We start from the raw sequence: 57,671 nt of genomic DNA on the forward strand, positions 1-57,671 counted from the left end.
TAAAAATCCAGATACGGCTGGAAGATAATCAGCAATCCCAGCTGTTGAAGCATGAGCACGATGCGCCGCACCGAATGCATCATTGACGTATACATCTGCTAATTCTGCAAATGATTTAGCTAGTTCAGAATCATTTTTCTCTTCTCCAGGATAAAAACGTACATTTTCTAATACTAAAACATCGCCGTCAGCCATATTTGAGATTTCAGCTTTAACAGAGTCACCATAAGCTTCGTCTGCTTTTTTTACATCTTTCCCAAGAATCTCACCTAGGCGTTTTGCTACTGGAGTTAAACGAAGCTCTTCAACCGCTTGACCTTTCGGGCGCCCTAAGTGACTCGCAAGTAAAACTTTTGCACCTTGTTCAATCAAGTAACTAATCGTTGGAATCGCTGCTTGAATTCTCGTTTCGTCCGTAATTTTCCCTTCTTTCATAGGGACATTAAAATCAACACGACAAAATACGACTTTTCCTTTTACATCAATATCTTTTACAGTTTTTTTGTTCATGACAACCGAATCCTCCTTGTAGGTTTCTCTTGTCCTACATAAAATAATCTCAAACAAAAGGGAAAGGATTCAATACCTCTCCCCTGTTATTTGATGTTTGTCAAAGATTCTTCTATTTTATAGCCCTTGCTTAGCAACATATTCAACTAAGTCTACAACACGATGAGAGTAACCAGTTTCATTATCATACCAAGAAATTACTTTTACCATGTTACCTTCCATTACCATTGTAGAAAGTGCATCGATTGTTGAAGAGTTTGGACATCCATTATAGTCACCAGATACTAGTGGCTCTTCGCTATATCCTAAGATTCCGTTCAGTTCATTTTCAGAAGCTGTTTTTAATGCTGCATTCACATCTTCAGCCGTTACATCTTTATCAAGCTCTACAACTAAGTCTACTAATGATACATTAGGTGTTGGTACACGCATTGCTCCACCGTTTAATTTACCTTTTAGTTCAGGTAATACTAAAGATACAGCTTTTTGGCAGCACCTGTTGTAGTAGGAATAATATTCTCTGCTGCAGCGCGAGCACGACGGTAGTCTTTATGAGGTAAGTCTAAGATTTGTTGGTCGTTTGTGTAAGAGTGAACAGTTGTCATCATCCCACGTTTAATACCGAACTGATCATTTAACACTTTAGCAAAAGGAGCTAAACAGTTTGTTGTACAAGAAGCATTTGAAATAACATGGTGGTTAGCTGCATCATATTCCTCATGGTTAACACCCATTACAACTGTAATATCTTCCTCAGATGCTGGTGCAGAAATAATGACTTTTTTCGCTCCTGCTTCTAAATGTTTTGCAGCATCTGCACGCTTTGTGAAGCGACCAGTAGATTCAACAACCACTTCTACTCCTAGGTCTCCCCAACCTAATTGAGCTGGATCGCGATCAGATAGAACCGTGATTTCTTTTCCATCAACAATTAGGTTTTTACCACTAGCAGAAACTTCCACATCTAGTTTACCATGTACAGAGTCATATTGTAATAAATGCGCTAGCATATTTGCATCTGTTAAATCATTAACCGCTACTACTTCTACCTCAGGATTTTTTAATGCTGCACGGAATACAACACGTCCAATACGTCCAAAACCATTAATACCAACTTTTACTGCCATTTTATAATTCCTCCTTTAATATGTGAAAAAACATTATTTTTATATTTATAAAAAGGGAAAATTACCCCTTTAATAACGCTTTTGCCGCTCCTTCATCTGTAATTAAAATGGAGTCATATGCTTCTTTCAAATAAGCTTTAATTGCCTTAGCCTTAGAAGCTCCTCCTGCAACAGCAATTACATGACGAATCGATTTTAAATCTTCTAACTGTATGCCAATCGTATTTACTTTGTGTACAACTTCTCCTTCTTGATTGAAGTAATACCCAAATGCTTCAGCGACAGCTTTTCCATCTTCAATCTTCTCCATGTCAGCAAGAGAAGTTTTTCTTCTTTCAGCCATTGTTTTCGCCTCTCCTATTCCATGAATCACCATATTAGATGAGCGAATTAAAGTCAAAATTTCTTTAATTGCTGGTTCCTCTATAATAGAACGATAGGCTTCTTGACTGAGTTGATCTGGAACATGAAGTAAACGATAATTTTCATGCGCTCTTTGTGCCATATTTGCACAAATAGAGTTCGCTTGATTCTCAACATTTTCTCCAAGTCCACCTCTTGCAGGAACAAACAATATTTCCCTGCCTTTTTCTAAAGGTGTCATCATACTAGCAACAGCTGCGATCGTGGTGCCTCCTGTTACAGCTACAATACTTTTTTGATCGACTAAACGCTGTTTCATACAGGCTACACACGCTCTTCCCATCTCTTGTTTTACCCAAGATGAATGATCACTATCCCCTGAAACGATAATTACTTCTTTTAACTTCAGACGCTTCTTTAAATCTTGTTCTAACATTGTTAATCCTAAAACGTCTTTCATCGTCTCTTCCAAAGATAGTAGTAAGTCATTTCCTTCTTCTGTCATTGTCATGCCTGAGCTTAAAACATTAACTAATCCTTGATTTTTCAAAAATTGAACTTCAGCTCTTAACACTCGTTCACTAATACTTAAATTACTGGCTAAACTTCTTCGTCCAATAGGTTGCATTAGTCGTATGTATTGCAGAATTTGATAGCGTTTTTGCATAACAAGAAGAAGATCTGGTAATAATTTTTTTTGTATTTCTATAAGCGATTTCATTCTATCCCTCTTCATTAGTGAAGACTAGGACGTCATTTGTCCCGGTGTGACATATTATGTCCCACTAAGAGTAAAAAAAATCATCCCTGCTACAAATTCATTGTAACAGGGGTGAAAAGGTTAATCAATAGGCATTTGTTTTAGTAAACGCTTTCTTAGTGAATCTTTTGTGACTTGCCCATAAAGTAACATTTCTCCTTCATATTCAACAACAGGAATCATAAGTGAATAACGTTCAATCAACTCATCATCTTGATAAATATCAATCTCTTCAAATATAAGATCAAATTCTTCTAAAAGTGGTTGCACGGCCTCTTTAGCTTTTTTACATAAATGACATTGATCCTTGCTGTACATGACTAGTTTTTTCTTATTCATTTAATATTCCTTCCTTTTCTGTGATGAAGGTATTTTAAGTTGCTCACGATATTTTGCAATCGTCCTTCTCGACACCTCTATATAATATTGTCCTTGAATGATGTCCACCATCTTTTGGTCGGATAACGGCTTCTTTTTATCCTCTTGTTGCACTATTATTTGAATCATTTCTTTAATCCGGGAAGAAGTAGCATCGATACCATTTTCTTGCTCAATCTTATTGGTAAAGAAAGATTTCATTTTTCTCAATCCATAAGGAGTCTGTACATATTTATCTTTAACTGCTCGGCTCACAGTTGATTCATGTACTTCTAATTGTTCAGCTACTTCCTTCATTGTCAAAGGTTTGAGGACATTGTTACCCATTAAAAAGAAATCAAGTTGACGTTGAACAATACTTTCCATCACTTTTAAAATCGTTAATCGTCGGTATGCTAATCCTTGATGTAAATGTTGAAACTGCTGATATTTTTTTAACAAATAGGAGCGACATTCTTCATCAGTTTGTCTCATTACATCATAGTCGTTATTTAATGTCATTTTGGGTAAGAAACGGTCATTATAAATAATGCTCCACTGTCCATGCCTTTCTTCAAACAAAACATCCGGAATAACATAAATAGGGGGTTGATCTGTATATTTACTTCCTGGTTTGGGATCTAGTTCTTTCAATGAATGAAAATAGCGCTGAAGCTTTTCAATTGAAATGCCTGTATCCCTTTTTAATCGGTTCCATGATTTATTGACAAATGGATCAAAATACTCCTTTATTAAATTTAGGAGTTCTTTTGGGATTTTTTTTTTTCTTTTTAGTTGTAGATATAAGCACTCTTGAAGGTCTCTTGCTCCAATACCAGCAGGTTCTAATGATTGAAGAAGAGTCAATCCTTCCGTTAAAATTTGATTACAAAGGTGAAACCTTTTTTGTAATTGTTCGATCGAAGCATCTATGTAACCGTTTTCATCTAACGAGTCAATTAAAATAGTAATCACTCTATTTTGCTCCTTTGTTAACGAGAACGAAAGAAGCTGTTCATACAATGACTCTTGCAGTGAAGAACCTAAAAAAACAGGTGGGTCATATAAAGTACCCTCTTCTTGTTTACGAGAAGTTTCGCGTTTATGATAAAATATTTCAGAAGTCTGTTCTACTTCAATGAGGGGATTATCTATAGAAAGCTGCTCCAAATAGCTATAAAGCTGTAACGAAGGATATTGCAACAACGATATAGCTTGTTGCATCTCTGTTGATAAAGTCAGTTTTAACGTTTGTTCTTGATACAAACCAGCTTTCATATCCATCCTTCTCACCCCTAACACTCATTTTACACAATGGACAATAAGAAGAAAAGCGGGAACGCACGTTTATCAACAGAGGGATAATGAAACGTCAACCTGTACGTCCGAGTCGTTGGGCGATAGAGCGAGAAAACGATGAAGCACCTTCTTATAAAGGACAAAGTTTATCCATTCCTATCTTGTAAGAAAAGCGGAAGCGCCCGTCAAAAATGATATAAACGAATGAAAAAGGAGGAATGAATAATGAGCCAATTATTTTCAAAACAGCATTTTGAAGAAAACTTTCGTCAACATATCGAAATGAATCAAGATCGCTCAAAAGTTGATGCCATGAATGGTTATTATCGTTCTGTTGTATCTAGCCTTGTTCAAGACCAACTTACAAAAAACTATGAAATCATTAAACGAATTCAAAACCTTGACGAAGCGTACAAAAAAGTAAAAAAAGAAGATTAAATTTTTTTACAAAAACCATTCCATTACAAATACAAGTACTAGGTCTTTTTATTATTTTTCGCCTAAATTACGAAAAACAACGCGCTTGTCCCTATCACGTTATGTTTAATCGAATATGATATACCGTACCGTATCCACTTACGATGTACCTCCTATTCAAATGGGGCTGACTTTCCACCGAGTCAGCCCAACGTATTTAACGAATCCCCTTTAAACATTCAAACCATTTATATTTATAAACGAATCCTATTTTTTACATAAATGAAAGTGATTTCACTTTAATTCTGCGATATTATCTAAAAAAGCAATTTTTTTAATAAAAAATAGACGAATGTCCATTCGTGACAAGCTCCTAGATTCATATATATGTATTACAAAGGAGGTGGATATGAATGAGCGAATGTGGTGGATACGGTACTGGAGCAGGTTTTGCTTTTATTATCGTAGTGTTTGTTCTTTTAGTCATTGTAGGATGCGCATGTTGCGGTGGAAATAGATTCGGCTACTAATTTGAAATAAGAAAAGCGCAAGCGCCCGTTTAGCAACGAAGGGGCTTGAGCACTCCGTATGAGATAAAGGAAACACGAAAAGCCGTAGGCTTCGATGTTGACTTATCATAAGGAGGAGGGCGAAAACTTACGAGTTGCTGGGCGATGGAGCTAGACAACGATGAAAGCACTCTCTTATAAAGGACAAAATTTATACTTTCTGATCTTATAATAAAAAAACTAAAAGGAAAGGCAGGTGAAACTTATGGGCTACAGAGGTGGATACGGTTGTTGTAATAACTATGCTGGCGGCTACTATGGAGGTGGCTGTGGCAATGGAGGCTTTGCAATCGTGCTTGTTCTATTCATTCTTTTAATCATCATTGGAGCAGGTGCTGCATTATTTAACGGTTAATAAAAATGAGCAAGGCTCCAATAGCCTTGTTCTTGCTACATAAATGTAACAAAAATATATTTACGCGCTCGAAGGGATTCGAACCCCCGACAGACATGGTACCGGAAACCACCGCTCTATCCAACTGAGCTACGAGCGCATGTGAAATTTCGTCAGAAACTTATTATAAAACATTTAAACTTCAATTACAAGATTATGATAAACTGCTTCTAAAAACATGAACAAATGTCACCATCCATTCATGTCTATACGGGTTTCCGCTTTCTCGTGCTCCGTTTCCCCAAATTGCAATCATAAGACTTTAATAGCACACAATAGCTGTAAATTCAGACATAGCCCACCTTTTTTTTGAAGCATTTCTTATTGTTTAAAACCTTACAAACAGGGTATGCTGATTACAGTTAGAATATATAGATAAAAAGAAAACCATATCGTTTGACCTTTTTTGACCTTAGTTGTATGATGGAAATACATAAAATTTACTAATGAATACGAAGGAGGAAGAAGGAATGAACTTAATCCCTACTGTAATTGAACAAACAAATAGAGGAGAGCGTGCTTACGACATATACTCTCGCCTTTTAAAAGACCGTGTAATTATGCTAGGAAGTGGCATAGATGATAATGTTGCGAACTCAATTGTTGCACAATTATTATTCTTAGAAGCTGAGGATCCTGAAAAAGACATTTCTATTTACATCAACAGTCCTGGAGGTTCGATTACTGCAGGCATGGCCATATATGACACAATGCAATTTATTAAACCAAGTGTTTCGACCATTTGTATTGGAATGGCCGCTTCTATGGGAGTTTCCTTTTAGCTGCTGGTGAAAAAGGAAAACGTTATGCATTACCAAATTCTGAAGTGATGATTCACCAACCATTAGGTGGAGCACAAGGTCAAGCTACCGATATCGATATCGCAGCAAGACGTATCCTTTCTATGAGAGATAAGCTTAACAAAATTTTGGCTGAGCGTACGGGTCAACCTCTAGAAATAATTGAAAAAGATACGGATCGTGACAACTTTATGTCTGCTGAAAATGCCTTAAACTATGGTATTATCGACAATGTCATTACTCGTCATACGTTAGATAATAAGTAAAAAATATGTTTACGAAGGACGCGCTGTTCAATTCGCGCGTCCTATTGATATTTTTCATCCTTCGATAATTTATCGATTTTCTCCTCTATTCTATATAAATGCTCCGAATTTTTCTTCATGAAAATAACGAATAAAATCATTAATACAATTGGAATTATAAATAAAATGATTAATACAAAAAAGGCAACTAATTGATACACCATATTCATTACATACATTAGCCTCTCTCCTGTCTTTTACATCTTCTTAAGAAAAGCGCAAGCGCCCGTTTAGCAACGAAGGGGCTTGAGCACTCCGTATGAGATAAAGGAAACACGAAAAGCCGGAAAGCGGAGGATCTACTAACTACTGCCACGTCCTGTGGCAAACGTAGATCCACCTCCTTCCTGGAGGCGTCTCCGTTGACTTATCGTAGAGAAATGGAACATCATCTAAAGGCGCCCACGTCCTGTGGGCAACGATGATGCTAGCACGTCGTGTGCGTCGAAAGCGCTACCCGTCGCTGGGCGCTGGAGCTAGACAAAAATAAAAGCACCATCCAAATAAGGAAAGATTTTTATACTTCTTACTCTGTAAGAAAAGCACGAGAAATTCTCGTGCTTTCCTATAATTAATTCTTATTGATCCTTACTTACATAATCGGCTAACGCTTCAATTGCCTCTTGTTCATCAGACCCTTCAGCAATTAACGTGACAATTGCACCTGTACTGATGGCCAAACTCATGATTCCCATTATACTTTTTGCATTCACCTTTTTACCATCCTTCTCTAGAAAGATATCACTCGTAAACCGATTAGCTTCCTGTACAAATAAGGCGGCTGGTCTCGCCTGTAACCCCTTCTTCAAAAAAACCTCGACTGTTTTTTCAGCCATTACAATCCCCTCTCTCCTCATTTATTATTTATTCAATGAAACCGGTTCTCCCGATCGTAATTTCTCTGCAATTTCATCAATTTTTCGTAGTCGATGATTAATGCCGGATTTGCTAATACTTTCTCCAGAAACCATCTGTCCTAGTTCTTTTAAGGTGACATCTTGATATTTAACACGTAACTTGGCAATTTCACTCAATTTACTTGGCAAAGCATCTAACCCAATTCTTTCATCAATATAATTAATGTTTTCTACTTGCCTAAGAGCTGCCCCAATCGTTTTATTTAAGTTCGCTGTTTCACAATTAACGAGTCGATTAACAGAATTCCTCATATCTCGTACAATTCTCACATCTTCAAACCTTAATAGTGCTTGGTGCGCTCCAACTAATGTTAAAAATTCACTAATTTTTTCTGCTTCTTTTAAATAAGTAATAAACCCTTTTTTTCTTTCTAACGTTTTACTATTTAAATCATATGAATTCATTAAATGATTTAATGACTCATTATGTTCCTCATATAATGAAAATACTTCTAAATGATAAGAAGAAGTTTCAGGATTATTTATCGAACCACCTGCTAAAAAAGCGCCTCTCAAATAAGCTCGTTTACAGCAATCTTTACGTATCAAATCGTTTGAAATGTTGTGTTGAAAGAAAAAATGTTCCCCTATAATAGCTAAATCTTTAAGAATCATTTTTGATTGTTCTGTAATTCTAACAATATAAATGTTATTCTTTTTAAGACGCATTTTTTTTTCGAACAAGGAGCTCTACTGATGTATCATACGGTTTTTTTAATAACGTATAGATTCTACGTGCAATCGCTGCATTTTCTGTTTGAATGTCTACTCCCATTTTTTTGTTAGAAAAAAAGAGAGAACCATTCATTCGAATAAGAGAAGATAGCTCTGCCTTTTCACAACAAGCATCCACCTCTAGATTCGTCAATTCCTTCTTAGTTTCGGATGCAAAAGACAAACTTATACACCTCCTCTTTTAACTATCTTAAGAGTTTTTCAAAAATAAGCTCTGCTACTTTTTTCGTATCGTGCCTAATCATTCCTTCATTAAATTCAAGGATCTGATCATATACCACATTCAAACCAAGCTTCCCGAAGGGCTTCAATGTCATATCGAACGGGTTCAGCACTCTCTTTTTTATACCTTTCTTTAATAGAAACAGGAACATCTTCATTATTCACTAAAATTGTATCTAAAAATGGTTCCCCTAAATGGTGATACAAGGCTTTAACATGATCACTTGCGGTATATTGAAGCGTTTCTCCTGGTTGCGTCATAACGTTACAAATATAAATTTTTTTAGCCTCTGCTTTTTTTACAGCATCTCCGATTTTAGGAACTAATAAGTTAGGTAAAATGCTTGTATATAAACTTCCTGGACCAATGATAATTAAATCCGCTTGATCAATCGCTTCTAATGTTTCAGGTATCGGTTCAATATTGTCTGGAGTTAAATAAACACGATCTATTTTTTTGCCACTCTCAGGTATCTTTGATTCACCTGACACAATGGTTCCGTCCTCCATTACTGCATGTAACACGACACTAACATTTGCAGCCGGCAGAACCTTCCCACGAACATTTAATACACGACTCATTTCTCTTATGGCATGCATAAAGTCACCAGTAATATTCGTCATGGCAGCTAAGAGAAGGTTACCTAGAGAATGACCATTTAGATTATTTTCCTTCTTAAAACGATGTTGAAATAACTCTTCTACTAGGGGCTCTACATCTGAGAGAGCAGCTAACACATTTCTAATATCGCCTGGTGGAGGAATATGAAGTTGATCCCTTATCTTTCCTGAACTACCTCCATCATCAGCTACCGTTACAATTGCTGTAATATCAATCGGAAGAGACTTTAATCCTCTTAGTAATACAGATAATCCTGTTCCTCCGCCAATAATGACAATTCGTTTCTTTTGACCATCCAATTATTTTCGACTCCTCCTTTCGATATCACGGTGAGAAATGTGCGTATTATACTCCTTCCCGAAATAATTACCAATATATTCTGCTAGTGTTACAGAACGGTGTTGTCCACCCGTACAGCCGATAGCAATGACTAACTGACTTTTCCCCTCACGTTTGTAATGAGGAAGCATATAGCCTAATAAATCCATCAGCTTGTCAATAAATTTTTGTGTCTCATTCCATTTCAATACATAGCTTGAAACTTCGTTATCAAGACCGGTTAACGGACGTAATTGATCAATATAGTGAGGGTTTGGTAAAAACCTCACATCAAATACTAAATCTGCATCAATAGGTAAACCATATTTAAACCCAAAAGACATCACGTTCACCATAAAGGTATGTTGTTCAGTCCCAGAGAAGTGTTTTAATATTTTTTCACGAAGTTCTCTTGGCTTTATGGTCGAAGTATCAAAAATAAGTTGAGCACGACCTTTTAAATCTTCTAGAAGCTCTCTTTCAGATTGGATTCCTTCTAAAGGTAATCCATCAGTAGCAAGAGGATGCGTCCGCCGTGTTTCCTTATAACGAGTGACCAGCACTTGATCTTTCGCATCTAAAAACAAGATTTGCGGCGTAATCCAAGAGTATTCGGATATATGATCTAACGCTTCAAAAAGTCGGTCAAAAAACTCTCGTCCTCTAAGGTCCATCACTAAAGCTACTTTATTCATTTTAGAACCTGATTCCTTCATCAATTCTAAAAACTTGGGTAACAATGTAGGAGGTAGATTATCGACACAAAAATATCCTAAATCTTCAAAGCTTTGCATCGCCACTGTTTTTCCAGCACCAGACATTCCCGTTATAATGACCATTTTCAATTGATTTGCTTCGTTCATGATATTTCTCTCCTACTGAACATATTTTCTATTAGGTGATGTTCAAAAAGTCAGATAAGTAGAGTGGAGCCATTACCTTAAGTGAAACAACAATCTTTATTGAGGATCTAAGCGATAAGAGAGCAGCTCAAAATCTGGAGTATAGGTAAAGGTACCAAACAACATTCCATCTCCCTTACACATATAATCAATAATATGATAATCGCCAGGCGCCATAGCTAAATTTTTCGTTTCATCTATACCATGCCAGCCTAATATTCCTTCTTCTGTTTCTACTACGTTTTCTCCTTGAAAATCCGTAGCAAAAAAAGTGAACATCATCCACTCCGAAGTAATTTCTTGTTCCTCTTCAATAATAAATGTGAAAACTCCTTTTAGAGTTGGATTAATCAAGTATATTCCTGTCTCTTCTCGATATTCTCTTATAACAGAATCTTTCACTGATTCCCCATGCTCCATCTTTCCTCCTGGAGCAACCCACCAATTTCTTCTTGGCTTTTGTAAAAGCAATACTTCTTGATCTTTTGCTAAAACGCAATTCGTAATTCGTTGCAACGACGTTCACCTCAAGCCCTATAATGCGATTCGTGTTTATACAGAAAGGAAATGCTCTAACCCTTCCTTATTTGACAATCAAACCTTTCTTTTTTTTAAACCTCTAAACGATCTTAACCATTTTATTTATTATACTACTACAAGCTCAACGTTTCCAATATCGTATGTAACGGAAATATGTCAAAAATTTTTCTATTAAGTAAAGCGATTACATTTCCACTCAAAAAAAGTACAGGTTGTAAATACCCGTACTGAACAAAAAGTCTATATTATATAAAAGGGGGTCAATTCCTATTTATTATAGTAACTTATCAATATTTCACATGTGTTACAACCGAGTTAATTCAGCGTTACTTTTATATTGATTTTGATTTATCCTATGCTTTCAACTGTTCCATTAAATTTTCAATATAATGTTGCGCACTCTGAGCTGCAATACTTCCGTCCCCAGTTGCGGTTACAATTTGTCTAAGCATTTTCTCACGAATATCTCCTGCGGCAAAAATTCCTTCTATTCTTGTTTCCATTCGATCATTCGTTTCGATATAACCATTCTCATTCGTTATACCTAGGTTTTGGAACGGTTTTGATAAGGGAATCATACCGATATAGATGAATACACCATCGATCGGATGTTCAGAAGTCTCACCAGTCTTGGTGTTCTCTAACAGGACTTTTCCTACTTTTCCATTCTCTTCAATGATCTCTTTCACCGTATGGTCCCATATAAAATCGACTTTATCATTATCAAACGCGCGATCTTGCAAGATTTTTTGAGCACGAAGTTCGTTCCGTCGATGAACGATCGTCACTTTCTCTGCAAAACGTGTCAAATAGACACCTTCCTCGACAGCAGAGTCCCCACCGCCAATTACGTAAAGGTTTTTATTCTTAAAGAAAGCTCCATCACAAACCGCACAGTAGGAAACACCTTTTCCTCCTAGTTCTGATTCTCCTGGAACTCCTAATTTCTTATATTCCGCACCTGTTGCTATAATAATGGAGCGGGTTTTGAATTCTTTACTACTTGTTTTAATAACCTTATATTCTTTTCCATCGATAACTTCCTTTATATCTCCGTAGGCATACTCTGCACCAAACTTCTTCGCATGTTCAAACATCTTCGTTGAAAGATCTGGACCTAATATATGGTCATAGCCTGGATAGTTTTCGACTTCTTCTGTATTGGCCATTTGCCCACCAGGAATTCCTCTTTCAAGCATGAGTGTTGATAAGTTGGCGCGAGAAGTATACACTGCTGCAGTCATCCCAGCAGGACCCGCCCCAGCAATAATTACGTCATATATTTTTTTATTTGTCATTTCAAGTTCCCTCCTCCAAGTTGAAGTATAAGAGGTTGTTCAAAAAGTCATGAAAAATTGCTGTCGAATAACTTTGTTGTCTCGCTATTCCACTCCTCATGTACAGAGAACGTACACTGTGGTGCTCATAGCTTAGTCGCCTCGTTCTTCTCGGCCCTTTTTCCCCTACTTTTTGAACACGCACTATAAATATTGTCCGAAAGGTTTTTTCTTTGATAGCATTGCCTATTGTTCGAATTATCGTACACAGTGTTAAATATCAACTAACATTATCGTACAAAAAAAAACCAGAAATCGCTATTGATTTGCTCACGGTTGAAGGATACCTAGCCATTTGACATACTTTGAAACAGTTTGCGGTGATAGATCGTATTGGATAGCTAAAGACTTTTTTGTTTTTTGCTTATCTTGAGCTTTGTACCAAAGAAAATCAAAAGCGGCAGCCAACCCCTTTGAATTCGGCAATTCTATATCCCTATCATGAAGTTGCACGGAAGCAACGAACCAATCTTTAAGAATATCTGTATGATGGTCTAAAGATTGATGTTTTTCACAGAGTTGATCCGCAACAAAAAACATTGTCTTAACAAATTGATATTCCGTTTTTTCATAAAACAAATATTGTACCGCTTCTTTCTCAATGGGATTGTTCATCGAATGTTTATTTTCATATGGTTTATTAAATTGCTTGCATACATATAAGTCGTATAACCTTTCAGCTGAATGAATCCATTGTAATTCTCCATCTTGAGCCCAAGGTTCAGACCCTTTTTTTAATGGATTATCTTCAACTACCCGTTCCCAAATTCGCTTAGCAAACTGTTCATTTCCCGTATAATAAGCAGAACACGCGAGCCAATAATAAAAAGTAGCATCTCCTGCAAACCCCTGTTTATATAAAGAATATAACCATTTAAAGGCTGGAGTATAAGACCCTATCAAGGCAAATGTAGCCCCCAATTTATATCTATGCTCAATTAATAATGGATATATTCTTATTAGCTGTTGCACAGAGTCCTCTACTTCTTTCTCATCCTTCTCATAGTAGTGGTAAACAGTAAGGTTACATAACGCGTGTAAATTCCCTTTATTTAATTGCAACAAATTCATCAATATTTCTTTCGCTTTTTCAACTTCTCCCATGTAAAAATAGGCCAAAGAAAGGTTATTATAAGCGGACCAAAATGAGGGGTGCTTTTCGATCATTTTTTCTAGCACATCGATGGCTTCTAAGAATTTTCCTCTTTCTAGCATAGATTTGGCGGCTTCCTGTTGAATTAGGAGCTCATCTTCCTCTTTCATTTCTTCTTTATCCGCACCTTCAAGAGTTAACAATTCTAAAAGTTCTTGATTTTCCTCTGCATAGGCCTCTGTGGGGCCAAGAAGCTGATATTTCTTTGCCCATTTAAAAGCTTCATGAAAAAAACCTAAGTAAGCATAGTTATTGGCTAAAAAATAATAACAATCGTTTATTTCTATATCATTTTGGTCCATCACATCTATTAACAAAGAATTTGATTGATCATAGTCACCTAATTCTGTATATATGTTCGCTAGTTGAATAATTACATCTGCATCAGAAGGGTTTACTTGGTTTGCACGACGCAAAAAGCGAGCAGCACGGTCCAAATCTCCTTCATGATAGGCTTTCATGCCACGTTTATAATAGTATTGTTCATCTTGGAAAAACGAGACAACTTGAGCATTGGATTTTTTTTCAGTGTATTGTTTTCCCACATACATCCTCCATTCACTTTTTTCCCGTACGTAAGTATAACATAAAAAGGGTGAATGTTAGAAAGAACAAATGAAGCCCTATATAAATCCAAAATCGAATTTATATAGAGCTTTTTTAATCACTTACAAGTGCGTGTTTAAAAAGTAGGGGAAAAAGGGCGCTGAAGAACGATGCGCCTAGTTAAAGGATCACAGGCTAAGTTCAACCACGTCCTGTGGCTAACGATGATTCTAGGACATCCAGGCCATCTTTTTAAACAACCTCTACAATATCGGTGAGAGTAACCGTGAAATAGACTCCTTAAACCGGATCTTTAAGCTTCTACTCTGGTATTGATGGTACGTAAGAATGGAAGAGTTGAGACAATCTTCATGAAAAATGGAAGTAAGATTATGAGCAATCTCATCATCATATATAAATGCGTTCACTTCAAAATTAAGCCTAAAGCTTCGTACATCAATGTTGGCTGTTCCAACCGAAGAGACTTTCCCATCCACTACAATACATTTCGAGTGCAAGAAGCCTTTCTCGTAAGTATACACTTTTGCTCCGGCTTTCAATAACTGTCCTACATGGGAATATGTGGCCCAATAGACAAAAGGATGATCCGGTTTATTAGGAATCATCACACGGACATCAATACCGGACAACGACGCAATCGTCAAAGCATCTAATAAAGATTCATCCGGAATAAAATAAGGAGTCTGCAAATAAATATATTCTTTAGCTGTTAAAATCATCTTTATATAGCCGTTTTTTATTTGCTCCCATTTTGAATCAGGACCACTGGAAACAACTTGGATTCCTAATCCTTCTTTCGTTTCCTCTTCATTAAAATGGTAATATTCTTTATACACCATTTGCTCTTTTGACGCTTGATTCCAATCTAACATATACCTTGCTTGCAAATCATTTACAGCCCCACCAACGATTCGAAGGTGAGTATCTCGCCAATAGCCAAAATGTTGGTCCTTTCCTAAATACTCATCACCTACATTAAAGCCACCAATATACCCTATATTGCCATCAATAATGACTAATTTTCGATGGTTTCGATAGTTTATACGGTAATTAAAAAAAGGAATCTTTGACGGAAAAAAAGGTTCAGTCAAAATCCCGGCCTCATTTAACCTTTTCAAAAATTTTTTACCTATAGCCCTTGAACCACTTGCATCATACAATAATCTTACCTTTACACCTTGTTTTGCTTTTTTTATCAGTAAATCTCCCAACTTAGTTCCAAGGTCATCACTTCTAAAAATATAATAGATCAAATGAATATGGTCTTTCGCCTGCTCAATATCTTTAAATAGTTGATCAAATTTTTCCTGACCATCTGTAAAGATCCTCACATCATTTTGTAATGTTAAGGGGGCGTCCGAATTATTCATGTGCATATAAATAATTTCCTTTGATTCAATAATTTCTTCATAGTAATACGATGAAGGATTTTCAGATAAATGCGCCATTTGATTCGCAAGCTTTTCTTTGATTGCAGGGAAAACTTCTTGATCCCATTTGAAAATTTTCCTTCTACTTAAATTTTGACCGAAGATCAAATAAAGGATAAACCCTAATAAGGGGATGAAGTTTAATATAAGAACCCAAGCCCATGTCGCTGTTACACTCTTTCTTTCTAAAAAAACGACAAATAATGAAAGAAGAATGTTTAAAATAAATATGAATGTAAAAAAGCCATTAAAATAATCCATTCCATCCACCTTAGTCTCTGTTTTTTCTATCATACCACATATTTCAATATACAAACGAGAGACAAGCATGGAGTTTGACGATCATTAGCTTTTTGTTTCTTCTGAAGAAATCATTCTTCCCTCTAATACTTTGAATACTTCATCGAGAGGGACGTCTTGTTCATTTAATAAAACGAGTAAATGGTAGAAAAGATCGGCGGTTTCCCAAATCACTTCTTCTTTGTTACGATTTTTAGCAGCGATAATGACCTCCGCAGCTTCCTCAGCTACTTTTTTGGCGATCTTATCAATTCCCTCTTTAAATAAATAAGTTGTATAAGAGCCTTTCTTTGCTTGTTGCTTTCTTTTTTCGATAATGGTTTCAAGCTGCGTCAAAGTGGTTTTTCTTCCTTCTGTTCCTTTAAAACAACTACTTTCACCGGTGTGACAAGCAGGACCTGTCGGGTGAACAAATAACAAGAGAGCGTCCTTGTCACAGTCCCACCTTAAATCAATAACATGTTGAATGTTACCCGACGTCTCACCTTTATACCATAACTGCTGTCTTTTACGACTATAGAGCCATACTTCATTCGTTTCAATCGTCTTTTGTAATGCTTCTTTATTCATATAGGCTAACGTCAATACTTGCATCGTGATTGCATCTTGGATAATCGTAGGCACTAAGCCGTCTGGGTTAAAGGTTACTTCTTCAATATTCATCGCACCAATACTCCTTTCTCTTTTAGAAAATGTTTTACGTTGGCAACTGAAGTCTCTTGATAATGAAAAATGGAAGCGGCTAATGCGGCATCTACTTTCCCTTCATCAAACACTCGCCAAAAATGTTCTGCTTTGCCGGCACCACCTGAAGCTATAACCGGAACAGGGACTGCTTCACTAACAAGCCTACATAAGAGAGAGTCAAAACCATCTTTACGACCATCTTGATCCATAGACGTCAACAAGATTTCCCCTGCTCCTCTTTTCACCGCTTCCTTTGCCCATTCAATAGCATCTAACTCTGTCTGTTTACGTCCCCCGTGAGTATAAACGAAAAATTGTTCCCGTATCGGGTCATATTTAGCATCAATGGCGACCACAATGCATTGACTACCGAAGAAATCAGCTCCTTGCGTAATAAGTTGAGGATGCGAAACGGCAGCCGTATTCAAAGACACTTTGTCCGCCCCTCTTCGTAAAAGAGACTTCATATCCTCTAGCGTATGAATACCACCTCCAACCGTAAAAGGAATGGAAAGCTCCGTTGCTACTCTTTCAACGACTTTCTTCATCGTCTTACGCCCTTGATGAGAAGCGGAAATGTCTAAAAAGATCAATTCATCTGCCCCTTGTTGGTCATAAAACTTAGCTAGCTGTGTAGGGTCACCGGCATCTTTTAACTCCACAAATTGAACGCCTTTGACTACACGGCCATCTTTTACATCAAGACATGGGATAATTCTTTTGGTAATCATTGAGCTTTCACCTTTTCTAACGCTTTCTTTAATTTAATTCGATTCAAATAGATCGCTTTTCCAACAATTGCTCCTTGTACTCCTTTAATATCCCTTAACTTATGAAGATCTTGATAACTACTGACCCCACCTGAAGCGATCACTTCTTTTCCCGTCACTCTTGCCATTTCGTTAATGGCTTCTATATTAGGTCCCTTTAACAATCCATCAGTCGAAATATCTGTGAAAATAAAACGCTCCACACCAGCTGAAGCTAACTCCATACCTAATTGTGTTGCTTTTATCGTTGACGTCGTTTTCCATCCATGAGTCGAAACATACCCATCCCTTGCATCAATCCCTACCGCTATCTTTTCTCCATAGTAATCTACCATTTTATAAGCAAACGTAGGGTCAGAAACTACTGAACTTCCTAAAATGACACGTTCTACACCATTCTCTAAGTAGTATTTAATATCGTCTTCTGTTCGAATTCCACCACCTACTTGCACCTTCACACCAAGATTAACAGCCTCTATCACATATGAAGCATTGACTCGCTCGCCTTGTCTTGCTCCATCTAAGTCCACCATATGAATCCAGCTTGTTCCTTGATCGATAAAGGACTTGACTACCGGAAGAGGTGATTCTCCAAAAACCGTTTCTTGATTAAAATCTCCTTGAACGAGACGGACACATTTTCCACCTCTTATATCAATGGCTGGATACATCACAAAACTCATCTTCAATCCCTCTTTTCTCGTCTGTTAAAGACAGAAACCAATCTAGAATTTTTTCTCCATATCTTGAACTTTTTTCAGGATGAAATTGTGTGCCAAATACAGAGCCTTTACCAACAATTGCTGGAATATCGACACCATAATTCACCTTCGCCAAAACCACATCTGGATCGTCAGTTTTCACATAGTAGGAATGAACGAAGTAAACATAATCATCTTCTAAGTTGAGCCCTTCACTCACCTCTAGCTCATTCCATCCCATATGAGGAACCTTCAAACCATCATGCCGAGGGATCTTTTCAACTTTACCTGGTAAAAGCTTTAAACCTTCAATCTTACCGCCTTCTTCACTTTCTTCAAAAAGAAGCTGCATACCTAGACAAATTCCTAGCAACGGCTTTTGTAGCTCTTGAATAAATGAAGTTAACCCCGTCTTGTTTAAATGATCCATTGAATCTTTAAAGCTCCCGACACCAGGAAGAATATACGCATCTGCTTTTTTAAGTTCTTCTATTTGATTACTAATGAAATAAGGCACTCTTTGTCTCTCTAACGCTTTGGAAACACTAAATAAATTTCCCATGCCATAGTCGATAATTCCGATCACTTTTACAACAATCCTTTCGTGGATAAGACACCTTCAAATTTAGGATTAATGGTTGTTGCTTCCTTTAAAGCTCTTCCTAACGCTTTAAAAATCGCTTCGATCATATGGTGCGTGTTTTGACCATAATGAACAATTACATGTAAGTTCATACGTGCTTCTAACGCGAGCTTCCATAAAAATTCATGAACAAGTTCCGTATCAAACGTCCCTACTTTTCCACTTGGAAAGTCTCCCCTAAACTCCAGATGCGGACGATTACTTAAATCAATGATAACTTGCGCTAAAGCATCATCCATTGGAACAAAGGAGTTTCCGTATCGATGAATACCCTTCTTATCACCTAACGCTTCCTTTATCGCCTGACCTAACACAATCCCAATATCCTCGGTTGTATGATGATCATCAATTTCTACATCTCCTTTTGCCTCTACCTGTAAATTAAAGTGACCGTGCTTCGAAAACAAATCGAGCATATGGGTCATAAAAGGGACGTTGGTTTTGATTTGGTTTAAACCTTCTCCATCTAAATGAAAAGTCAATGAAATATTCGTTTCGTTTGTTTCTCTTGATACTGTCGCTTTTCTAGACATTTTGCACTCTCCAATCTTTAACGTACTTATTCAAAAGTAAAGAAATAGGTCGCTAAATAACATGAATCTCAATCACCGATGGTCTGCGGAAACATAGCTACACCTTTTTTATCCTACTTTCAAAACGGATTTCGATTGCACGAGCATGAGCCTCTAACCCTTCTAATCTCGCAAATTGAGCAATTTTCTTACCATGCTGTTTCAAAGCCGCTTCACTATATGAAATCACACTTGATTTTTTCACAAAGTCGTTAACCGTTAACGGACTTAAAAAACGCGCGGTCCCACTTGTTGGAAGGACATGATTAGGTCCTGCAAAATAATCCCCAACTGGCTCGGAGCTATATCTCCCTAAAAAAATCGCTCCAGCATGGCGTACATAGGGCAACAAATCAATTGGCTGTTTTGTCATCACCTCTAAATGCTCGGGAGCAATATCATTTACAATTCCAATGGCTTCTTCCAATTGATCTACAACATAGATTTCACCATGATCTTCAATGGATCTTCGCGCAATTATTTCTCTAGGTAAAACAGATAATTGTTTTTCCAACTCAGACTGAACCGTTTCTGCTAGAAGCTCAGATGTCGTCACCAATATCGGTTTCGCTAGTTCATCATGCTCCGCCTGCGATAACAGATCGGCGGCTACTTCCCTTGCATCCGCCGTTTCATCAGCCAACACAACAATCTCACTAGGTCCAGCGATCATATCAATGGCGACAGTACCAAAGACTTCTTTTTTCGCTAATGCGACAAAGATGTTACCAGGTCCAACGATTTTGTCTACAGGGGGAATCGATTCGGTTCCATATGCTAGGGCCGCGATTGCCTGCGCTCCTCCCACCTTGTATATTTCTTTGACCCTTAAAAGGTCAGCAGCTACTAAAACGAGTGGGTGGAGTGCCCCTCCCTTCGTCGGTGGACTGACTAATACAATTCGGTTCACTTCAGCGACTAATGCAGGAACGACATTCATAAGAACAGAGGAAGGATAAGCAGCTGTTCCCCCTGGCACATACACCCCAACCGAATCTATAGGGGTTACTTTTTGACCAAGCATGGTTCCAGCTTCTTCATATGAAAACCACGACTGTATCTTCTGTTTTTCATGGAAAGAAGAAATATTATTTATAGCTTCTTTTATAATGTCTAAGTCTGATTGATTAATGGATTGATAAGCTTCATCGACTTCTTGGCGTGATACAAATAAATCTTTTAACTGGACTTTATCAAATTTTTCACTATAGTTTATAACCGCTTGATCACCATGTTCTTTAACATCTTTTAAAATCGATTGGACGGTTTGTCTTTGTTCCAGTGTCCCTATATCTTTACTACGTTGCTTGCGATCTCTTTTCTTCATTACCTTCATTTAAATGTTCCCCCTTGCAACTATCCCTTAATCTTTTGCTTTTCTATAACTTTTTCAAACCGTTCGATTAAGTTCCCTACACGTTCATCCTTCATTTGATAACTAACCGGATTTACGATCAGTCTCGATGTAATGGACACAATCTTTTCATATTCCACTAAGCCGTTTTCTTTTAACGTAGTTCCTGTTGAGACGATATCGACAATTTGATCTGCTAAGTTAATTAATGGCGCTAATTCAATCGAGCCGTTTAGTTTAATAATCTCCACTTGTTTTCCTTTGCTTTTAAAATAAGTCAAAGCAATGTTCGGATATTTCGTGGCGATCTTGGTCATCACACCTGTATCTTGATACGATGGCAAACCAGCTACCGCTATATAACATGGACTTATCTTTAAATCCAACAACTCATATACATCTCGATCCTCTTCCATTAATACATCCTTGCCCGCAATGCCAACATCAGCTACTCCATGCTCCACATAAGTCACAACATCAGCTGGTTTCACTAAAATAAACGTTGTGTCCTTATGTGTAAAAATAAGCTTCCTTGAATCTTGAATAGAAAAAGGAGATTCATAACCAGCCTCTTGCAGAAGATCAAGAGCATCTTTTAAAATTCTTCCTTTAGGAAGTGCGATCGTTAACATTAAAATCTCCTCCTCATTCATCTCGTAATATCAAACAATCTTCAAACTGTTGCCTATAAATAGGGAGATCTTGTACAGATTTTATATGTTGTAAGACAACATCCACCCCCTGTTTTCGATACTGTTTAGCCAATTCAATGGCGTCTTTTTGTTTCGCATCTGAAAAAAGAATGCTGAGGGGTTTTTTAGGCTCTTCTAATTCTTTTATATGATCGGTCAAGCGATCAAAGTGGATCGCAAACCCCGTTGCAGGGAAGTCCTTATTGAATTGTTTATACAATTCATCATATCTTCCCCCATTAGCAATTGGCGAGCGAACCTCTTCTATATAAGCTTCAAAAAAGATACCTGTATAATAGTCCATATGATTCATCATCTTTAAATCAAAGGCGATCAAATCTTCAACTTCAAAATCAACTAATTGTTTCCACAATTGTTGGAGCTGATAAACGGACTCTTTCCCTTTTGCAGATGTAATAACTTGGAGTGCTTCATCTAGCTTTTCTTCGCCTCCTCTTAAAGAAAGCAAAGTTAATAAATTCCTTTTATTAAATGGTGAAAGAAGAAGACCTTCGATATAATGTTTAAATCCTACTTCATTCTTTGAATATAGTAATCTCTTGTGCTCTTTCTGATCTGATAGGTCTTGCACATTTTCTTCCACTAAAGAGTCAAGGAATCCAACATGACTCACAATCACTTTCGTTTTCGATTTCGTTGCTTTTTTTAACGTTTCTATGAGAAGGGAGATAGACTCAGCATCAACAAAAACAGACGCTTCTCCAATAATCTCCACGCCTATTTGTTCAAATTCACAAGCCTCTCCACCTTCTCGTTGTTGGGTTCTAAACACATTTCCTGAATACGCTAAGCGAACGGGAAGTATAAATTGATTACTAAAAGAGGCCACAATTCGCGCGATCGGAGCTGTTAAATCTGGCCTGATCACAAGCGTGTCGCCATTTTGATTTAACACTTTAAACATTTTCTCTTTTGCAATCGCTGACTGCTTTCCTACCGTCTCAAAGTATTCTAACGTAGGGGTTTGAACAAATTGAAAGCCCCACTGTCTAATTTCCCGCACCATTTTTTCTCTAACACTTTCTTTATATTGATAAAAAGCAGGCAATAGGTCTCGCATCCCTACTGGCTTTTCAAACATAAACAATGAAACTCACTCCAAATCCTTTAGTTTGTTAATATGATAATATGCTACCAAACGAAAGTATTGAACGCAAGAAAAAAAGCCATTTTCGAAGAAATGACTTGAAAGATCCGTTTTTGCTCACCCATTATCCCTATTGTTTTCAGTTTTCTGCGATGGCATGTAATACACCCACAGTAAATAAACAGCTGCACTTATTAATGAAATGGTAAATGATAGTTTTATAATATTAAAAAGATGATCTGAAAGTGTGGATTGAAAGGTGTACCCATCCACCTCCTTTTCTCTTGATATAAAAATCACTCCAAAATAAAGTCCAGCAAGAAACCCATAGAGTAGCGCTCTAATCAACCCTTTTTCAAACTTCCTCCAATTAAATTTCATATGTGAGCTCCTTTCATACAGAATACATTCGATTTTCTCAATAAATATCCTTCCCTAGGAATCAATTGTCGGACGTACCCAAAGTTTAGAAAAATCCGCATAACCAAAATGCTTGATCTTAATGTTCTTAATATCTTTCGAAAAAGGAGCATACCTTTTGGCATAATATAGAGGAATCATCACCGATCGGTTAATCAGTTCTGTTTCCACCTTTTTGTTTAATGTAGCCCACTCTTTAAATGGAGTAAGCTGGTATTGATCTATTTGCGACCGTATCTTTTCATCACCTTGGATAATGGAGAAGAGTGGGGAAAAGCCATTCTTAAGAAAATAATAGAACGAAAAATTTTGATTAATCTCGAATATTTCACCATGGATAAACAAATCGACTTCTTGATGTTTAGGATGGTTAGTGACTGATTCCTCAAAGGAAAACCAAACCACTTCTACTGGAACCCCTTCGTTTTCTAGCATCTCTTTTAACCATTGGGTTGTTGATGCAGTATAGTTCGTCCCTCTTATGACAATAGGTTGGTCAAACGCTACAGGTTCAACTTCCTGTATTGTATAGTGGTTTCCTTGACCAATTAAACAGCTCTGATGGTTAGGTAAAACTCGTGGGTCATACATCGGTAAAGTATCCCTATTTTTAGCAATCAAATAATGAAGATAATTTCGCACTTCTTCTTTTTGTATGATAGAGTCACGACAAAGATTCATAATTACCACACCAAAGTCAGAATCACTTTTCACTTGAAAGATTTCTTCTTCATCTAGTTGTTCAATCGATGTATGATAAATCGTTTTGAAATCATCTGGAACTTTAACGAATTCTATCGAATCTAGTAGTGGCCTCTCCATAAAGTGTTCTGTAAAAGCGATTAAGGTGGTAATGGATTCACTATTTTCTTCTATGGAGAAACATCCTGTACCAATTAAACGACCTTTATTTTTTTTATAAATACTCGCATTCATCGTGCTTAATAAGGGGAGAAGGTAACTACAACCACTTGGATGATAAATATCAACTACGAGAGGAGTTTTGGCAACTATTTGTTCAATTGGTGACCATAAATCTTTATAATGTCGATGAGCCCGAACCCTTTCTAAACTATTGACAATCTCATCAGCACTTAAGATTGAACCATCATGAAACCTAATATCCTTCTTCAAATAAAACCTATGTTTCTCAAACGAGACTTCCCAACTGTGTGCAATTTCCGGCAAGATCTTTCCTTCAGGTGTAATTGAAACTAAACAGTTAAAAACGTTAGCAATAAGATGTGCACTGTGAGCATCTGTCGCCTCTAATGGTTCAATTGCAAAAAAGGAATACCTTCTTGGAACAATTAACTTATCCTTTGATTCTTGAACGTATCCAAGCTTCTTTTGAAACTGATTCATCAATCTTCTTTTACTCTCAGCCGACCAAGAAAACATTAAATATTTACTGCTCTTTTCAACTGGTTCTGTTTTGATTAGATCCATGGTTTTTTCCTCATAATGTTCTTCTATATTTGTTTTCCAAACAATACTGGATACCTTCCCTCTCCCTCGTCCAGGCGAATAAGTGAGCCAGCCCTCTTTCTCCCACTTTTTTAGCAAGCGCGTGGTTTGCTTTTGACTAATTTGAAGAGTTTCAGACACTTCCTCCATTCGAATGTTTCCTGATGAAAAACAGTTCCATAAGGTAAGTAGCTTGTTATCAACCATTGCTTTTCCCCCTAAAAGGAGACACACTTTTTAAATATGTCTATTTTAAATAAACTCTGTCTAGTTTATTATACTACAAAAGAAAGAATTGGAGGACACAACATGAAATGGAAAGATATGCCCCAAAATATAAAAGTGCGCATGAGTACTTCATTTTTTAATCGTACAGTTTCTTCTGCGGTTATGCCCTTTATGGCACTCTTTTTCGCACAAGAAATGAACAAAGTTTGGGCGGGTACTTTTTTAATTGTTACCGTCATTATTGGTTTTTTTGTCAATTTAGTTGGCGGTTATATTTCCGATCGTTTTAATCGCAAAAAAGTTTTATTAATGACCTCTTGTTTAAATGCTTGTTTTTTCATGATAATGACCATTAGTCTTTTTCCTAAAAACAAGTTAATCTGGCTATTTGCTTGTGCATACATTGGCTTTATCATTGCAAGTAGTTTAGGTAGACCTGCTATGAATGCGCTAATTATTGATTCAACGACAACAGAAAACAGAAAAGCCGTCTATGCCTTAGATTACTGGCTCGTTAATTTATCTTTAGCGATTGGTGCAACACTTGGTGGCCTCTTATATATGAATTACCAAAAAGAATTGTTCATGTCATTAACCGTTACATCCAGCTTAATTCCGATTGCCTATTGGCTTTGGCTTCAAGATACTCATACGCAGTTGCTAAAAAAGAATCATCAAAATGTCTTAATTGACTTAATGAACAATTATCGGATCGCATTTAAAGATTCAGCCTTTGTGAAGGTAGTCGTTGGCTCAACTTTTATATTTTCAGCAGAATTCACGTTGAATAGTTATATTGGAATTAGACTCTCTGAAACCTTTAAAGGGTTTCACATTGGTTCATTCGAAGTTTCTGGTGTTCGAATGCTCAGTTTATTGAATATCGAAAACATGCTTTTAGTCGTTTGTTTCACCTTCATCGTTAATGGAATTACGAATAAACTTGATAATAAAAAAGCTTTACTTTATGGGTTATTTTTATATGGAATAGGGTATACAGTTATAACTTCTTCAAATACTTGGTATGCGCTTCTTTTATTTAACTTAATTGCAACAATCGGTGAATTAATATATTCTCCAATCCGAAATGCGGAACAAGCTAACATGATTCCTGAAGATAAACGAGGATCGTATTCAGCTTTTTCGAACCTATCTTTTAGCGGAGCGGATCTTTTAGCTCGAACGTCTATTATTATTGGGGCGTTTCTTGCGCCGATGATGATGACTGTTTATATGGGGGTCATTGTTATGCTTGGGGCATTCTTTATGTACACAGGGCTATTCGTTCACCCTTTTTACAAAAAGAAATCAGTTGAATCGAGGGTCTATTAGAAAAGTTAGTTTTCATCGTTTTCGCTATTTGGTGAAATAATTTAATGTTCATTGATGAAAGCCATTGTCCATATGAAATTTTTGCACATTTTTTGGCATGTGATTGTCCTTTATTATTGGATTCGGACTTTTTACCACCTAACTTATCCTTTATAAAGGACCTTTTCTAAACAATAAATAATATTTTGAATATTATGGTTCTTTTTGATAATTACATTAAATATGTCATCAATGACTTCAGGACTTACTTTTTCTCCCCATCTATCCATAACCATTTCAAGGGAGGCTTTTCCTTCAATAATAGTATTAAATATCGAAGTTTTTAAGGTTCGATCTGCAGGTTGGAACATATCAATGCAAAGGACTAGGAGGTAATCTACCGTTTTCTTCATCTATTACTTAATAACAATTCTAATAGAGTAAGTAACACAGGAAAAAGACGTTACATTAGATATCAGCGGAAAAAATTTAATTTTCCCGCTGGTCACAATATCAATTAATTTATTTTATGCTCTTCCCTTTTATATTTTGCATCCTCTAATAAACGTTCTAAATCTATCTTTCTATCCCACACTTGTTTTGCCTCTTCATTCATATAAGGATAAACATAATGATCAATCACTATTTGACAATCATTATGGGGAATAATATTATATGTCGGTATTTTCACTTTTCTTCCTCTATTTTGTTCAACTACAATATAATCCATCCAATTAATATTACTATACATAAAACCAATGTTCGAAATATTGAAAAAGGGGATAATTCTCCTCTTATAAATAATACATTCACCTGGTTCAATCATGAAAAGTGTTTTACCAGGAATTAAACCTGGTAGATATCTCAAGGTGACATATAAAATGATTGGAAGTATTGAAATCCCCCCTGAAAGGTAGTATAAAGAACGAATAGTTTCAAATTTTAGTGATTCCACTATAACCCATATATCACCAAACAGTAATGCACACAATGCAAAAGTATTAAATAATAGGGCAATTTTCGACCCTTTTATATGCAATAGGTTGTTTTTAACATCTACTATTTTATTATTCATTCTTCACTCCTCTGTTTATATACCCTTTCATTAAATAGATTAATATAAGGATAAAAATAAATAACTAGCAAGAAAACTAGACGATTATACTACTATTGACCCCCTTAAACTTTCATATGATTACAAAGTAAAAGGTTCTCCGCGTTTATATCGTGATATCTCATAGACTTGATCTAAATCTATTTTCCGATCCCATACTTGCTTTGCTTGATCAGTCATGTATGGATATACGTGACGATCTATTATAATAAAAATAATTGTATCTCCTATTAAATTGTATGTAGGTATCCTTACTTTGTTCCCCTCGAATGTTTCGATGATAATATAATTTATGAGATTAAATCCATTCCTTTTTATATCTACATTACGAATGTTATTCAAATTCACAGTCTTTTTTTTATAGATAATCATTTCTTCTGGTTTAATTGAAAACAATTTTTTTCCTGGAATTATTCCCGGTAAAAACCATAAAGTTTGGTAAATAGAATAGGGTAAAAAAACAATCCCTGATCCTAACCAAACTAACGAATACTTTGAATCAAATTCTAGACCTCCCCCTTATCAAGAAAACACTCGACCCCCAAATGAATATTAGAAACAAAATAATACTAAATAAACCAAATTTTGAAGGTGTAATATGAATTAGATTTTTCTTTGTGTCCCTTTTTTCGATCGCCATTAAACAGAAATCCTCCCTTCGATCATTTTAGTTAATGCTGATTCATTCATTTCTTGAATTATAAGATCTAATTGATGATCTCTCGTAATTTGCCATACTCGATTTTTTCCTGGAAGGATAAACTGTAGATCAGAAAACTCCGGTTGATTGTGTTGATCATATGATAAATCTAAAATGCTATCCATCTTTCCTTTTCTTTAATATAAATCCTCTATTATTTCCTCTTTTACCTTGCTCCTCAATCATAACCATTCCCAATTTTTTGTGATCTACCCTTTCATCTACTACTTCATCCATCAACTATAAGTAGCACATGAAAAGACAATCATTGAATAGAAGAATCACTAGTAATAATACTAAAATAAATAACTACTAGTGATTCCTTCTAATTTCTATTTTATTTCAAAGTAAAAGGTTCTCCGCGTTTATATTTCCAGTCCTCCAATAACATATCTAAATTAATTTTCCGATCCCATACTTGTTTAGCCTGATCTGTCATATAAGGATACACATGACGATCAAAAATAATTAAATAATGATCATCGTCAATGACATTATACGTTGGAATCCTTACTTTTCTTCCTTCAAATGGCTCAATAACAATATAATTAATAAGGTTGAATGTGTTCCTTTTTAAATCAACATTACGAACGTTATTTAACATTACTGTCTTTTTTTTATAGATAATCATTTCTTCTGGTTTAATTGAAAACAATATTTTCCCTGGAATTAATCCGGGTAAAAACCATAAAGTTTGGTGAATATAATAAAGGAGAAAAACAAATCCTGCCACTAACCACACTAATGAATACTTTGATTCAAATTTTAATCCAACCTTAATCATGTAAGAACATCCTATAAGAAAGAACAGCAAACTGAAAATAATACTAAATAAACCAAATTTCGAAGGTGTAATATGAATTAGGTTTTTCTTTGTGTCCCTTTTTTCGATCGCCATTATACAGAAACCCTCCGCTCAATCATCTTAGTTAATGTTACTTCATTCATTTCTTGAATTATAAGGTCATGTTGGTTGTCTCTCGTAATTTGCCATACTCGATTTTTTCCGGGAAGTATAAACTGTAGATCAGAAAATTCCGGTTGATTGTGTTGATCATATAATAAATCTAAAATGCTATCCATCTTTCCTTTTCTTTTAAATAAATCAGCAATGACTTCAGGACTTACTCTTTCTCCCCATCTATCGATAACTAATTCAAGTGAGGCTTTTCACTCACTATTAGTATTAAATATCGAAGTTTTTAGGGTTCAATCTGCAAGTTGGAAAATAACAATGCAAAGGACTAGGAGGTAATCTACCGTTTTCTTCATCTATTACTTAATAACAATTCTAAAAGAGTAAGTAACACATGAAAAAGACGCTATATTAGATACCAGCGGAAATAATTAATATTACCGCTGGTCAAAACATCGATCAAATTAATTTATCTTCTGTTCTTCACGAGTGTATCTTGCAACTTTTAACATATAGTCTAGATCTACTTTTCGATCCCATACTTGTTTAGACTGATCAGTCATATACGGATAGACATATTGGTCAATAATTAGCAAATAAACAATGTCGGGTAAAATATTATAGGTTGGTATTCTTATTCTCTTTCCTTCAAACGTTTCAATAATTATATAATTAATTAAATTAAAATTATTTCTAATTAAATCAACGTTACGAATAGTATTCATCAATACTTTTTTATTTTTATAAATGATCATTTCTTCTGGTTTAATTGAAAACAAAACTCTGCCTGGAATAAGACCTGGTAAACACCATAATGTTAAATAAAGAAAGAAAGGGAAGAGTATTACTCCACCTGTAACCCATAATAAAGACAAGTTCGATTCAAATTTTAAACCATGTCTAATGACTAATAACATTCCTATTGAAAAACCAACTGTAAATAAAAAAACATTAACATAATAAAATTTCGATCCTTTAATATGAACTAGATTATTCTTTTTATCTTCTTTTTTGTTAATCATACTTCACACCTCTGTTTGAGTATCTTGTTGATAGTGAATTGGTTTACTTCTTGGAATTCTAGATCAAGTGATTGGTTCCTAGATACAATCCACACTCGATTTTTTCCTGGTATGATATATTGAATATCTATTAATTCTGGCTTTTTATTTTGGTCATATGATAAATCTAGTACACTGTCCATCTTCCCTTTTCTTTTATATAAATCCTCTATTATTTCATCATTTATTTTGTATAACCATCTATTTTTTATAGAATCAATAGGCATTGATTGTTCGCTAACCTCTTTTAATAAACTATCAAATTCTTCATTCATTAATGTACAAATTACTTCACTATCATCTTTTAAGTGCTTAAAACCAAAAAACTGTTGAATGGTAGTAAAAACATCCATTTCTTCTTGAATAACATGAACTTGATGATTATATTTAATATTATGTAAATAGATCGATTGATTTTTATAGTGGAACGACAAGCTTTCTTCCCCATTTAAATCAGAGTGAAATTTCGAAGCTTTTATCGTACGGTCAGCATCATGTAACATTTGAATAGAGAATTTGTATTTCTCTTTCAGTTTATACTGTCCTTTCACTTCTTCGACCATCTCTTTAGCTAAAAGAGATCTTGATGCACACTCTAGCATCATCACTAACTGGTCATCTTTTATATCAGGAAAATATAAATCCTTTATGGCAATCCCTTGTTCAAAATGACCTTCGCTATAAAATAAAAACAGCAATTCTTCTATACTTACTTGTATTTTATCCATAAGTCCCCCCTTAACTAAATGACAAAGTTTTTTCAAAGAAACCTTTTGCATCTTCAACAAGTGATTCAGCGGTATCCTTAGCCTTTGATAACCCTTCACCGATATCATTCATTGTCCCAACAGGATCATTAATTGCTTGGTTAATGTGATCCTTAGCAAAATTAACCCCTTTTCCAACTGCAGTAAAGGTTGTTCTTGCTCCTTCTGTCACACTATGAATAGAATCTTCGAAGTGAATTGCAACATCTTCTGCAAACCCTGCAGTCAACTTTGCTGCATGTTCCCCTATTATTCCCCCTACAAATGAACCAGCAGTTGCACCTGCTACTGTTCCAATTGGTCCAAATACACTCCCTGCTGCCCCCCCAATTACAGCACCAGTAACAGCTGCACCAGAAACAACTACAGTTTTATTGACTGCGCTTGCCAACAGCTTTAGCGTTTTCACGTTTTAATACATCGATATTATCACCGTACTTTGCATAATTATCTGCAATACTCAAAGTCATTCCAAATGTTTCGGATGCACCCGTTAATAAAACCGTACTAACCGCATTAGCTTTGCCAAACTTTGTCCCATTCTTTAGAAATTCTTTCACTTGACTAGAACTAACAGATTTTAAAAGAATGTTATCTCTTAATAAATTTGTACTATTTGTAAAGTTCACCAACTCATCTGGTAAGTAAGTAGAGAACCTTTTATGAACTAAATCAGAAAAAGGAGCATCTCTAAATTCCTTTTTTAATAAGTATTTCGAATCTAATAACCATTGAAAAATTCGGCGTTTATCTGAACCATCAACAACCTCAGCTAGATCTTTCAAAACTTTTGCATGTTTAAATGAATACGTACCATCAGCTGCTTTTGAAAAGGAGGATAACTTCGTCAAATAATAAAGTGATTGTTTTCCAGCTAATGCCCCCAATGCTGTTAATGTCCCATATTGATCATGTAGCTTCAATAGCTTACTGAGTTTGTCGTCTTCTTCTTCCATTTTACTAGCCGTCCTTCGAAGGGCGTCATCCATATCATCAAGTATTTCAAGGAGGCTGTTTGCCGTACCCCCTGGATGACCAACTCCATAAAAACAACGTCTGTATTCATAAGGAACAGAATTTTTCAAGCCTTCTAATTGATCTTTAAGATCATTACTATCATTTTCAATGTTTGTTATTACTGTAACTAGTCGATTCGCTAAGTCCTCTAGTTCTTGAGGGTTAACTGAAATGGTCCCTCCTGAATAACCTGACGCCATAACATGCATATAATATACCCCTCTCCCTTTCTAAAGATCTTCACCTAATCTATTAAACGAAAACGTTCGTTTATATGATTACTTCAAACAATTTATAGACAAGCGTACCTAAAGATACTCCCACAATTAAGATAGAGAAGCATCCATCCCAGCAGCATGCTTCTGCACAACTTTCCTCTAAACACCCTCTTACACAGCCCGTTTCTTCCTTGTTTTTCATATTTTTTGTTGTGCTCATATTGTCCTAAATGTTGCTCATTATTTTGTTGATTGGCAGAATCATAGCTGTTATCTTCCATTTCAATCTCCATTTCTCTAATTCATAGATTCATTTGGAATCCAATTTTATTATGTAGACTGTACATTTTTTCTTCTTATTTAAACTATGCTAACCCCCAATTACCTGCTTCCAACTGCTTTCTTCTCTCAATTTCTCTTGTTACTTCATCTACTTCATATGCAGCCACGCTTTAATTCGTTATGAATCTCATATAAATTATCAGAATGGTCTTGAAATAATGATTCTGCCTCTTCTAATAATGCATCGAATTTCTGACGGCTTTCACCTGTCCAAGATGATACATCCATAGTAATCTGTTGTTTGAGCTGCTGTTCAATTTCTTTTACATAATCCGATGATTCACTAAATTTTTCAGCTAATCTTCTGATACCATTGGAATCCACACTAATCACCTCATCTATACTTTTTAATACTATTTACATTCCACTTTATAAATGAACTCGTTTTAGAATTGTCATAAATCTACATAGCACTATATTATTTATGATCTTTTCTCTACCTCTATCGATAGGGGTACTTATTAGAAAATAAGGCAATGATAACACTCATATCTTTCAGTGTAACGAATTCGGAAAAAAATGTAAATAAGATAATAGACCTAGTATTTCCCTTAAAATGACCCAATATAATCCAAAAGTCCTTTTAAACAATAAGTACGTTGGAATCATTAAATTATCGTCCCACAAAAAAAAGCATCAGCTCGTTATGAACTGATACTTCTAGTAATTTAGTTACCTTTTAAATTAATGAAAATTAACAATAAATTTTTCCCATGGACCAATTGCAGTACGATCAGCGTGAACATCACCATCGCTTTCAGCTACTATATACTTTCCATGAGATGACTTAAATGAAACTTGGTCTCCTGACGCAAGACATCCTGTATTATCAGTATGATTAATAAGTTCAAAAGATTCCCAAGACTGGGGAACCGTTGCTTCAGCATCTAGTAAACCATCATCCGTTGCTCTTAAGTAATAACTAGAACCAGTATCAATATTGACAATGTCTCCACTACGAATACAACCTGTTCCGTCTTCTTGTTCACTATTAGTCACTTTAAGGTTGAATTTTTCCCAAGGACCTACTTCATTCCGATCAGCATTTACCTCTCCGTCTCCATTTCCTTCAGCTACTAAATATTTATTATGAGCTGATTTAAAAGAAACATTAAATAAAGATGTGACTGGAGCACCAAATTCATTTGTCCAGTTACTCCCTGCATCTGGACCACCTGGACCACCACTGTTTATACATAGATCCGACATGCATCCACTTTCTAAATTCCCCCATCTATTAATTCCACCGGATAGTGGGTTTGCAGGATCCTTCCCAGGTTCTGTCCACGTATTGTCATTACTTAGCCATGCTGGCCAATTTTTTCCTGACAATCCTTCTTGTAAATCAAAGTCATACGCTTCAACAACATTCCATGAGTCCCATGCTGTCCCTTGACTTGTTATATCTACTAAAGAGTCTAGGACAAAATCCATATACTCATGTACTCCCGGATCTTTCCATGTTCCATGGGAACCTTGGGCAGAGTACGTTACAATATGGGTGTTTTCAACTTTAGAAAACTCACTCCAATTATATTTCTTAGACCACGCATGATAGCGAAGATCCACTTGAGTTGGTTCACCATTTACCAACCTAATTTGTAGGCCTTCCCAATCCCCAACATGATGGCCAAACCCTACCCCATTATCTACGAAGGGAATGAGACTTTGTAACCAATCTATGTTATTTGTCATTTTTCCTCGGTTGTAAGGATACCAAACCATGTAATTGATATCGATCGTATTTGGCCCAGCTTCACGCCAACCAGCATATATTTTTGCAGAGTTTAAATCACCACGAAAGAAGTCGAGTACCCCATTCGGGTTACTTAATGATTCCTTTGTTCGTAACGAATATTCATTACTACCGGACGGCTTGTACCTTTCCATATATTGTGCTGACCATTCAACAGAAGAAGGAAAATATTTTTCATCATTATCAAACCATATACGCGGTGCATATTTTTCAATCAACTCTAATTTTTCTTCTGATGAATAATTAATAGTTGAACCATTCGCAAACACATCTTTCGGAAAAACGCTAACAATAAGTATTAATGAAAGGAATGTTATTAGTTTTTTCATTGTCAATATTCAACTCCTATAAATTATAATGTTTAAATACAAAAAAATTTTTTCTTAGTATCCTAGTCTAACTATTTATCATTATAACAAAATTAAAATAATTTAAAATATTTATCCTGAATTTTATTTTTATATTGAAAAAAAAAGTGTCAGTCCGCTTTACGAACTAACACTTTTCCGCTTTCGTTTTCCCACTTCTTCTTTTGAATACAGATTTCGACTAACAAGGCATCTTTATGAGCCCCTTTAAGGGGAAACTAAGCTTGGAAGAGCAGAAGATATGAACCTTGCTAATCAAGGACCGTCCCCTTGATTGCGTTTTTCCATCTCTTCTTTTGTATAGATGACTCTCATCGGGTTTCCACCGACAAAGCTTCCTTCTGGAACATCTTTATGAACGACTGTTCCCGCACTGACGATGGCTCGATCACCAATGATCACTCCCGGAAGGATCATAGAATTAGCGCCTATCATGACTTCATTTCCAATTTTAACGTCGCCTAAACGATATTCATCGATTAAATACTCGTGCGTTAAAATCGTCGTGTTATAACCAATGACACAGTTTCTACCCACCGATATTTTTTCCGGAAACATCACATCAAGCATGACCATTAAAGCAAAAGATGTCTCTCGATCTACCTTCATTCTTAAAAACGTTCGATACAGCCAGTTTTTCATTCCTAAAAAGGGAGTATACCGTGCCGTCTGAATGACGATGAAATTTTTCATCACCTTCCAAAATGAGACGGTTTTATATACTTGCCATAATGAATTTGGGCCTTTAACGGGAAAACGTTCGGTTCTTCTCACTTTATTCCACTCCAACGATTTTTAAGAGATCGGTCATCTTATGAAGCATAAAATCAGGGTTATATGCCTTTAAAAACTCCTCACCTTTGATCGTCCAACTCACTCCTGCCGTTTTCGTCCCAGCATGTTTCCCTGCCTCAATGTCATGGTAATTGTCACCTACCATAATGGCATGTTCTGCTTTTGCATCAAGTTGCTTTAATGCTGTTAAAACAGGCTCTGGATGAGGTTTGGCATTTTCTACATCATCTAGGGTGACGACAACATCAAAAAATTGATCTAGGTTCGTTAACTTAAGGCCCATATTAACAGTACTACGAATTTTCGTCGTGACGATTCCGAGTTTGTACCCTTTTTGATGCAACATCTCAACTGTCTCAAAAACAGAATCAAATTCCTTTACAAGCACATCATGCTGCTCATGATTAAACTTTCGGTAGACAGCCATCATTTCCTCTACTTTCCCCTCATTCATCTCCGCAAACGTATCGTATAAAGGAGGCCCAATAAACGAAAAAACATCCTCTCTTTTATATTGATTGGGATAATAATGATTGAGTGTGTGAAGAAATGATTCAATGATTAACTCATTCGTATTAATTAAGGTTCCATCTAAATCAAACAAGATTGTCTCTATTTTCATGTCTTGTATCCTTTCTAGTTAACTTACTACATTGAATTTTCTTTATCTAGATAGCGATTTTTTGCCATTCCTGTCATACGACGAACTACAATAACTCCTATAGAAACTACGATTAAGACGATAGAAATAAACTGGGCCATTCTTAAAGTTTCCGTTAGCATAAGACTATCTGTACGCAATCCTTCGATAAAAAATCGACCGACTGAGTACCAAATAATATAGGATAAGAACAATTCTCCACGTTTTAAATTCACTCTACGTAGACCAAGCAAGATAGCAAAACCTAAAAAATTCCAAAGTGATTCATATAAAAAAGTTGGTTGATAGTAAGCGCCATTAATATACATTTGATCAATTATAAATTCAGGTAAATGTAGATTTTCAAGAAATTCTCTTGTTACCTCTCCTCCGTGAGCTTCTTGGTTTATAAAATTTCCCCAACGACCAATGGCTTGTCCAAGAATAATACTAGGGGCCGCGATATCTGCTAGTTTCCAAAAGGAAAGGTTTTTCACTTTCGCAAAGATAAATCCCGCAAGAAACGCTCCAATTAATCCACCATGAATCGCTAATCCACCATTCCAAACTTGAATGATTTGGCCAGGATTTTGTGAATAGTAATCCCATTGAAATAGAACATAATAAGCACGTGCAAATATAATCGCCGTTGGAATCGTATACAAGGCAATGTCAACAAATGTGTCTTTATGTAACCCTAACCGGCTTGATTCACGAACAGCTAGCCATAATCCAAGTAAAGCCCCTGTCCCGATAATTACCCCGTACCAATAAATCTCAAAAGGGCCCAGCTCCAATGCAACTGGATTTATAGGTTCAATCATTTAGTAAATCCCCCATTAGTTAATTATTTATATATCGTCATTTTCTCCGTCATCAATCGCATGCGCGAGCTTGGAAGTAAACTGCTCGGCTGCATTTAACCCCATTCTTTTCAAACGAAAATTCATGGCAGCCACTTCAATTATAACAGCTAAATTTCGTCCAGGACGAACAGGAACTGTTAATTTTGTTAATTCCGTATCTAATATCTTCATCTTTTCTTCATCAAGTCCTAAGCGATCATATTGTTTCGACTGATCCCAAAGTTCCAAATTAATCACAAGTGTAATTCGTTTATGATTTCGAACAGCACCCGCTCCAAATAACGTCATCACATTAATAATCCCTAACCCTCTAATTTCAAGAAGATGTTCAATTAATGGTGGCGAGCTCCCTATTAGCGTATCTTGATCTTCTTGGGTAATTTCTACACAATCATCGGATACAAGACGATGCCCCCTTTTCACTAGCTCTAAAGCTGTTTCACTTTTTCCGACACCACTTTTCCCAATGATCAAAACGCCCACCCCATATATATCAACGAGTACGCCATGAATAGCGGTGGATGGAGCAAGCTTGCTTTCTAAAAAGTTCGTTAATCGACTCGATAAGCGAGTGGTTTTCTGGTCTGATTTCAACACAGGAACAGCTGCATTTTCGGATGCTTCTATTAGTTCATCTGGCACTTCCATGTCTCTTGTGACAATAATAGCTGGTGTCGCATCGGTACATAAACGATTCATCCGATTGACACGTTCACTTTGTTCTAATTTATGAAAGAACGAAATCTCTGTTTTTCCTAAAATTTGCACTCGCTCTTTCGGATAATAAGCGAAATAGCCTGCCATTTCTAAACCAGGACGAGAAAGGTCACTCGTGGAAATTGGACGACCGACTCCTTCTTCACCACTGACAAGCTCTAGTTGAAATTTATCGATAAGATCTTGTGTACGTACTTTTGCCAAGATAGTTCCTCCTTAACGTCATCACTCCATCCTATTTTAGCACTTTTCGCGATGCAGACAAAAAGAAACTCCACACAATCGGCTACTTAAGACTGAAATTCTTTTATAGTTTATATAAAAAGGAGGTAAGATCATTGAAGATATGCTTGGACGCTGGACACGGTTATGAAACGAGAGGAAAAAGAACTCCTGATGGATTTAAAGAGTATCAATTTAATCGAGCGGTCATACATGAAATGAAAAAGCAACTAAATTATTTTGACGTTTCATGTTATGAAGCACATTCAGACCAGAGGGATATTCCCTTAAAAGAACGAACCAATAAGGCAAACAAGTTAAATGTCGATCTATATTTGTCTATCCATGCCAATGCTCACGGAAATGGGCAAGAGTGGACTTCCGCTAATGGAATTGAAACGTTTGTATACAAATCTAAACCAAAAAAAGCATTTCAATTAGCCCTGCAAATCCAAAAACACCTTGTTCAAGAAACAGGAAGGAAAGATCGAGGAGTGAAGCTAGCCAATTTTCATGTACTTCGCGAAACAAAAATGACGGCGATTCTTTGTGAATGTGGATTTATGACAAACAGGCAGGAGGCAACCTTGTTAAGAAAGGGTTCTTATCAAAAAACGTGTGCCACAGCAATTGTGAAAGCACTAGTAGCCTTTTATCACTTAAAACCCGTTCACAACCAAAAATCCCTCTATAAAGTACAGATTGGTGCTTTTCAATCTAGAAGTAACGCGGAAAAGTTAATGAAGAGATTAACTGAAGACGGCTATGAAGCATTTATCGTCAAAGATTAAGAAAGGGATTCCTTTTGGGGAATTCCCTTTCTTATTTGAGCTTTATCCAAAACTGATCTTTCTCAGGATGTTTTTGAGGAGAATAATGATAATGCTTGTTCAAATAAGGGGAGTACGTTCTCATATATAGCACATGGGTTTCTGGATAGAAGTGAATAAGACGCAAAAAACCTGAACCTCCTTCTGAAACACTCTGATAATCAGCTAAGATTTGATATACATAGCGATCCGTTCGTCCATCACCATTATCATCCACATCACTAATCAGCTTCTCACTATCATCATAATGACCACTAAGAACCACTCGAACATTTTCATTTGGCTTCACCACTTGCTCAAAAATCTCGTCACCAAGCTTTGTTCTTTTCCCGTTCTTATGTAAATACTTATGAAAATTTAAAATAGCAATGCGATCTTTATATGAAGATAATACTTGATTCATCCAATCCATCTCTTCTTTTTTTATCCCCCAACCCATATATAAAAAAATAAACTCTTTTTTGCCAAGGGTTAATAAGTCATAATGCCCTTTATTATTTTGATAAGAACCTCCATAATGATCTTTTTCTTTGAATCGATCTTCACCAAAAAACTGCTCATAGATCAGGTAGTTCTTCTTATTTAATAAATCATGATTGCCTGCTAAAATGCCGTATGGAATGTCGGATTTATCAAGCTGACTCATCATATTATTAGCGACATGCCATTGAAACATTTGTTCGCTATTATGAACAATATCACCGGTATGGATAACATATTGAATGTTCCATTTTTTTTGATTGGAAATAATCCATTCTATTTGATTCTCAAATATGTGAGGATACTTTTTTGAATAGTATTGTGTATCTGTCATCCAAATGATCGTATCATGATTTTGATCTTGAATAGGAGTTGCTGCTGTATAAGTTTGAAAACAAAGATTGAGCCAAGTTGCTATAAAAAAAATAGTCCAAATCTTCTTCATTATCATCACCTTACAATTAAGGTACCCATGTTGCTCCTATAACCGAACAAGTAAATTAAGGAATTATTGTTGAGGGAACACCGCCAATAGATTCTGTTGTGGAAAATATATGTGAATATTTATGTATTTAAACAAGAGGACATCAATGTTACAAAGCATTATATATATAAAGTTGAACTTATGTCAGTCAATCGAGCTAATATGCAAAGACATAAAATATACATGAAATATAAGGAGGTGGTAGCTAAGTTGAAAATCGGAATTATTGGTGCTGTGCCAATTGAAGTCGAACTTCTTTTATCAAAGATGAATATTCAACAAAAAGTTATTATTGCAGATATCCCTTTTTTTACTGGTATGATTAAACAAATACCTGTGGTTGTGTGTATATCTAAGATAGGGACAGTAAATGCTGCCCTTGCATCCACTCTTTTAATTGAGAACTTTAATGTAGAATCGATTGTATTCAATGGTGCTGCCGGTGCATTAGTTACAGATGTAAATTTTGGTGATGTCATTGTATCTAGTGGTACACAGTTCTGGAACGTTAATTATACAGCAATTGATGTTCCCATAAGTCAATACCCTGATCTTCGAATATCTGTTTATAAAGCAAACAAGAGACTCATTCATTTAGCTAAAAATAGTCAAGAACAAGTTGATTTCTGTATAGAAATTGGAAAGGTATTAACAGCAAATACATTCGTAGCTGACGTAGAGCTAAGAGATAAATTAAGAATGAAATTTAATGGTTTGTGTGTTGAGACAGAAGGAGCCGCTGTAGGTCAAGTTACATCTTTGAATAAAATACCTTATATCGTTTTTAGAGGTATTTCTGATTTCTCAAATAAAAATTCTCCAAAAGACATTAATATATTTGGGAAATTAGCTGCTGATAATGCTCAGAAAGTAACATTAAATGTTTTAGCTCAATTATGTTAGAGCAATACGATAATAATCAAATTAAGTTTATAGAAAAACAATAAACGCTAGACTGTTAACCGTAAAGGCTACCCATTTTGTTGGTAATCATAACTGTTTCTTAGCTTGTAATCTATTTTTCTCCATCCTCACTAAATACTCCCTTGAAACCTCAAATGCTCACTTATTCGTCTTACTATTCCTTCATCATTGTCTTTCATATAAACCAAAGGGAACTCCAAAATAAGAGCTCCCTTTCTTTTATTCTTTCCCACGCTTCATGAAAATAAAGTCGATTCCAAATAACATGAGCAAAAGACCAGTAAATAACCAATTAGAGTAACTCGTAGCAGTTAGAGGTAATTGAGCCTGTGTCTGGTTAGAAGTCTTGTCGATTTTATCTTCATGTGTTTTATGTTCTTTTTCGTCCACTTCTTCATATAAGGATGTCCCATAATGTCGATTAAAATCGCTAACCTTTAATTCTTGATTTCCTCTATTGATAATCCAAAAAACAACATTCTCACCTGACGGGATAGAGATGGATTGCACAGGTCGCCATTTTAAATCGGCCTCCCTTCCTTTCATTGGGTAACGATAACGAATCGTCTTGTACCAAATAAATGAACAAGCATACATCAGTTAAACAGTATTATTTATTACCTGAATCCGTGGTATTAGCAGTGATGTTCACGCAATCATGGTATTTTGAATAGAGTGAACACCCTGGATATGATGAAGCTTTCCATGACCTAAAACAGGGAAACGGAAACCTCTTATTTAGAGAAAAAAAGCACGCTAAATAAACCTCTAAAAAGAACGGATTTTTACAGGTTTTTCTATGTTTTCTTTTTTCTAATTTAAATTAGTGGATGAAGACCGCCTAAGTACTGAAAACCGAATAGATCCTTCTAAACGTATGGAACCAAGGGCTATTTTTGCCAAACTTTAAGTAGACTTTTCGTGCATGTCTAACCATCTTAGAGGCAATGGTAATTAGATTTTGAATGACTTTTTTTATTCGACGTCGAAACACCTTCTTTTTTAATGGGGCATCACTTCCTTTTAAACTTTCTTGTCCAATGATTCGAAGCAGATTATAAACAAAACAGCCAAGGTGTAAGATTAAATCATTCGTCGCAAACTTTCCTGATGGAAAGCGCTCTAAATCCAAATCTGTCTTTAATTCACTATGAAATTGTTCGCATGTTCCGTGTTCATGATAGAGAGGAATGACCTGTTCAGGTTCGATATTCAAAGAAGTCCAGTAACTTTCGAACTCGATTTCAGGGACTAATAAAATTTGTCCATTTCGATCGATCGTCCGCTCCACGACCTTATAAATTTGACGCACGGGTTTTCCCATTTTCTTAGGAGTTGCTTCGACAGACCCGTAAAATATTCGTTTTCCTTCCCGAGCTTCGATCTCCTTTCCGCGTTCTTTTGCGATCATTAACCAGGTCTCTGGATTTTCTCTTCGTGGGTTCCGTTTAATAATAAAATCGACCTTTTCTTCGTCACATACCTTTAAATTATCCGCACTATCATTTCCACCATCGAGACGAATGAGTAGAGGAAGATCGGTGATTTGTTTGGCATAACGAATGGATTCTTGAAGGAAGTGGTCTGTTCCTTTTTGAACATGCGTCTTTCCTTCACGCAATTCAACATTGACAATGTATCCTTCTTGACCTAGATAGCTGAAATTTGGCGCATAGCCATCACATCCCTTATAGGTACGACTCACGCCTTCTTTTTTGGTGTTCGAATTATCAAAAGGAGATACATCCATATCAAGTGGGACGAAAGCTTTCTCCTCCCCGTTCTCGTCTTTTAACATCGTGGGTGTGACGGGAGAATCAAATTGTTTAAGGAGCTGAACGGATTCTTCGAGAATAATGTTTTTCCATCCATCTTCTTTGGCGATTTGATTTAAACGCTGTCTGAGTGTTGAACTTGATGGCACTTTCTCCATATCCAATGCACGCATAAAAAAGGGATCGTTTCGAAAAGGTTCGATAGGATCAAAATCATTTTTACTCTGACTCAACAAGCCTATATAGGCTTTTATAATATTTCCATTGTTTATCGATGGAGCTGATTGAATTTGGGGGATCTTGATATCAGAGAAACGTTGACACACTTTCGTTTTAGATAAGAGTAGCCCAATTAAACCTAATCCTGAATGTGTTGATAAGGTTTCATCTGAATCTTCTAATATAAATTTCATCGTATGCACCTACCTGGTGAAAAATTTTTGAACCGAATTTTGCTCATAACACTTATTATACCAAGGTTTGCATAGTTGAAAATGATTTTCCTTTCACGGATTCAGGTTATTAAAAATAAAGTACTTGTCCAATCCTTCGGTCAACCTTTCTCATAATATATAGTGTAGCATGAGTTCCTTTGTGAAGGGAGGTGACCTTTATGTCTGGCGTAGGTGATTTTTCAACGGTTGCTGGTGCTGCTGTTACAGTCACTATTCTTGTTGCTATCATTATTGTCCTTTTAGTCATTGCTTGCGGATTATTTATTATTCAAATGTCCAACAACGCTTTTAATTGTTTTGAAAAACATTAACTTTATTGGTAGAAGTTAAATATAGTTATTCGAAAACAACTATTTTGCTAAACATTTTACCTATTTTTTAAAAAATGAGTTACTTGTCCAATCCTTCGGACAACTTTTCTCATAGTATATAGTGCAACATGGTTTTCACTCATATAAGGAGGTGAACTTTATGTCTAACTCTAACTGTTCAGGTGTTAAGGCTTTTGAAGGTGTTGCTGGTGCTGCTGGGATTGGAGCCATTCTTGTTACAATCGTTTTTGTTCTATTAATCATTGCTGGCGGATTATTCACTGTTCAAATCTCAGCAAATGCCTGTGCTTGTGCACAAAATGATTAACTTTACTTGTAAGTAGCTTAAGAGATAGCACCTCACTATGTTCGGAAACTCTTTTATTATGCTCGGGAGTAGCAATTCTCCTGAGTTTTTTCTTTTTTTCATCTCCAGAAATTCATTGATTTATAATTACCTATCTACTTTTAACAGTTTTAAAGGTGTATAGAAAAATAATGAGCTATATTACATTCAGAATAAAGTTTATACATGATTTAATTAAAAATAGCCTATGAAGAATGAAATCTTCATAGACTATTTTTTGCTTACTTACTATTAATAAAGAGTTTTCCTTCTGCAGTCTTTCTAGACTCATTCCCATAATCATCGCGGGTGATAACTTCGATTCTCGCTCCCTCTGCTTTTAAATTCGAGGTTGCCGTCCAATACCCTACATAATGACCTGGTGATACTTCTCGCATCGGAAGTTCGTTTGCGACCGAGGACAGGTGCTGCATTCTTGATAGCTCATTAGTCAACGGCATTTGAATAACAAACGTCGCATCTAAATTTTCTTCACTTTCAAATTCGATACGAACCGTTTCACCACTGTTTAAATTATGGTCCTCTTCTGGTTTTAAATTGTTGATTTCAGGGTCTGTAAATTTCACGTCCACTTTGATTTTTTTAGCCTTTTTATTTCCAGCTGCATCCTTTGCCACTACTTTAATTTTATTTTCCCCATTATCAAGCATGATTCGTTTACGATACTTCCCGTCTTTTATGGTCGCTTTCTTCCCGTTAACCTTCACCCATTGTAGATGTGGATCAGAGACTGTTCCTTCAACCGTTACTGTTTCACGATTGAGTTTATCACCATTTTTTAGATTGTCGATCGTAAGCGTTGGTTTAGTCTGGTCAACAACCACCTTAACGGGCTGAGATGCATCTGTTACTCCTGCTTCTGTCGATGCTTTGGCTGTCAGAACATTTTCACCAACTGAAAGCGATAGTTCACTAGAAAATTTTCCTTGTTCATCTGTACTTGTGGTTTTCACTTCCTCTTCCCCATTGTATAAATGAATCGTTGTATTAGGAGAAGATGTTCCTGTAACAGTAACTTCTTTTTTATTCGTAATCTCTCCACCTTTCGGAGAAGTAATTTCTGGAACGGCAACTTCATAGTCAACAACTGCTCTAATCATATAGTTGCCTTCCTCTTCAGGGGCAAGTGACCATACTCCTCCAATATACTGCCAACTACGTCCGGCGTAATCACCATCTTCATCTGTCGATAATCCTGGCGAGTCTGTATTTACGTTTGATTGAAGGTAAACGATATAAAAATCTCCTTCAACCATAATTCCTTTACTCGATAGATCGATTTCTGTCCATTCTCCATTTCGAAGGGCTGTTGCATCTATTGGACCTGCAAGCTTTTTACCCGGAGCACCATCAATACCCGAATTATCATAAACAGCCACTTGAAACGCTGTTCCTCCTGGATTAGGCCACTCTTCTCCCCAGAACTTAAACAAGGCACCATTTACAAGCGCTCGTTCTTGTCCGTCTTTTAAAGACATTTTTACAGCCCATCCATTTCCCGCATCATAATAAGCTCGTGCATTTTCTGCGGTTCCATTGTCATAGGCAATCACATCAGAGTAACCGATGAAAGGCTTTAAGGAAACGTTTTGGAGCGATGTTTCTTCTCCTTTTACTTCTACCGTAAATTCGGAACTATAATAAGAAGCAGCTCTTACGACTACTGTATAGTTTCCTTCATAAGCTGTGATCGAATATTCACCTTGTTCATTCGTTGTAACAGGTGTCACAGCAGCATCTTCCACTAAATATAAAGTAGCATCTTCTATAGGCTCACCAGTTTGTTCATCTGTAACGACACCCGTAATTTGTCCTTGTGGTAATTCTTCTAAAACAAAATTCGCCTCCGACACTTCATCCTTTATTATCTCTACCTGTTTTGCTTTTGAACGATAACCATACGATTCAGCCTGCACTGTATAAGTACCGACAGCATGAGTAAGCTGATAACTTCCATCCTTTAAACTCGAATAAGTCGACTTCCCTGTTTCAAGCACACTTACTTGGGCACTTAAAGGTAGAACAGATGGCTGCTGTTGATTAATACTTAAGTCCTCTTTTTGTTTCGCTGGCTCAATTTGAGCAGGGTTCACTTTATCCTTGTTAGCAGAAACTTTTTTCGTTTGTTTAACCTCATTAGTCACTTTTTTCGTTGGCTCAAATGGCTCGCCTACTAAGGCAAGGTCATCTAAATACCAACCATCGTAAGTCACACTAAAATCAGTCGTTAGATTAAACATGACAAAAATCCGTTGACCTGCATAACTAGATAAATCAATTTCTGCATCAATCCATTCTTGAGAGGTTCCGTCAATACGTAAAGCCTGTTCCCAATTTTCTAAATCCGTTGATATGAAAACATGTCCATAGTCGAAATTAGATTCAATGTTATACCAATGTTTAAAAGTTAAAAATAACGGTTCTTCTTCAGGAACAATAATTGGTGGAATTTGTAAATTCATGTTCGCATCGTTTTCATACATGCCTTCAAGGTTGGTACCATAAACCTTTTCACCTGAAAAGGCAGCTTCTGGCCCAGATTGTGGTTCTCCCCACTGCCAGCTGTCATTTGTACCGTATGAAAACCAGCCCGTTATGTTTTCTTCAAAATTTTGTTGATAGCCTGTCGTAATTCCTTCTTCAACACTCACTACATATTGATCTGATGTTACTTCGTTTGCTCCAAAATCAACCATACTCCAATAATACGTGAGAGCATTTCCCTTTACCGCCTCTGCAGGAATCACTGCTCGATACGTTCCTTCAAGGAAATCACCTTTAACAAGATCGGCTTCAACGGAAGCGAAAGATCCATCTTCCTGACTATAATGTAAAGTAACATTCATTACACTAATATTGTCAGTCACATCAATTTCTAACGGAAGATCCATTTCCGAAAATGAAATTTCTGGATTCGCATGTGAAAACAGAGGAGCTTCTGTATCTTCTCCTTCTTTCGCTACTTGTCCTTTCACTTTGCCTAGACCTGTAACTAAAGCAGAAACCGCATCAAAAGCGTTAACTAAGCCGTGCCCATAACCGTTATTTGGTGATTCAGGAAACGTACTATCTGTTAAAGGTTGGGCCGTTTCAAGTAATACTTCTTCCATTTCATCGACTGTGATAGATGCATCCACCTGTCTAAGTAATGCCGCTACAGCAGAAACGTGCGGTCCTGCCATTGACGTTCCATCCCAACCTCCTTCATAACCACTGCCAGGTACAGATGAACGAATATTAACTCCTGGAGCAGAAATATCAGGCTTTACTTCATCATAAGGAGAAGGTCCTTGCAAAGAAAAGTCCCCTAATTGATCGTTAATATCTGTTGCTCCTGTGGCAAAAGATTCCGGATAGTTCGCTGGTGTGGCAATAGATTCAGGCCCTCCATCATTAAAGAGACCCGTATTTCCTGCTGAAAACTCAGGGAAAATATCTGCTGCACGCCATGCTTGTACCATCTCACGGTACCATTCATCAAGTCCTGGTCCTCCACCCCATGAATTATTAACAACATCAGGTGCTGCTTCAGGATGCGGATTTCCTTCACGATCTTTTGGTGCTAATATCCATTCTCCTGCAGCAAGAAGGTCAGCATCCGTACCTCCTTCAGCCGTGAATGCTTTTACGGCAATCCACTTCGCTCCAGGGGCAACCCCGATTTGATTTTCACCATTTGGTTCCTTTCCGACCATTGTTCCCGTCACATGCGTTCCGTGACCAAGATCATCATAAGCAACCTCTTCATCTGCAACTGCATCAAACCAGTTCAATTCATGGTTTCCTTCATCAGGATTATTTGGATCATACCCCCCGATATTGCTCTTTTAAAGCCGGATGATCCCATTGAACCCCTGTATCAATCGATGCAATAACGGTTCCTGTTCCATCATAACCAAGCTCCCAAGCTTGAGGAGCATTGACTTTATCAATATTCCATTCGATTGACTGTGTAGAAGCATTCGTTTCAGTTGAAGTCGATTCTTTCACCGTCGGCTGATGAATTTGTCGAACTTCATTTGGTAACACTTTCTCTACTTCTGAGAAGGCAGCAATTTGCTCCATTACTTCCTTCGTTGCCGTCACGGCCATACCATTTACAATGTAGAATGACTGAATGTCCTTAACCGTTCCTTCTTTCTTTTGCTTGTCCAAATATTGTTTAAGATTCTCCTGCGTTTCCTCTGCATTCACTCGCAAAGTGGAAACGATAGTTGATCTTTTTTGAACCTCTGTTTGATGGGCTGATAACTTTTTTTCCTTTGCTTTCTTTTCCGCTTTTACGGCAACTGCTTTTGTATCTACTTGTTCTTTTAGCTTTATTAAAAAGGTGACCTCTTCTTGCTCCTCAAATTGTTTTAATAGTCGATCGCTAATCTTACTTTCTATTAACGTCTTATTCTCTTTAAGAGAAATAGAAGTTTTCTTCGATGTTTGAGCCAAAGCAATGCTAGGTGTAAAAACCGATAATACTAACACAAAAATAGATACATAGGTTAATAGTTTTCGAGTCATTTTTTTCACTAAATCCTTCCTCCTTTATAATTTTACTAAAACAATGACGCCTCCTTTTATACAATCTTTTTGAACTATCCAAAGATGTTACCCTTCATAATATAGGAAAGGAGAGAGGAAGTTTGTCGATTTAAGTTGGAAAAATTGTCTAATCTTAATTCGCATCAAAAAGACTAGAATGTTTCGTTCAATAGATCGATCTGCTTAGTATTTGATTTAGGAGAAAAGTTCGATATGTAATTTTAAGAGAATCAGAAATTTCATACACATAAAATGGTATAAGAAGGTTGAAAGGAGATCCAATTGGAACATTAGGACGTAAAAAAACACCCAAAGCTTCACCTTTGAGTGTTTATTTTTTATCTTGAAGGGGATTGATGATTATTTTTTGAATCAAAAGTTGCAGGATTGATATGATGATGGCGGCAATAACAGCCATACCAAAACTATTGATATTAAAGGAATCTCCCATCAAACTTTGCGTAATCATTAATGTAATGGCATTAATGACGAATAAAAATAGACCTAAACTCAAAATGGTAACGGGTAAGGTCAGTAAAACAAGAAATGGTTTCACAATAACATTAAGAACCGAAATAATCATACTAGCTAAAATAGCCGCCCATACGCTACTGATATAAAAATCATCTCCGAAATAACCAGAGACAACAATGAGAATAAGCGCATTAACGAGTACACTTGCAATCCATTTCATAAACATTTAAACGTCTCCTTCTTTTCCTTCTTCTGGCATAACCAACGCTGCAACAATATAAATAATGATAAATGGTGCTCCAGCTGATATAACAGCTCCGACCGCAAATAGCAGTCGTAATATTGTCACATCAATATTAAGGTATTCAGCAAACCCCGCGAGGACACCTGAAATTTTCTTATCATTGGTTTTTCTAACTAATTTTTTCATAAATAAATCACCCTTCCAACTGTTGAACATGAATTGAACCTGTTTTTGTGTTCGCAAACAAATGCAAATGATCTTCTATACTGCTTTTCCTTTTAAACGTAATTTCTTTCTGCAAAACTTCGTTTTTCTGTTTTAAAACGTCAACGCCGTCAATGTCATACGAAATTGCTCCGACATTCGATGTAAGTTGAGCATTGATTTGTTTATAAGTCTCAAGGGTAATATTAATATTACCAGTCACTGATTTTGTATGAAGGGTTTGACATTCATTAGTGGTGGTCGCTGAAATGTTTCCGTTTAAACTTTGTAAAAACACTTTAGTTACTTTACCAACAAAGTCAATCATCCCATGAACGGTTTCTGCTTCTATTTGATCTACTGTAACATCCTTTAATTTTATTTGTCCATGAATAGTCTCGAACTCAGCTTCTTGACCTGCTACTTCATTGAAAGAGATCATTCCATTGACTGTTTTAGCTTCAATGTCTTTCACATTTAGCTGTTCCCCTCTTATCGAACCGTTGAACAGCTTTATTTTAAGCTTTTGATACAAATTTTTAGGGATAAATAGTTCTGCATTAATTTTCATCGTTTTTCGCTCAGAACGATAACGAAAAGAAGATTGATTTACCTCACAAAGAGTTTCATCAAGAAATTGTTTTCTTGCTAAATCGACTGTTTCAACTCTATACACCTTCACATCATTTTCAATACGAATATTGTTCTCATCCCAAGTATGAATCGATACATTTCCATTGGCGATCTGAATAGAGATTTCTTCTAGATCGTCAACTTCATATTGGAAAATGTGAGTAAATTCCACAGATTGACCAAAGTTAATATCTAAGTCTGTTTCTTTTACTTTTTTCACTGCCGATTCAAAGAGACTAAATAATTTCGTTGTAATGGATTCCTTTTCTGTGGAATCAGTCCTTTTCTCCCACCGATCATCTTCACCTAATACTTCGGTTGAAAGGTGAAACGTCTTCTCTTCTTCTTTTGATTCAACTTCTTTTTCTAATTCATCAATAATCTGAAACGCTTGCTCAGAAGTCAACTTCCCCTTCTTCAACCATTTTTAAAATTCGTTTTGTTTCTTCTTTCATAAAACCATCCCCCAGAGAATAAAGCAGATTATTTTACTAAAACTTGAATCCCTTTAACAATATTATAAATGACTACCGCTGCGTTAATTAGAAAAAAAACTATGAAGGAACTAATTGCACTAAAAATGGCCGTATTTTGCTCAACGAAAAAGATTGATAGTCCTGAAAAAATAATAAAAAAGAATGAAAGGACCGGGATAATGTGTGATATTAACGCTTTCAGTGCATCATTTTTCACTACTTTTTCGTCAGATATAAAAAAGATGATGAACGGTAATATAAACGGCATAAAAAATATACTGAAGTAACTAAGCGATGAAAGCAAATTTGTTTTTTTCCATTTAGCATCTCTCCTTTGTTTTATTTACGTTATAGTTCCGAAAAAGGTTTCAACATTTATATTTTGGCATCCCTCTTTCTTTTAAAATGCCTTATCGTTTATGTTGTTCATCTTATATTTATCTTAATATGAATTGCCACCTTTAGAACTTTAACTTCATTCATTTTAAATCCATTCTAAAAAGCAAAAAGCTTACCTATGAACGATAAGCTTTCGCAATAGTATTACTCCTTCCCCACCAATTCTTTTTCTTTTACCAGTTGTTCCATTCTTTTTCGATCGCGTTGTAAGATAGGTTTTAAATATTTTCCTGTATAGGATGCCTTTGTTTCGGCGACTTTTTCTGGTGTTCCTTTTGCAACGATCGTTCCTCCACCATCGCCACCTTCTGGACCAAGATCGACCAAGTAATCGGCTGCTTTTATAACATCTAAATTATGTTCAATGACTAAGACAGTATCACCGTTTTCCACTAAACGCTGCAACACCTTTAATAATCTCGATATATCATCAACATGGAGTCCAGTAGTTGGCTCATCTAAAATATATAAAGACCTTCCGGTTGAACGTCTATGTAACTCCGAAGCAAGCTTGACACGTTGTGCTTCACCACCAGAGAGTGTTGTGGCTGGCTGTCCTAACGTCACATACCCTAACCCAACATCATATATGGTTTGCAGTTTGCGATTGATCTTGGGGATGTTTTCGAAAAACTTCAAGGCATCTTCGACTGTCATATCGAGTACATCCGATATATTTGCTCCTTTATACGTCACTTCTAAGGTTTCACGATTATAGCGTTTTCCGTGACAAACTTCACATGGAACATACACATCAGGTAAAAAGTGCATTTCTATTTTAATAATTCCATCCCCGCGACACGCTTCACATCGTCCACCTTTTACGTTGAAACTAAAGCGTCCCTTCTTATACCCTCTCACCTTCGCTTCGTTCGTCGTTGCAAATACATCACGAATGTCATCAAATACTCCTGTATAGGTAGCGGGATTAGACCTTGGCGTACGTCCGATAGGAGATTGATCAATATCGATTACTTTATCAAGATATTCAATTCCTTTAATTTCACGATGTTCACCAGGTTTCGCTTTCGCTTTATGTAACTTTTGTGCTAACGTTTTATGAAGCACTTGGTTAATAAGTGTACTTTTTCCCGATCCTGATACACCTGTAACAGATATAAAGGTTCCGAGCGGAAATTTAACATTCACACTTTTTAAATTGTTTTCTTTTGCACCTGAAATTTCTAAATATCTACCGTCTGGTTTTCTTCGTTCGATCGGAAGAGGGATAAATTTATTTCCCGACAAATATTGACCTGTTAAGGAGTTCGGGTCATTCATTACCTCATCTGGTTTTCCAGCTGAAACGATCTCTCCACCATGAATTCCCGCCCCTGGACCAATGTCAATCAAGTAGTCCGCCGCCATCATGGTATCTTCATCGTGTTCAACTACAATGAGTGTGTTTCCAATATCTCTCATGTTTTTAAGTGTAGCAATTAATCGATCATTATCCCGTTGATGGAGTCCAATAGAAGGTTCATCTAATATATAAAGAACACCGGTTAACCTAGAGCCGATTTGTGTTGCTAAACGAATTCGTTGTGCTTCTCCTCCTGAAAGGGTTCCAGCAGAGCGACTTAACGTTAAATAGTCTAAACCTACATTAACGAGAAAGCTTAAACGTTCTTTTATTTCCCGTAAAATTAATCGGGCAATTTGCATATCTTTTTCTGATAGTTCTAGGTGATCAAATAGTTGATAAGCTTCTCTTGTCGATTTTTCTGTTACTTTTCCAATATGCAACCCTTGAATAAGAACAGAAAGACTTTCCTTCTTCAAACGATGGCCTTTACACGTTGGACAAGATTGTTGCGCCATATATTTCTCCATTTGTTCACGTATATAATCAGAGCTTGTCTCTCTATAGCGACGTTCAATATTTCGGACAACACCCTCAAATTGAATATAATTCTCTCGTACATGTCCATAATCATTCTCATAACGAAAATAAATCTCTTCGCTTCCACTACCATAAAGGATTTTATCCATTAAATGTTTCGGGATATCTTTCACAGGCATTTCCATATCAATCCCATAATGATTACAAACAGATTCGAGTAGCTTGGGATAATATTGCGAGCTCGATGGTTCCCAAGGAGCGATGGCATGCTCTAGTAACGAACGATTTTGATCAGGAATGACAAGCTGCATATCAACCTCAAGCTTCGTCCCTAATCCATCACAGCTTTGACAGGCTCCATATGGACTATTGAAGGAAAACATTCTTGGTTCAAGCTCACCAATAGAGAATCCACAGACCGGGCAGGCATGATGCTCGCTAAAAAGAAGCTCTTCTTCGCCAATCACATCAATAATGACTCGTCCTTCCCCAAGCTTTAATGAGGTTTCTAATGAATCAGATAAGCGTACCTCGATACCATCTTTTACTACAACACGATCAATAATGACTTCAATCGAGTGCTTTTTGTTTTTTTCTAATTTGATGTCTTCAGCTAAATCAACCACTTCACCGTCAACGCGAACACGAACATATCCTTGTTTTTTAATATCCTCTAGCACTTTTACATGTGTTCCTTTTCTGCCCGATACCACTGGAGCTAACACTTGCAGCTTCGTCCGTTCTGGATATTCCATAATCCGATCGACCATTTGTTGAATGGTTTGTGAGGAAATTTCTATATCATGATTTGGACAAGAAGGTTTTCCGATCCTCGCAAATAATAGTCGTAAATAATCATATATTTCAGTGACCGTTCCAACGGTCGATCTCGGATTGCGACTCGTCGTCTTTTGGTCAATCGATATAGCTGGTGATAACCCTTCAATGGCATCTACATCTGGCTTATCCATTTGACCTAAAAATTGTCTAGCATAAGCCGATAAAGATTCTACATAACGTCTTTGTCCTTCTGCATACACTGTATCAAAAGCAAGCGACGATTTTCCGGAACCCGAAAGACCGGTTAAAACCACTAATTGATCTCTCGGTATTGTAACATCAATATTTTTCAAGTTATGAGCACGGGCTCCTTTAACTTGAATTTTATCCATTACCATTGTATACCCCTCACCCTTCTGCCTTCACTCTAAAATAAGGTCTCTAAGCTCTGCTGCACGCTCAAATTGCAATGCTTTGGCTGCATCTTTCATTTCTTGCTCCATTTGTTCGATGACTTTTTGGCGTTCTTTTTTGTTCATTTTCGAATACTGTTTACCCGTATTCGTTTCGTACGTTTCAGTATCCTCTGCGGCAATCGTCGCACGAATAACATCGCGAATTTCCTTTTTAATCGTTTGTGGTGTGATTCCATGCTTGTCATTGTATTTTTTTTTGAATAGAGCGACGGCGTTTCGTTTCTTCGATTGCAATATTCATGGAATTTGTCGTACGATCAGCATACATAATGACATGACCATTCGCATTCCTTGCCGCACGACCAATCGTTTGGATAAGAGAACGTTCTGAGCGAAGGAACCCTTCCTTATCAGCATCTAAGATCGCTATAAGGGATACTTCAGGGATGTCCAACCCTTCCCTTAATAAATTAATTCCGACTACTACATCATGCTTTCCTAATCGAAGTTCTCGTATAATCTCAATACGTTCGAGCGTTTTAATTTCTGAATGCAAATAGGTTACTTTAATACCGATTTCCTTTAAATAATCCGTTAAATCTTCAGACATTTTTTTCGTTAAAGTGGTAATTAAAACACGTTCATTTCGTTCGATACGTTTATGTATCTCCTCTAATAAGTCATCGATTTGTCCTTCACTTGGTCTTACGTCTATTGTTGGGTCTAACAATCCTGTTGGACGAATAATTTGTTGCACCATTTTAGGGGTATGTTCGATTTCATATGGACCTGGTGTAGCTGAAACATAGATCATGTTGTTCATATGTTTCTCAAATTCTTCAAACTTAAGTGGACGGTTATCCTTCGCTGAAGGAAGTCTAAATCCATGATCAACAAGTACTTGTTTTCTTGCTTGGTCTCCATTAAACATCGCCCGAACTTGAGGTAAGGTCACATGTGATTCATCAATGACAATCAGAAAGTCGTCTCCTAAGAAATCAAGTAACGTATACGGTGTCGAACCAGCCGTTCTCAATGTTAAGTGTCTTGAATAATTTTCAATCCCTGAACAAAAGCCCATTTCACGCATCATCTCTATATCATATCGGGTCCTCTGTTCAAGTCTTTGCGCTTCAAGTAGCTTATTTTGTTCATTGAGCTCCTCTAACCTTTCTGTTAACTCTTTTTCTATATTGACGATTGCTTTTTCCATTTTCTCTTGTCTAGTGACGAAGTGAGACGCTGGAAATATGGCGACATGTTGGCGCTCACCTGTAATTTCACCTGTTAAAGCATCCACTTCCCGTATACGATCAATTTCATCTCCAAAAAATTCGATACGAATGCACTGCTCTTCTCGAGAGGCAGGTATGATTTCAACGACATCTCCACGGACACGGAATGTACCCCGTCTAAAATCAATATCGTTTCTTTCATACTGTATGTCAACGAGTTTGCGGAGGAGTTGATTACGTTCCACTTCCATACCTGTACGCAAGGAAACAACAAGCTCTTTATATTCCTCTGGTGAACCTAGACCATATATACAGGAGACACTGGCGATGATGATGACGTCATTACGTTCAATTAAAGAAGAGGTTGCAGAGTGACGTAGCTTATCAATTTCGTCATTAATACTCGCATCCTTTTCAATAAAGGTATCTGTTTGCGGAACATAAGCTTCTGGCTGATAGTAATCATAGTAACTTACAAAATACTCAACAGCATTGTTCGGAAAAAACTCCTTAAATTCACTGTATAGTTGCCCAGCTAACGTTTTATTATGAGCAATCACTAAAGTCGGCTTGTTTACTTCTTTAATGACGTTTGAAACAGTAAACGTTTTTCCCGTCCCTGTTGCCCCTAGTAACGTTTGATGCTTAACTCCATTGTTAATACCTTCCACTAGTTGTCGTATTGCCTCTGGTTGATCACCTTTTGGTTGGTATGATGATACTAATTCAAATTGATCCATCCAAAAAGCCCCCATTTCCGTTAATTTGTATTCCTATTGTACCACATTGAAAGGAAAAACAACCAAAAAAACGAACTTAAGTTCGTTTTTTTGAATATCTAGCATTCATTTATTAATCCACTATCGAAACAATTTTCTCTAACCGTTTCGTTAGCTTCTCTCTCCATACCTCAGCTAAAGGTTCCACTTTCAAGATTCTTTCCATTCCTTTTACATTGTTTTTTTGATGAAAGAACACTTGGTTGGCATATAAAATGGTGACGTTGTTTGGATGTGATTCTAACAAATCAATCGGACTGTCCTCTCGAACAACCCCTTCTGAAAGCACGCGACAGAAAAAGCCCGTGTACCCTGTATCAATCACTCGGCTAAGATCAATCGTTGTCCGTTTCGTAATCGTTTGACAAGGGATTCTCCCTTGTGACACTTGAACAATTGCCTCTCCTAGTTGATACACACCCCCGATACAAACATCTTTCTCATGCATATTTATAGCTGTCACATTTTCTCCAAAAGCAGCCTTAGGTAAAATCACTCCATATTCTCTTTCCCACATCGAATAATGTTCATAAGAATAAAAGCACACCGCTCGATCTGGTCCACCATGAAACTTTGTATTCGCTACCCCATCATGATGAAACCCTTCTTTACTTAAATAAACTTCTTTAATCGCGCTTTTACCTATTCCCGAATACATCGTTTTATCTTCACCATATTGTATTTCTTTAGGTTTACCAACGGCTAAATGAACGAGCTTACGAGTCATTTTCACATCCCCTTTTGTCATTCATTATTGCTTTACCCTCTTAACATCTTCAATCATTTTTTTTGACACCATAAATCCTGCTATTAAGGATGCCACATCTAAAAACCAAATCGCCGTAGAATCCATATGCCCATTAAAAAAAGCAACTATTAGCAAAGCTAACGTTAAGCCTGTCCCAACATAATGGTTATAAGTCACTCTAGAAAAAAGCAAAACTAAAAAAAAGGGAATTAATAAAGCCACCAACAATTTAATCATGAATTTTTCTCCTCTTCTAAAACCACTTTATTGCCATTATAACAATGATTCAAGCTGACAAACACAAATTAAACATTTACTAGCTCATCTTCCTGTATTCATGCATATAGATAGGAATGAATGATCAAAACAGGAGAAGGTGAAAAAATGATAAGAATTAGCTTATGTATGATTGTTAAAAATGAAGAAGATACACTGGATCGTTGTTTATCCTCTGTAAAAGGAGTACCTGATGAAATTATCATTGTTGACACAGGATCTACAGATGCTACAAAAGAAATTGCTAAAAAACATAATGCTCGAATATATGACTTTGAGTGGATTGATGATTTTGCCGCTGCACGGAACTTTTCCTTTAGTAAAGCTCGAAAAGACTACATCATGTGGTTGGATGCCGATGACTTGCTCCTTCCCGAGGATCGTCAAAAATTACTAAACTTAAAAGAAAGAATAAGTCCGAAAATTGATGCCATATCAATGATTTATCATACATTATTTGATGAACATGGAAATGTCGTCACTAGTGTTCGAAGAATTCGGATTGTCAAGAAAATACATGACTTTAAGTGGCACGGTTTTGTCCATGAAGATTTAACAACGGAGGAACCTTACAAATACTTTGATAGTGATATCATTGTTACCCATAAAAAACCTGAAGACAAGATGAATAAAGCGGAGGAAGGAAAAACAGGGCGCAACCTACAAATATACGAAAGACACTTAAAAGCAGGAAAGGAGCTTAGTAAACATGACTTGTTTCACTACTCTAGAGAACTGCATAGTAACAAAAGGTATGACGATGCGATTGTGTACTATGAACAGTTTCTAGAGCTAGAAGATATTGAATTACAACATCGTCTATTCGTTATGCATAAACTCGCCTCATGTTATCACATCATAGGGAACATTGATAAAGAAAGAGAGATCACGTTTGAATCTCTTAAGTGGGATGTGCCACACCCATCTTTCAGTTGCAGAATTGCCGAATGGTTTTTAGAAAAAGAACACTATGCTCAAGCTGCCTATTGGTATGAACAAGCCTTGAACGACAAAGCTGAAGATACATGGCTAATCGATCAATTACCTTTTCGAACTTGGCTTCCACATAAACAACTCGGACTCTGTTATTTTCATCTTCAAAAGTATCATGACTCACTCTTCCACAACAAAAAAGTGCTTGAATATCAACCGAATGATGAAGCTACTATGAAAAATATAAAAATGCTGGAAGGTCTTATATAAAATACGAGAAAAGCCCTAGCGGGGGTACAACCGTTAGGGCTGAAAAATGGCTTACGAATTACCACATTCGTAATAATCATTAAACAACATTTATTTCTTTTAATGCCTTTAAATAACGCTCATTAACAATGTCCCAATTGACCGTATTCCACCAATTTTCAACGAATTCAGGGCGGCGATTTTGGTATTTTAAGTAATAGGCATGCTCCCAAACATCAATGACAAGTAGAGGGACTTTCCCTTCTTCTAAAGGAGTGTTTTGATTAGCTGTACTCATGATAGAAAGTGAGCTTCCATCTAAAACAAGCCAGCCATAACCACTACCAAAACGACTGATTGTAGCTTGAGACAACTTATGTTTAAAGTCATCAAACGTATTAAAATAATACTCAATCGATTTTTT

55 protein-coding genes, 1 tRNA gene and 7 pseudogenes (2 of these 63 only partly in view) are annotated in these 57,671 nt (G+C 36.4%); 10 read left to right on the plus strand and 53 right to left on the minus strand.

Going from position 1 to position 57,671, the window contains the following annotated elements:
- The 5 genes and pseudogenes from LC087_RS10950 to rpoN form a co-directional block, all read right to left on the minus strand.
- Positions 1-510 carry the 5' end (the start) of a phosphoglycerate kinase gene (locus LC087_RS10950; RefSeq protein WP_226542067.1) on the minus strand. Its footprint begins 675 nt before the window's first position, so the window shows 510 of its 1,185 coding nt (coding positions 1-510); its start codon is at positions 508-510; its stop codon lies off the left edge, out of view.
- A 117-nt stretch (positions 511-627) separates the two neighbouring features.
- Positions 628-1,637 (minus strand): annotated as a pseudogene (gene gap / locus LC087_RS10955) (type I glyceraldehyde-3-phosphate dehydrogenase).
- A gap of 61 nt (positions 1,638-1,698) precedes the next feature.
- Positions 1,699-2,721: a sugar-binding transcriptional regulator gene (locus LC087_RS10960; RefSeq protein WP_226542062.1), complete on the minus strand. Its 1,023-nt coding sequence runs from the start codon at positions 2,719-2,721 to the stop codon at positions 1,699-1,701.
- A gap of 120 nt (positions 2,722-2,841) precedes the next feature.
- Positions 2,842-3,099, minus strand: a complete 258-nt coding sequence (locus tag LC087_RS10965) for a glutaredoxin family protein (protein WP_226542060.1) — start codon at positions 3,097-3,099, stop codon at positions 2,842-2,844.
- Positions 3,100-4,401 carry an RNA polymerase factor sigma-54 gene (gene rpoN / locus LC087_RS10970; protein ID WP_226542058.1) on the minus strand — a complete coding sequence of 434 codons (1,302 nt, stop codon included), beginning with the start codon at positions 4,399-4,401 and terminating at the stop codon, positions 3,100-3,102. It lies immediately after the preceding gene.
- A 240-nt stretch (positions 4,402-4,641) separates the two neighbouring features.
- Between rpoN and yvfG the strand changes: the two genes are divergently transcribed.
- The 3 genes from yvfG (at position 4,642) to yjcZ (ending at position 5,757) form a co-directional block, all read left to right on the plus strand.
- Positions 4,642-4,854 carry a protein YvfG gene (gene yvfG / locus LC087_RS10975; RefSeq protein ID WP_226542056.1) on the plus strand — a complete coding sequence of 71 codons (213 nt, stop codon included), beginning with the start codon at positions 4,642-4,644 and terminating at the stop codon, positions 4,852-4,854.
- A gap of 392 nt (positions 4,855-5,246) precedes the next feature.
- Positions 5,247-5,363, plus strand: a complete 117-nt coding sequence (locus LC087_RS10980) for a YjcZ family sporulation protein (RefSeq protein ID WP_226542048.1) — start codon at positions 5,247-5,249, stop codon at positions 5,361-5,363.
- A gap of 244 nt (positions 5,364-5,607) precedes the next feature.
- Positions 5,608-5,757: a sporulation protein YjcZ gene (gene yjcZ / locus LC087_RS10985; protein ID WP_226542046.1), complete on the plus strand. Its 150-nt coding sequence runs from the start codon at positions 5,608-5,610 to the stop codon at positions 5,755-5,757.
- Between the two features lie 63 nt (positions 5,758-5,820).
- On the opposite strand, the gene LC087_RS10990 is transcribed toward yjcZ, so the two are convergent.
- A tRNA-Arg gene (locus LC087_RS10990) sits at positions 5,821-5,896 on the minus strand.
- 370 nt (positions 5,897-6,266) lie between these two features.
- On the opposite strand from LC087_RS10990, the pseudogene clpP reads away from it, so the two are divergent.
- Positions 6,267-6,862, plus strand: a pseudogene (clpP, locus tag LC087_RS10995) (ATP-dependent Clp endopeptidase proteolytic subunit ClpP).
- Between the two features lie 41 nt (positions 6,863-6,903).
- Here the strand turns inward: clpP and LC087_RS11000 are convergent.
- From LC087_RS11000 to LC087_RS11090, 19 genes and pseudogenes are all read right to left on the minus strand, one after another.
- Complete coding sequence (locus tag LC087_RS11000) at positions 6,904-7,080, minus strand: hypothetical protein (protein WP_226542044.1); 177 nt, start codon at positions 7,078-7,080, stop codon at positions 6,904-6,906.
- Positions 7,081-7,479: 399 nt separating this feature from the next.
- Entirely contained in the window at positions 7,480-7,737 is a 258-nt protein-coding gene (locus LC087_RS11005) for an HPr family phosphocarrier protein (RefSeq protein WP_226542043.1), read from the minus strand.
- A 24-nt stretch (positions 7,738-7,761) separates the two neighbouring features.
- A pseudogene (whiA, locus tag LC087_RS11010) lies at positions 7,762-8,716 on the minus strand (DNA-binding protein WhiA).
- 22 nt (positions 8,717-8,738) lie between these two features.
- Positions 8,739-9,696, minus strand: a pseudogene (locus LC087_RS11015) (gluconeogenesis factor YvcK family protein).
- Positions 9,697-10,578: an RNase adapter RapZ gene (gene rapZ, locus LC087_RS11020; RefSeq protein ID WP_226542040.1), complete on the minus strand. Its 882-nt coding sequence runs from the start codon at positions 10,576-10,578 to the stop codon at positions 9,697-9,699. It lies immediately after the preceding pseudogene.
- Positions 10,579-10,674: 96 nt separating this feature from the next.
- Positions 10,675-11,133 carry an 8-oxo-dGTP diphosphatase gene (locus tag LC087_RS11025; RefSeq protein ID WP_226542039.1) on the minus strand — a complete coding sequence of 153 codons (459 nt, stop codon included), beginning with the start codon at positions 11,131-11,133 and terminating at the stop codon, positions 10,675-10,677.
- A 377-nt stretch (positions 11,134-11,510) separates the two neighbouring features.
- Positions 11,511-12,455: a thioredoxin-disulfide reductase gene (gene trxB / locus LC087_RS11030; protein WP_226542037.1), complete on the minus strand. Its 945-nt coding sequence runs from the start codon at positions 12,453-12,455 to the stop codon at positions 11,511-11,513.
- Between the two features lie 309 nt (positions 12,456-12,764).
- A complete protein-coding gene (locus LC087_RS11035; RefSeq protein WP_226542035.1) occupies positions 12,765-14,192 on the minus strand; it encodes a tetratricopeptide repeat protein in 1,428 nt (475 codons plus the stop codon).
- Between the two features lie 264 nt (positions 14,193-14,456).
- Entirely contained in the window at positions 14,457-15,905 is a 1,449-nt protein-coding gene (gene cls, locus LC087_RS11040) for a cardiolipin synthase (protein WP_226542033.1), read from the minus strand.
- 84 nt (positions 15,906-15,989) lie between these two features.
- The gene (gene hisIE / locus LC087_RS11045; RefSeq protein ID WP_226542031.1) at positions 15,990-16,607 is read right to left on the minus strand and encodes a bifunctional phosphoribosyl-AMP cyclohydrolase/phosphoribosyl-ATP diphosphatase HisIE; all 618 of its coding nucleotides are present in this window, start codon (positions 16,605-16,607) and stop codon (positions 15,990-15,992) included.
- Positions 16,604-17,362 (minus strand): imidazole glycerol phosphate synthase subunit HisF, encoded by a 759-nt coding sequence (hisF, locus tag LC087_RS11050; RefSeq protein ID WP_226542029.1) that lies wholly within the window; start codon positions 17,360-17,362, stop codon positions 16,604-16,606. Before hisF ends, hisIE begins: the two co-directional genes overlap by 4 nt.
- Positions 17,359-18,084, minus strand: a complete 726-nt coding sequence (gene hisA / locus LC087_RS11055) for a 1-(5-phosphoribosyl)-5-[(5-phosphoribosylamino)methylideneamino]imidazole-4-carboxamide isomerase (RefSeq protein WP_226542028.1) — start codon at positions 18,082-18,084, stop codon at positions 17,359-17,361. The genes hisF and hisA overlap by 4 nt, the downstream gene beginning before the upstream one ends.
- Positions 18,056-18,688, minus strand: coding sequence for an imidazole glycerol phosphate synthase subunit HisH (gene hisH, locus LC087_RS11060; protein ID WP_226542027.1), 633 nt, complete (start codon positions 18,686-18,688; stop codon positions 18,056-18,058). Before hisH ends, hisA begins: the two co-directional genes overlap by 29 nt.
- A gap of 2 nt (positions 18,689-18,690) precedes the next feature.
- Positions 18,691-19,278, minus strand: coding sequence for an imidazoleglycerol-phosphate dehydratase HisB (gene hisB / locus LC087_RS11065; RefSeq protein ID WP_226542026.1), 588 nt, complete (start codon positions 19,276-19,278; stop codon positions 18,691-18,693).
- 97 nt (positions 19,279-19,375) lie between these two features.
- Positions 19,376-20,653, minus strand: a complete 1,278-nt coding sequence (hisD, locus tag LC087_RS11070; protein WP_226542025.1) for a histidinol dehydrogenase — start codon at positions 20,651-20,653, stop codon at positions 19,376-19,378.
- Positions 20,654-20,673: 20 nt separating this feature from the next.
- Positions 20,674-21,303, minus strand: a complete 630-nt coding sequence (gene hisG / locus LC087_RS11075) for an ATP phosphoribosyltransferase (protein WP_371932590.1) — start codon at positions 21,301-21,303, stop codon at positions 20,674-20,676.
- A gap of 13 nt (positions 21,304-21,316) precedes the next feature.
- Entirely contained in the window at positions 21,317-22,465 is a 1,149-nt protein-coding gene (locus tag LC087_RS11080; RefSeq protein ID WP_306020810.1) for an ATP phosphoribosyltransferase regulatory subunit, read from the minus strand.
- Positions 22,466-22,588: 123 nt separating this feature from the next.
- Entirely contained in the window at positions 22,589-22,852 is a 264-nt protein-coding gene (locus LC087_RS11085; RefSeq protein ID WP_226542022.1) for a hypothetical protein, read from the minus strand.
- A gap of 54 nt (positions 22,853-22,906) precedes the next feature.
- Positions 22,907-24,565: an ABC transporter substrate-binding protein gene (locus LC087_RS11090; RefSeq protein ID WP_226542019.1), complete on the minus strand. Its 1,659-nt coding sequence runs from the start codon at positions 24,563-24,565 to the stop codon at positions 22,907-22,909.
- A 102-nt stretch (positions 24,566-24,667) separates the two neighbouring features.
- On the opposite strand from LC087_RS11090, the gene LC087_RS11095 reads away from it, so the two are divergent.
- Entirely contained in the window at positions 24,668-25,918 is a 1,251-nt protein-coding gene (locus LC087_RS11095; RefSeq protein WP_226542017.1) for an MDR family MFS transporter, read from the plus strand.
- 143 nt (positions 25,919-26,061) lie between these two features.
- Here the strand turns inward: LC087_RS11095 and LC087_RS11100 are convergent, their stop codons facing one another.
- From LC087_RS11100 to hprK, 16 genes and pseudogenes are all read right to left on the minus strand, one after another.
- On the minus strand, positions 26,062-26,310 hold the full coding sequence (locus LC087_RS11100) for a hypothetical protein (protein ID WP_226542015.1): 249 nt from the start codon (positions 26,308-26,310) through the stop codon (positions 26,062-26,064).
- 104 nt (positions 26,311-26,414) lie between these two features.
- A complete protein-coding gene (locus LC087_RS11105) occupies positions 26,415-26,972 on the minus strand; it encodes a DUF5381 family protein (RefSeq protein ID WP_226542013.1) in 558 nt (185 codons plus the stop codon).
- 120 nt (positions 26,973-27,092) lie between these two features.
- Positions 27,093-27,512, minus strand: a pseudogene (locus LC087_RS11110) (DUF5381 family protein); the annotation flags it as partial.
- Positions 27,513-27,650: 138 nt separating this feature from the next.
- Complete coding sequence (locus LC087_RS11115) at positions 27,651-27,836, minus strand: hypothetical protein (RefSeq protein ID WP_226542009.1); 186 nt, start codon at positions 27,834-27,836, stop codon at positions 27,651-27,653.
- A gap of 212 nt (positions 27,837-28,048) precedes the next feature.
- Complete coding sequence (locus tag LC087_RS11120) at positions 28,049-28,609, minus strand: YfjD family protein (protein WP_264189983.1); 561 nt, start codon at positions 28,607-28,609, stop codon at positions 28,049-28,051.
- On the minus strand, positions 28,609-28,794 hold the full coding sequence (locus LC087_RS11125; protein ID WP_226542007.1) for a hypothetical protein: 186 nt from the start codon (positions 28,792-28,794) through the stop codon (positions 28,609-28,611). The genes LC087_RS11120 and LC087_RS11125 overlap by 1 nt, the downstream gene beginning before the upstream one ends.
- A 297-nt stretch (positions 28,795-29,091) precedes the next feature.
- Positions 29,092-29,649 (minus strand): DUF5381 family protein, encoded by a 558-nt coding sequence (locus LC087_RS11130; protein ID WP_226542006.1) that lies wholly within the window; start codon positions 29,647-29,649, stop codon positions 29,092-29,094.
- The gene (locus tag LC087_RS11135) at positions 29,646-30,416 is read right to left on the minus strand and encodes a hypothetical protein (RefSeq protein ID WP_226542005.1); all 771 of its coding nucleotides are present in this window, start codon (positions 30,414-30,416) and stop codon (positions 29,646-29,648) included. The genes LC087_RS11130 and LC087_RS11135 overlap by 4 nt, the downstream gene beginning before the upstream one ends.
- Before the next feature lie 10 nt (positions 30,417-30,426).
- Entirely contained in the window at positions 30,427-30,864 is a 438-nt protein-coding gene (locus LC087_RS11140) for an MDR/zinc-dependent alcohol dehydrogenase-like family protein (RefSeq protein WP_306019566.1), read from the minus strand.
- Complete coding sequence (locus LC087_RS11145; RefSeq protein WP_306019567.1) at positions 30,827-31,681, minus strand: hypothetical protein; 855 nt, start codon at positions 31,679-31,681, stop codon at positions 30,827-30,829. Before LC087_RS11145 ends, LC087_RS11140 begins: the two co-directional genes overlap by 38 nt.
- Before the next feature lie 444 nt (positions 31,682-32,125).
- Positions 32,126-32,356: a WXG100 family type VII secretion target gene (locus tag LC087_RS11150; protein ID WP_306019568.1), complete on the minus strand. Its 231-nt coding sequence runs from the start codon at positions 32,354-32,356 to the stop codon at positions 32,126-32,128.
- 360 nt (positions 32,357-32,716) lie between these two features.
- A complete protein-coding gene (locus tag LC087_RS11155) occupies positions 32,717-34,117 on the minus strand; it encodes a Vps62-related protein (RefSeq protein WP_226542001.1) in 1,401 nt (466 codons plus the stop codon).
- A gap of 294 nt (positions 34,118-34,411) precedes the next feature.
- Positions 34,412-34,930 (minus strand): acyltransferase, encoded by a 519-nt coding sequence (locus LC087_RS11160; protein ID WP_226542000.1) that lies wholly within the window; start codon positions 34,928-34,930, stop codon positions 34,412-34,414.
- Between the two features lies 1 nt (position 34,931).
- A complete protein-coding gene (ppaX, locus tag LC087_RS11165; protein WP_226541999.1) occupies positions 34,932-35,573 on the minus strand; it encodes a pyrophosphatase PpaX in 642 nt (213 codons plus the stop codon).
- A 26-nt stretch (positions 35,574-35,599) separates the two neighbouring features.
- A complete protein-coding gene (lgt, locus tag LC087_RS11170) occupies positions 35,600-36,415 on the minus strand; it encodes a prolipoprotein diacylglyceryl transferase (RefSeq protein WP_226541998.1) in 816 nt (271 codons plus the stop codon).
- A 27-nt stretch (positions 36,416-36,442) separates the two neighbouring features.
- Positions 36,443-37,378, minus strand: a complete 936-nt coding sequence (hprK, locus tag LC087_RS11175) for an HPr(Ser) kinase/phosphatase (RefSeq protein ID WP_226541997.1) — start codon at positions 37,376-37,378, stop codon at positions 36,443-36,445.
- Positions 37,379-37,512: 134 nt separating this feature from the next.
- Here hprK and LC087_RS11180 point away from each other — a divergent pair, with 134 nt between their 5' ends.
- Positions 37,513-38,187: an N-acetylmuramoyl-L-alanine amidase gene (locus LC087_RS11180; protein ID WP_226541996.1), complete on the plus strand. Its 675-nt coding sequence runs from the start codon at positions 37,513-37,515 to the stop codon at positions 38,185-38,187.
- 31 nt (positions 38,188-38,218) lie between these two features.
- On the opposite strand, the gene LC087_RS11185 is transcribed toward LC087_RS11180, so the two are convergent.
- Complete coding sequence (locus LC087_RS11185) at positions 38,219-39,151, minus strand: metallophosphoesterase (protein ID WP_226541995.1); 933 nt, start codon at positions 39,149-39,151, stop codon at positions 38,219-38,221.
- A gap of 180 nt (positions 39,152-39,331) precedes the next feature.
- On the opposite strand from LC087_RS11185, the gene LC087_RS11190 reads away from it, so the two are divergent.
- Complete coding sequence (locus LC087_RS11190; protein WP_226541994.1) at positions 39,332-40,093, plus strand: 5'-methylthioadenosine/adenosylhomocysteine nucleosidase; 762 nt, start codon at positions 39,332-39,334, stop codon at positions 40,091-40,093.
- Between the two features lie 240 nt (positions 40,094-40,333).
- Here LC087_RS11190 and LC087_RS11195 read toward each other — a convergent pair whose 3' ends face one another.
- Complete coding sequence (locus tag LC087_RS11195; RefSeq protein WP_226541993.1) at positions 40,334-40,711, minus strand: hypothetical protein; 378 nt, start codon at positions 40,709-40,711, stop codon at positions 40,334-40,336.
- A gap of 244 nt (positions 40,712-40,955) precedes the next feature.
- Entirely contained in the window at positions 40,956-42,311 is a 1,356-nt protein-coding gene (locus LC087_RS11200) for an IS1380 family transposase (protein WP_306019569.1), read from the minus strand.
- A gap of 191 nt (positions 42,312-42,502) precedes the next feature.
- On the opposite strand from LC087_RS11200, the gene LC087_RS11205 reads away from it, so the two are divergent.
- Together LC087_RS11205 and LC087_RS11210 are read left to right on the plus strand one after the other, a co-directional pair.
- A complete protein-coding gene (locus tag LC087_RS11205; RefSeq protein ID WP_226541559.1) occupies positions 42,503-42,655 on the plus strand; it encodes a hypothetical protein in 153 nt (50 codons plus the stop codon).
- A 160-nt stretch (positions 42,656-42,815) separates the two neighbouring features.
- Positions 42,816-42,983, plus strand: coding sequence for a hypothetical protein (locus tag LC087_RS11210; protein WP_226541561.1), 168 nt, complete (start codon positions 42,816-42,818; stop codon positions 42,981-42,983).
- Between the two features lie 260 nt (positions 42,984-43,243).
- Here the strand turns inward: LC087_RS11210 and LC087_RS11215 are convergent.
- From LC087_RS11215 to LC087_RS11250, 8 genes and pseudogenes are all read right to left on the minus strand, one after another.
- Positions 43,244-47,537 (minus strand): annotated as a pseudogene (locus LC087_RS11215) (S8 family serine peptidase).
- Positions 47,538-47,889: 352 nt separating this feature from the next.
- Positions 47,890-48,258, minus strand: a complete 369-nt coding sequence (locus LC087_RS11220; RefSeq protein ID WP_226541564.1) for a phage holin family protein — start codon at positions 48,256-48,258, stop codon at positions 47,890-47,892.
- On the minus strand, positions 48,259-48,462 hold the full coding sequence (locus LC087_RS11225) for a PspC domain-containing protein (protein ID WP_226541565.1): 204 nt from the start codon (positions 48,460-48,462) through the stop codon (positions 48,259-48,261).
- Between the two features lie 7 nt (positions 48,463-48,469).
- Positions 48,470-49,519, minus strand: coding sequence for a DUF4097 family beta strand repeat-containing protein (locus LC087_RS11230; protein WP_306019570.1), 1,050 nt, complete (start codon positions 49,517-49,519; stop codon positions 48,470-48,472).
- 613 nt (positions 49,520-50,132) lie between these two features.
- On the minus strand, positions 50,133-53,009 hold the full coding sequence (uvrA, locus tag LC087_RS11235) for an excinuclease ABC subunit UvrA (RefSeq protein WP_226541571.1): 2,877 nt from the start codon (positions 53,007-53,009) through the stop codon (positions 50,133-50,135).
- A 10-nt stretch (positions 53,010-53,019) separates the two neighbouring features.
- Positions 53,020-55,017 (minus strand): annotated as a pseudogene (gene uvrB, locus LC087_RS11240) (excinuclease ABC subunit UvrB).
- A 97-nt stretch (positions 55,018-55,114) separates the two neighbouring features.
- Positions 55,115-55,768 carry an MOSC domain-containing protein gene (locus LC087_RS11245; protein ID WP_226541574.1) on the minus strand — a complete coding sequence of 218 codons (654 nt, stop codon included), beginning with the start codon at positions 55,766-55,768 and terminating at the stop codon, positions 55,115-55,117.
- Between the two features lie 24 nt (positions 55,769-55,792).
- Complete coding sequence (locus tag LC087_RS11250; RefSeq protein WP_226541575.1) at positions 55,793-56,026, minus strand: DUF2198 family protein; 234 nt, start codon at positions 56,024-56,026, stop codon at positions 55,793-55,795.
- Between the two features lie 147 nt (positions 56,027-56,173).
- Here LC087_RS11250 and LC087_RS11255 point away from each other — a divergent pair, with 147 nt between their 5' ends.
- Positions 56,174-57,268, plus strand: a complete 1,095-nt coding sequence (locus LC087_RS11255; RefSeq protein WP_226541576.1) for a glycosyltransferase — start codon at positions 56,174-56,176, stop codon at positions 57,266-57,268.
- 79 nt (positions 57,269-57,347) lie between these two features.
- Here LC087_RS11255 and LC087_RS11260 read toward each other — a convergent pair whose 3' ends face one another.
- Positions 57,348-57,671, minus strand: partial view of a superoxide dismutase gene (locus tag LC087_RS11260; RefSeq protein ID WP_226541579.1) — the 3' portion only. Its footprint extends 303 nt past the window's final position; the window shows 324 of its 627 coding nt (coding positions 304-627); the start codon falls outside the window, past its right edge — the gene reads right to left on this strand; the stop codon is at positions 57,348-57,350.

Source organism: Bacillus carboniphilus (assembly GCF_020524035.2).
GTDB lineage: Bacteria > Bacillota > Bacilli > Bacillales > JAIVKR01 > Bacillus_CC.

Excerpts from the sequence above, each read along its gene's own strand:
- LC087_RS11145 (WP_306019567.1), bottom strand. The coding sequence starts at position 31,681 with ATGCATGTTATGGCGTCAGGTTATTCAGGAGGGACCATTTCAGTTAAC.
- hisA (WP_226542028.1), bottom strand. The coding sequence starts at position 18,084 with ATGAGTTTTGTGATGTATCCAGCCATTGATATAAGAGGTGGAAAATGT.
- hisB (WP_226542026.1), bottom strand. The coding sequence starts at position 19,278 with ATGTCTAGAAAAGCGACAGTATCAAGAGAAACAAACGAAACGAATATT.
- uvrA (WP_226541571.1), bottom strand. The coding sequence starts at position 53,009 with ATGGTAATGGATAAAATTCAAGTTAAAGGAGCCCGTGCTCATAACTTG.
- LC087_RS11125 (WP_226542007.1), bottom strand. The coding sequence starts at position 28,794 with ATGGATAGCATTTTAGATTTATTATATGATCAACACAATCAACCGGAA.
- LC087_RS11005 (WP_226542043.1), bottom strand. The coding sequence starts at position 7,737 with ATGGCTGAAAAAACAGTCGAGGTTTTTTTGAAGAAGGGGTTACAGGCG.
- ppaX (WP_226541999.1), bottom strand. The coding sequence starts at position 35,573 with ATGAAAATAGAGACAATCTTGTTTGATTTAGATGGAACCTTAATTAAT.
- LC087_RS11135 (WP_226542005.1), bottom strand. The coding sequence starts at position 30,416 with ATGGATAAAATACAAGTAAGTATAGAAGAATTGCTGTTTTTATTTTAT.
- lgt (WP_226541998.1), bottom strand. The coding sequence starts at position 36,415 with ATGATTGAACCTATAAATCCAGTTGCATTGGAGCTGGGCCCTTTTGAG.
- LC087_RS11095 (WP_226542017.1), top strand. The coding sequence starts at position 24,668 with ATGAAATGGAAAGATATGCCCCAAAATATAAAAGTGCGCATGAGTACT.
- trxB (WP_226542037.1), bottom strand. The coding sequence starts at position 12,455 with ATGACAAATAAAAAAATATATGACGTAATTATTGCTGGGGCGGGTCCT.
- LC087_RS10980 (WP_226542048.1), top strand. The coding sequence starts at position 5,247 with ATGAGCGAATGTGGTGGATACGGTACTGGAGCAGGTTTTGCTTTTATT.
- LC087_RS11185 (WP_226541995.1), bottom strand. The coding sequence starts at position 39,151 with ATGAAGAAGATTTGGACTATTTTTTTTATAGCAACTTGGCTCAATCTT.
- hisG (WP_371932590.1), bottom strand. The coding sequence starts at position 21,303 with ATGTTAACGATCGCACTTCCTAAAGGAAGAATTTTAAAAGATGCTCTT.
- LC087_RS11100 (WP_226542015.1), bottom strand. The coding sequence starts at position 26,310 with ATGAAGAAAACGGTAGATTACCTCCTAGTCCTTTGCATTGATATGTTC.
- LC087_RS11190 (WP_226541994.1), top strand. The coding sequence starts at position 39,332 with ATGTCAGTCAATCGAGCTAATATGCAAAGACATAAAATATACATGAAA.
- LC087_RS11105 (WP_226542013.1), bottom strand. The coding sequence starts at position 26,972 with ATGAATAATAAAATAGTAGATGTTAAAAACAACCTATTGCATATAAAA.
- LC087_RS11120 (WP_264189983.1), bottom strand. The coding sequence starts at position 28,609 with ATGGCGATCGAAAAAAGGGACACAAAGAAAAACCTAATTCATATTACA.
- LC087_RS11250 (WP_226541575.1), bottom strand. The coding sequence starts at position 56,026 with ATGATTAAATTGTTGGTGGCTTTATTAATTCCCTTTTTTTTAGTTTTG.
- LC087_RS11000 (WP_226542044.1), bottom strand. The coding sequence starts at position 7,080 with ATGTATGTAATGAATATGGTGTATCAATTAGTTGCCTTTTTTGTATTA.
- LC087_RS11085 (WP_226542022.1), bottom strand. The coding sequence starts at position 22,852 with ATGAAATTTAATTGGAGGAAGTTTGAAAAAGGGTTGATTAGAGCGCTA.
- LC087_RS11220 (WP_226541564.1), bottom strand. The coding sequence starts at position 48,258 with ATGTTTATGAAATGGATTGCAAGTGTACTCGTTAATGCGCTTATTCTC.
- yjcZ (WP_226542046.1), top strand. The coding sequence starts at position 5,608 with ATGGGCTACAGAGGTGGATACGGTTGTTGTAATAACTATGCTGGCGGC.
- LC087_RS11205 (WP_226541559.1), top strand. The coding sequence starts at position 42,503 with ATGTCTGGCGTAGGTGATTTTTCAACGGTTGCTGGTGCTGCTGTTACA.
- LC087_RS11130 (WP_226542006.1), bottom strand. The coding sequence starts at position 29,649 with ATGATTAACAAAAAAGAAGATAAAAAGAATAATCTAGTTCATATTAAA.
- rpoN (WP_226542058.1), bottom strand. The coding sequence starts at position 4,401 with ATGGATATGAAAGCTGGTTTGTATCAAGAACAAACGTTAAAACTGACT.
- hisF (WP_226542029.1), bottom strand. The coding sequence starts at position 17,362 with ATGATTACCAAAAGAATTATCCCATGTCTTGATGTAAAAGATGGCCGT.
- LC087_RS10960 (WP_226542062.1), bottom strand. The coding sequence starts at position 2,721 with ATGAAATCGCTTATAGAAATACAAAAAAAATTATTACCAGATCTTCTT.
- LC087_RS11115 (WP_226542009.1), bottom strand. The coding sequence starts at position 27,836 with ATGGATAGCATTTTAGATTTATCATATGATCAACACAATCAACCGGAG.
- LC087_RS11195 (WP_226541993.1), bottom strand. The coding sequence starts at position 40,711 with ATGTATGCTTGTTCATTTATTTGGTACAAGACGATTCGTTATCGTTAC.
- rapZ (WP_226542040.1), bottom strand. The coding sequence starts at position 10,578 with ATGAACGAAGCAAATCAATTGAAAATGGTCATTATAACGGGAATGTCT.
- LC087_RS11155 (WP_226542001.1), bottom strand. The coding sequence starts at position 34,117 with ATGAAAAAACTAATAACATTCCTTTCATTAATACTTATTGTTAGCGTT.
- hisIE (WP_226542031.1), bottom strand. The coding sequence starts at position 16,607 with ATGAATATTGAAGAAGTAACCTTTAACCCAGACGGCTTAGTGCCTACG.
- LC087_RS11090 (WP_226542019.1), bottom strand. The coding sequence starts at position 24,565 with ATGGTTGATAACAAGCTACTTACCTTATGGAACTGTTTTTCATCAGGA.
- LC087_RS11255 (WP_226541576.1), top strand. The coding sequence starts at position 56,174 with ATGATAAGAATTAGCTTATGTATGATTGTTAAAAATGAAGAAGATACA.
- yvfG (WP_226542056.1), top strand. The coding sequence starts at position 4,642 with ATGAGCCAATTATTTTCAAAACAGCATTTTGAAGAAAACTTTCGTCAA.
- LC087_RS11225 (WP_226541565.1), bottom strand. The coding sequence starts at position 48,462 with ATGAAAAAATTAGTTAGAAAAACCAATGATAAGAAAATTTCAGGTGTC.
- LC087_RS11210 (WP_226541561.1), top strand. The coding sequence starts at position 42,816 with ATGTCTAACTCTAACTGTTCAGGTGTTAAGGCTTTTGAAGGTGTTGCT.
- LC087_RS11080 (WP_306020810.1), bottom strand. The coding sequence starts at position 22,465 with ATGTTTGAAAAGCCAGTAGGGATGCGAGACCTATTGCCTGCTTTTTAT.
- LC087_RS11245 (WP_226541574.1), bottom strand. The coding sequence starts at position 55,768 with ATGACTCGTAAGCTCGTTCATTTAGCCGTTGGTAAACCTAAAGAAATA.
- cls (WP_226542033.1), bottom strand. The coding sequence starts at position 15,905 with ATGGATTATTTTAATGGCTTTTTTACATTCATATTTATTTTAAACATT.
- hisD (WP_226542025.1), bottom strand. The coding sequence starts at position 20,653 with ATGAAGGTAATGAAGAAAAGAGATCGCAAGCAACGTAGTAAAGATATA.
- LC087_RS10965 (WP_226542060.1), bottom strand. The coding sequence starts at position 3,099 with ATGAATAAGAAAAAACTAGTCATGTACAGCAAGGATCAATGTCATTTA.